The following is a 57,671-nucleotide window of genomic DNA, read 5'->3' as shown; positions in this document are numbered from 1 at the left end:
CAGGGCCTCGCGGTTGAAGAGCCGGACTTTGTGGCGTGAGAAGAAGCCGTCGACCAGGTTGACCGCTGAGCCGGCGAACCGCGTCAGCTGCGAGTCGGCCTGGTTCTCGACGGGCCTGCGCCGGTCCAGTGGGACACTTGCCCCGCCGGGGGAGAGCAGCACGATCCCCAGGACCAGCACTGCGATGAAAAGGAGTCCGGCGCCGATGGTCAGCACAGTCATTAACTGATCACGCCCTTCCGGCCGGCATCAGCGGCGTGGCGAACACGCTGGGGGAGACATGGATGCCGAGGTCCTCAAAGCGGTCAATGAAGCGGGGGCGGATGCCCGTCGGGACCGGCCTGCCGAGGAACCGGCCATGGGCGTCGACGCCGGCGCTATAGTCGAACACGAAGGCGTCCTGGAGCGTGACGATGTCCCCCTCCATGCCCTGGACCTCGGTCACGTGGGTGATCCGCCGGGTTCCGTCCCGCAGCCGGGAGATCTGGATGATCAGGTTGACGGCCGAGGCGATCTGCTCCCGGATGGCGCGCAGCGGCAGGTCCATGCCGGCCATGAGCACAAGCGTCTCCAGGCGGGCCACGGCGTCCCGGGGCGAGTTGGAGTGGACGGTGGACAGCGAACCGTCGTGGCCGGTGTTCATGGCCTGGAGCATGTCCAGCGATTCGCCGCCGCGGACCTCGCCCACCACAATCCGGTCCGGCCGCATGCGCAGGGAATTCCGCAGCAGTTCGCGGATGGTGACCTCGCCCTTGCCCTCGGTATTCGGCGGCCGGCTTTCCAACCGCACCACATGTTCCTGCTGGATCTGGAGCTCCACGGCGTCCTCGATGGTCACGATCCTCTCGTCGTTGGGAAGGAAGGAGGACAGGACGTTCAGGAGCGTGGTCTTGCCGGTGCCGGTGCCGCCGGAGACGATGATGTTGAGCTTGGCCCTGACACAGGCATTGAGCAGTTCCGCCATTTCGGGGGTCAGCGTGCCGAACTCGATGAGGTTCCGGACGGTCAGCGGGACTTTGCTGAACTTTCGGATGGTCAGCGAGGAGCCGCCGACGGCGAGCGGCGGGATGACGGCGTTGACACGGGAGCCGTCCTCGAGCCGGGCATCCACGAGGGGCGAGGACTCGTCGATCCGCCGGCCCACCTTGGACACGATGCGTTCGATCACCTTGCGGAGGTGGTCCTCGGAGCTGAAGCGCGACTCCGTCAGGGTCAGCTTGCCGTGCCGCTCCACGTAAATCTGGTCCATCCGGTTGACCATGATTTCCGTGACGGCGGGATCGTCGAGGAGGCGCTGCAGCGGCCCGTAGCCCAGGACGTCGTCGGCCACGTCGCGGACCAGCCGGGAACGCTCCTCGGCGGACAGGGGGACCTGTTCGGCGTCGATGATTCGCGTCAGCTCTTCCCGCGCCGAGGCGCGAAGGTCCTCTTCCTTGGTTGCCGAATCATTGAAGCGGGTTCCCATGCGTTCGAACAAGGCCGTGGCGGCCCGCTGCTTGAGGGCAGCAAAGGCATCGACGGGCTGCTGGCCGCGGGAGCGTGGTTCGTGGGGCTCGCTGAAACCAGGAAGCGGCGTCGGGGTGCCTTTCTCGAGGACGGCGACGGCGGCTGGTGCCGCCGCCCTCTCGGCGCCTCCCGCCGGGAACACAGCCGGCAGGGGCACGGACTGCGGGGCATCGGCGGGCGTTGCCTCGGCGGAGCGGAGCCGTTCGGATAGTTTCATCTAGACCACCACCCGCCGGTGCAGTTTCTTCTGGGCAGTGGCGCGCCAGGCGGGATCGAACCGGCTGACAAGCTGTTTCAGCCCCTTGATGGCCGGATCCTTGCGTCCGTCCTGAAGCACCGGGATGCCGCGGTTGGTGGAGAACGCCACAGCCTTGGACCGGGGGATGCTGACGTCCACGGGGGCTCCGATGGTCGCCTCGACGTCCTGGACGCTCAGCCCCGACTTGGAGTCGGCCATGTTCAGGACCACGTGCCGGGTCTCGGGCAGCAGGTCCAGCCGCCGAAGGATTTCCAGGCCGGAGCGCAACCCGCGGATGCTCGGCACATCCATGGCGGTGACCCAGACGGCATCGGTGCATTGTTCAAGGGCTGCCAGGCCGACCTCCGGCAGTCCGGGCGCGGTGTCGACCACTACGTACTGGAACTGTTCGGCCAGCTGTTCGAGCAGCCGGGTGACCTGCTGCGGCGTGATGTCGTCAGCCTCCACCGGCGTCCTGGGCGCGCAGAGGGCGTAGATGCTCCCGGGGTGGACCGTGAGGAAGGCTTTGAGCACGAGGGAATCCTGGCTGGCCGAGGAGGAGACGGCGTCGGTGACGGTGTGCTCGGGGTTCAGATACAGACCGGAGGCCACGTCCCCGAACTGCAGGTCCAGGTCCACGATCACCACGCCCATCGGCGCGACTTTGCCCAGCCCGATCGCGATGTTCGTGGCAATGGTGGTTTTGCCGACGCCGCCCTTGGGGGAGAAGACGCCGATCACCAGGCCTTTAGCGCTGTCCGGCTGCTCGGCCACCGAGGTCCGGCTGCGGGTGGCGAAAGACTGGCAGGCCCGCTCCAGCAGCACCCGGATCTGGGCCGGGTCAGCCGCCGGGCTGAGGATGTCCCGGATGCCGGCACGCATGGCCAGCAGGACGAAGTTCGGATCGGCCTCGCCCACCAGGATGACGCTGAGCTCGGGAAGCTGAACGTCGAACACCGTGGCCAGGCGCAGGGCGTCCTCCGCCGGCACGTCCGGACCCAGGATCAGGACCTCAGGTCGTTCCTGGTTGAGGCTCGCGAAGAGCTCCGCCGGGTTGGCGGGGTTGACGAACGCGAAGGTTTGCAGGCCTCCCGGGAGGCCGCCGGCCAGTGCCTGGCGGACCCGAGCGTCGAAATCGGTGTTGGGGGAAATCAGGACAAAGCGGCTCACTTGTAGACCTCCGGTCGGGTGATGATTCCGGGCCGGCCGCTGTCCGTCGCGTCAAGCGGCTCCCTGCTCAACCAGATGCTCGCAACGTCCGTAAAGTTCGAGGCGTAGACAATCTTTGTTGCGTCCACATCGTTGACGGCGACGGTCACGATCATGGAGCCGACGGGGAGGGACGTGTCCTCAGCAGGTGCGGCGGAGCCCGTTGCCGAGGGCTGCGGTGTGGGGGTGGTCACCGGGGCGCGCTGCACTGCCGTCACCAGGGCCTTGTGCACGGTCAGCTGGGTTGTCTGCTTTTCAGGCTTGCCCTCGATGCCGCCGTCCTTCAGGTTAATGAACACGCCGACGTGGTCGCCTGCGGTGATACGACCGCCGACGACGCGCTGCGGTTCGAGTTGGAAGGACACTTCTTGCAATCCTTTGGGGATTTCCACAGATCCGCTGGTCTTGAGCGCCTCCGGTGCGACCAGCCGCTCGGCTACGAGCTGCTCGCCGGGCAACAGGTCGACCGCGGTGACTCTGCCGGCCAGCCCGTCCAGGTTCTGGAGCGCCGATTTCGTGACGGCTTTTCCGGGAAGTTCCTCGCTGGTGACGAATTCTTTCAGGGAAGCGACCGGGGTGCCGGCGGGCACCGCCTTATTGACCACTAGAACGGTCTTGGGTTCCAGCTCCTGGACTGCTCGGCTGTCAGCGCCCTGCGCGTAGCTGACCACCAGAATGGCTCCGACGACGGCCAGCACCAGGGCCGCGATTCCTGCCAATAAGCGTGACTTCATTATTAAGGTGCTCCAAGGGTTAGGCGGACTATTGAGGTCCCGTAGTCCGGTGCCGCGCCGAGTTCGAAGGCATCGGACAGAGAGACGTATCGGACGAAGTAGCCCCTGATGGTCTTGTTCTTGATCGTCCCGCCGGATGTCCAACTGTTACTTGCAAAGTGGTAGCCGGTGACGTGAAAGGCGGCAAACCCCTCGATGTAATACTTTCCGCTGGAGCCGTTGCCCGTCGCCACGTCGTATAGCGGGAGGAGGACTGTTTGATCGTTCATCTTGCTGAGATCCGCAGCAGTGCACTCGGATGGTGCGCTCGCACCCGTGTTGCTGGAGAACCATGCCCCAGAACTGTTTGCCTGCCCAGCCGAAAGGGTGACACCGCAATTGGCATCGTTATCCGATATCCAGCCGAAGCCACCCGGGATCTCGCCACAGCCGCCGGAATCCATGTCCAGGACCTGCTCGGCGCCAGTCAGGGAACCCGACAACAGGTTGAGTTTGCATTGGGCAATGGCCAGGGGGAGAAGGATCGTGCCCTTGGACGGCGTCCCCCACTGGGCCGTCGAGGGGGCAGTGACTTCGCTGCTGTTGAGGCCAAAAATACGGGCAAAGAACAGCGAAACGTTGTTCGCTTGTTTGCCCGGTTCCTGGGCGCCGGTAGTGACGGTGACGGTATGGGCGGTCTTGTCCAGCAGGACGGACTTCACATTGCTAAGTCCGTCCCCGGCATTGCTGTTCGCAAGGCTGGCGGCAAGCGTGGAAGTGCTGGAGCAGTCAGGGTCGCTGATGTCGCGGGCACACTTCTGGGCGATGGCAATGGCTGCCGCATCGGCCCCCGTACGTAATTGGGTCCGTTCTGCGTAGAGGACGCCGGTGTCGACGGCCAGGGCGCCGAAGCCCAAGAGGACCACCATGAGAATCGCGACCAGGACGCTGACCGCCCCGCGCTCGCCGTTTCCTTCGGCGGTTCCCCTGCCTAGCCGCCGCATACCATAACTCCCTTGCCTTGCATGGGGAATGGACCGGCGATGCCTGTCATGGTGGACAGGGTGTAGGTAATGGTAAACGTCACTTGTGCTCCGGTAGTACACGTGGCGGGACTGACGGTGATATTGGCGTCCGACAAGGCAGGCTGCAGGGCCGTGGCCGCGTTCTTGGCTGCGGTTCGAGCGGCCGTGGGGTCGTTGCCAATCGCCATGACCCGCACGCCTTCGCGGGCCGCGCTGGAGAGCGAAATTTGGACGTTATAGGCGCGACCGAATTCCATGATGCCCAGCAGCAGCATGATGAGCACCGGGGCCAGGAGCGCGAACTCGACGGCGACGGCCCCCCGTTCTTTTGTCGTGGACATAGGGGACCGCCTTTCTGCCTGTGGCTTGCCGGAGATGGCCGTGTGGCGGCGGCTCAGAGCCGCCACCACACGATGTTTCGAGGCCGACGTCGATTACGGCGTGCAGGTTGCCTGTCCGGCGCCGCCGCCTGCGGCGAAGGTCCCATGCGTTACAGAGCATTGGACTTGCACGAACGTGTCATGCAATGAGCCGCCGAGGAGCGTGACGGCGGCAATGATGACGACCGCAATGAGCGAGACCATGATGCCGTATTCAACCGCGGTGGCGCCGCGCTGCTCACGCCTAAGACGGGCAATAGTGTTACTAACGAAAGAACGCATGGATGCCTCCTGAACGGACTCGGTGGCTGGCGGCCGCCAGCAGAGAAAGGATTCGGCGCGCGCCATTAAGGTGCGCAGGAGCCGGCTGCCCCGGCTGCGCCGGGCGTCCAGACCTTGCCGGAGACCTGGCACTGCACTTGGTTGAACGTGTTTTTCATCGTCGTGCCTAGGAGAGTCACTGCGACGATGATTACAACGGCGATGAGGGAGACCATGATGCCGTATTCGACGGCGGTGGCGCCGCGCTGGTCGCGGCGAAGACGGGTTGCGAAAGCGGAGAGAAAGGAACGCATGGGAGACTCCTGAGCGAGTTGGGCGGCTGGCCCTGCACCAGCACTGAGAGGAACTTAGCAACCACCGACACGCCGACGATTCGAGCTTGACGCATCCTGTGCTAAGGCTTCCCAAATTGCACGATTCCTGTACATTCCCTGCGCCCATCTTGCGCTGGGCGCAGCCCCAACCCAGGCACACAGGAGGACCCCCTCGGCTCTGGGGTCCGAGGGGGTCCGGTCTGTGGGCCCCGCGGAAGGGGCGGCGCAACGTTCCCTTGCCTAATGGCTGGCGAACACGTCCATGATGCTGAGGACGGTGGGCCCGAGCACCACGATGAATAGTGCGGGGAGGATGGAGAAGATGAGTGGGAAAAGCATTTTCACGGGCATCTTCATCGCGTGCTCTTCGGCCCGCTGGCGGCGCTTGACTCTCATGACAGTGGCCTGGGACTTAAGGACGCTCGCGATTGCGATGCCGTAGCTGTCGGCCTGGACAACTGACCTGACGAAGGATCGCAGGTCCGGCACGTCGACGCGCTGGGCCATCGCCAAATAGGCCTCCTTGCGGGACCGGCCCACCTGGATGTCCTGCAGGGTGCGGATCAGCTCGTCGGCCAGCGGCCCCTTACCGGACTCACCGGCCCGCGCCATGGCCGTCTCGAACCCCAGCCCGGCCTGGACTGAGATGAGCATCTGATCCAGAGTGTTGGGGAGTTCGAGCCTGATCAAAGCCCGGCGTTTCTCCGCGTAATTTCGGAGGAGGATGTCCGGGAGGAAATAGCACAGTGCCGTCATGCCGAGGAAAAGCGCAAATTTCAAGGTCGACGGATCCGCCACGTAAGCCAGAATGCCGAGGAGGGCGCCGGCCAGGCCCAGCAGCGGCTTCACCATGATGACGCGGGCCAACGGCCAAGACTTGGGCCGGCCCGCGCCCGCGATCTGCTTGTCCAGCCACGCGGCGTAGCCCTTGGGCATCGCCTTTCTGGTCAGTGACGCCAGCTGTTCGTTGGCCGTTGGCGCGGACTCTCGAGCCTGGGGACGGTGTCCCAGATTGGACTGGATGTTCCGAAGTCCGGCCCGGTCGCCCGTCAAAGCTAGCCACGTCATGACGGAAAGCGGGGCGACAACCGCCAGGATGGCGGCATAGGCAATAGGCTGCATGATTCTTTCCCTGCTTCCCTAGAACTTCGGTTTGATGAGCCGGCTGAGCCAGAAGCCGCCGACGACAAGGAGCAGCGCCGCGGCCGCGATCATGAGGTAGCCCGGCAGGGTGCTTGTAAACACCCTGGAGTACAGCGGGTTGAAGAGGGTCAGGCCAACGAACATGACGATCGGCAACGCCATCAGGACGAGGGCCGAGATTCGTCCTTCTGCGCTGAGTGCCCGGACCTGGCCGCGGATCTGGTTCCGGTCGCGGATGGTTTCTCCAACGTGGTCCAGTACTTCGGCCAAGTCACCGCCCACCTCCCGGTGGATCTCCACGGATCGGGCGATCCAGCTGAAGTCCTCATTGTCTGTCCGGCGTGCCACCTCGTCGAGCGCATCGCCCAGGTCCCGACCGATCCTCGTCTCGTTGACCACCCGGCTGAGTTCTTCGGCCATTGGGGCCTCGTTCTCCTGAGCCGCCGCATCAATGGCCCGCAGGAGACTGTGACCTGCTCGAAGGCCGCCCGAAAACATCTGAAGCGTGTCCGGGACTTGATCGTCGAACTTCCGCCGCCGCCGGGAGACCAATGCGTTGAGCAGCATGTACAGCACAACCGGGGCCAGGATGGCCAGAAGGAGGGCTAAAAACAGACCGCCCGTGAAAAACCCCAAGACTGAGACGACGAGGGTCGCGGCGCCGGCCATCAGGAGGTAGTCACCCGGACCCTTTTTGAGGCCGGCCGCGTCGAGCTTCTCCCGGTTCAGGACGCCGCTGCTACTACCCCGAACACCATTGTTGATGGCTCGGAGCGTCTGGTCCGTCAGCCTGGTGAAAGTTGAGACCTGCGGTGCAGTACTCGGCCTGCGCCGGGACAGCGGCACCGCGGACCCTGACTTGAACACCACTGTGAACAAAATCGCCAGCGCTCCGTAAACCATCAGAAGGCCGGCCACAAAGGCCAGGGGAGAAATTTCCGGAAGCATCGCTACCGCCCCCCGATCGGCTGGGCGCCGAAGACCGCTGGGGAGACGGAAATCCCCAATTCGGTAAACCGGTCGGTGAACCTCGGCCGAACCCCGGTCGGAACCGGCTTGCCCAGGAACCGCCCGGTGCTGTCCACCCCGGCTGAGTAGTCGAAAACGAAGGCGTCCTGAAGCGTGACAACGTCGCCTTCCATGCCCTGGACCTCGGTGATGTGCGTGACCCTGCGTGACCCGTCCCGGAGCCGGGAGATGTGCACGATCAGGTTCACGGCCGAGGCCACCTGCTCACGCACTGCACGCAAGGGGAGGTCCATGCCGGCCATCAGCACAAGGGTTTCGAGCCTGGCGATGGCATCTCTCGGTGAGTTGGCGTGGACTGTCGAGATCGAACCGTCATGACCGGTGTTCATGGCCTGCAGCATGTCCAGGCATTCCCCGCCGCGGACCTCGCCCACGACGATTCGGTCCGGCCGCATGCGGAGAGAATTCCTCACGAGGTCCCGGATGGAGACCTCACCTTTGCCCTCGATGTTTTGCGGCCGGCTCTCCAGCCGCACCACGTGGTCCTGCTGGAGTTGCAGTTCCACGGCGTCCTCGATCGTGACGATCCTGTCGGAGGCCGGGATGAAGGAGGAGAGCACGTTGAGCAGGGTGGTCTTGCCGGTGCCCGTGCCGCCGGAGACGATGATGTTCATGCGTGCCATGACACAGGCCTGGAGGAGTTCGGACATCTCGGGGGACAGGCTGCCCATGGCGATCAGGTTCTCGACGGTCAGCGGATCGCGCCCGAATTTTCGGATAGTGAGGGCGGGTCCGTTCACTGCCAGTGGCGGAATGATGGCGTTGACGCGCGAGCCGTCCGCAAGCCTTGCGTCCACGAGGGGCGAGGACTCATCGATGCGTCGGCCCACGTTGGACACGATCCGCTCAATGACCCGGCGCAGGGCCTCGTCGGAGGCGAACTTCGTGTCCGTCAGGAATAGCTGGCCCTGGCGTTCAACGTAAATCTGGTCGAATCGGTTGACCATGACTTCGGTGACGGCGGGATCGTCGAGGAACCGCTGGATGGGCCCGTGACCGAGTACGTCGTCGATGATCTCCCGGATCAGCCTCTGGCGTTCGGGGCCCGTCAGCGGGATCTGCTCTTCCTCGACCACCAGCTTGAGCTCGTCCTTGACGGACTGATGCAGCTCAGCCTCGCCGATGGAGGAATCGGTAATCCGGGAACCCAGCCGTTCAAAGAGAGACTGGCTGGCCCGCTCCTTGAGCGCGTTGAGCGCCTCGCTGGCGATGGAGGCGGTCTGCTGAACCGCCACGACGTCGGACCGGACGTCCGCGGCGGCCTTCGCCTCATGGATACGGCCGAGCGTCGAAGGGGCTTGGAAGACATCGGCGACGGAGGGGGGTTCCTCGGCCGCTTTGGTGGCTGGCGCTTCTCCGCGCAGTTGCAGGAACCGGTCTGTGAGGCTCACTGGAATACCGCCCTTCTGTGCAGTTGCTTGTGCGGTCTTGCTTCCCACTCGGGCTTGAAGCGCTCCACCAGCTGGCGGAGCCCTTTCGACGCCGGATCCCTGCTGCCGTCCTGGAGAACGGGAACTCCCTTATTCGTGGAGAACGGCAGGTTCTTTGAGCGTGGGAGCACCACATCTACCGGGGCACCAACGGTTGCCTCGACGTCCTTGAGGCTGAGCCCGGCACGGCGGTCGGCCATGTTCAACACGATGTGGCGGTGTTCCGGAACCAGCCCGAGTTCTTCCAGGATCTGGAAGCCGGTCCGCATCCCGCGGATGCTGGGGACGTCCATTCCGCAGATCCAGACGGCGTCGGTGGCCTGCTCCAGCGTCGCCAGGACGTGTTCGCCTAGCCCAGGCGCCGTGTCCACCACGATGTACCGGAATTCCTGCCGGAGTTGCTCCAGCAGATGGGCCACGTGGGCCCCGGTGATCCGATCCATTTCGATGGGCGTTCGCGGTGCGCACAGTGCATAGATACCGGCCGGGTGGACCGTTAGGTAGGTCTTCAGGACCATGGAATCCTGGCTGGCCGCACCGAGCACGGCGTCCGTGATGGTGAACTCCGGTTCAAGCAGCAGCCCGCTGGCCACGTCCCCAAACTGGAGGTCGAGATCGACGATGACGACGCCCATCGGTGACGTCTTGCCGAGGCCGACGGCAAGGTTGGTAGCCACCGTAGTCTTGCCGACGCCGCCTTTGGGTGACATTACGGCGATGACACGGCCCGCGCCGCCATGATCAGCATGTTCGGTGGCCTGCGGAGCGAGTCCCCGCCGCCGGCCCGCCGCTGCGAGGCTGGCCCGCTCCAGCAAGACGCGGATGGTGTCCGCGTCGGCTGCCGGTTCCAGGAAGTCCCGGACGCCGGCGCGCATGGCCTGCAGGACGGTCTCCGGTGTCGCCTTAGCCGCGAGTACCACGCTGATCTCCGGGTATTGGAGGTCCACGACGGAGGCGAGCTTGAGGGACCCCTCCACCGGAAGGCCCGGTCCCAGGATCAAGACTTCCGGTGGTTCGCCCATCATTTGACGGAGAATGTCTGCCGGTCCCTCCGGGAGGTAATCGGCCTGGAACACATGAAGGCTACCGTGGAGCCCGGTCACGGCTAAGCGGACCAGCCGTTCGAAGTCGCTGTTCGGGGTGATGAGTACGAAGCGGCTCATCGGAACAGCCCCGCCGTGTCGACTGCCCCGGTGCTGGACTCGACTGCGTTTCCCGGCTCCTTGGACAGATAGATCTTGCCGAATTCCGCGGCGAAGACAATCCGTTCTGAGTCGGCGGAGTTTCTTGCCAGCGTAATGAGGTAGTTGCCGTCGCTCTGGGCAGTGGTGCTCGACGTCGAGGAAGCCTGGCTGGCGCCGGAAGCCGGGTTCGAAGTGCCAGTTTGCGTGGCTGCGCCGTCGCTGAACTGTGCGGCCGTCACGAGGACCTTGTGGAAGCTGAGCTGCGTTTTGCTCGCCTTGGCGCCAGACGGTGAATCCGACGCCTGCTCCAGCGAGAGGAAGACGCCCACCGTGTCCCCGGCCTTCAGTACGCCGCCGGCCACCCGTTCAATGGGAAGTTTGAGCGTGATTTCCTGGAGCCCCGAGGGCACCTGGACCCGGGACGGCCCAAGAAAGGAATCGGGCTCCACCATCCGTGAGGAGAGCAACTGTTCGCCGGGCACAAGGGCCACGGCGGCGACTTTTGACCCAAGCGACGCGAGATCGGTGACGCTGTTCTCGGCGACGGCGATCTTTGGCACTGACTTCATGGCGACGTAACCGGCGATCACCTCGGCGGTGGCGCCGGCCGGAATTGTTTTCTGGACTACGTAGATTGACTCTGTTTCCGTTCCGGCCATTGCTCGTTTATCTGCATTCTGAACATATGAGACCAGCAACACGGTTCCGATAACTGCCACAAGTAATGCGGCGATGCCCCCCAGCAGGCGTGTTTTCATTTCATTCCCCTTAGAGTACTTTTCGGGCACTATTTAGTGAGCTTGACGACGGGATTCGCATAATAGGGTCCTCCCTTTGAATTGCGGTTGCTCCACGGGATGAACTCCTGGAATTGACCGCAAATGCCACGGTCGCTGCTCTTCTGGAACAGCGCTGAGCAGGCGGGGTCCGCCTTGGGGGCTGTTAGTCCGTCCGCGTCTTTGACGAAAGACCAGCCATGGACTTCAATTTTTGCGAAGCCCGACAGATGGAATCGCCCACCGTTGCCTTGTCCGTCCCCGTCGTCGAAGATCGGGAAGTATGCCGTGGCATATTGCTTGCGTGAGTTGTCGATCGCGGCCCGCCAGGCGTCCAGCGTGGCAGCGCAGTCCGATGGTGTCTTGCTGTTGCCGGTGTTGGAGCCGACCCATCCATTCGCGTCGGCCGCCGTGTCGCACACGCCGGCCTCGTCGAGCCAACCGAAACCGCCCGGGATGTGATGCCCCGATGGGCTTCCGACACACGGGCTCTTGCCGTGTTCCTTGATCAGTACCGTTGTCCCGGGCGGCGCATAAGCCTGGGTGATCTGGCACTGGTCGAAGACCAGCGGGAAGGCCCCGGAGGCGGCGCCGGCCTTCCAAGCCGCCGTGGCGTTGGCGCCGACGGATACTGGGCCAGCATTCAGGGCAGATGCAAACATCTTGCTCAGAAAACCGCCTCCGTGGTTGTCCAGGGTCCGCGTTTTCACCGTGACCTGGCCCGGAACTGAGACGTCCACGGCCGCTGAGCTGAATCCGTCAAGCGAATTTGCGTTCGCTAAAGTACCGGCCAGGGCAGTGTTGCAGGTTCCCGCCGCGCAACTTCGGGCGACGGCCAAGGCTCCGGCATCTGCTGCGTTTTGCAGTTGCGCCCGTTCGACGTAGATCTCACCAACATCGACTGCCATGGCGCCGGCTCCTATGAGGACCAGCATCATGACTGCCACCAGGACGCCCGCAGTGCCACGCTCCTTATCGCCCCTCCTGCGGGTCGCACTTAGCCTCCGCATCGCATGGCCCCCGTCCCCGAAACGTTGACCGTACCGCCAAACATCCCGGTCATGGAGCCGGCTTGGTAGCCAACAGTGACCTGAACGTTGCCGGTGCTGCCGTCAGGACAGGCCCCCGTGAAGGTGTATGTGAAGCCTGCCGGACTCAGCCCGGGGGCCCCCGCCACAGCCGCCGCCCTCGCCAGAGTTTGGTCGTTGTGGATAGCCATATTCCGTGCCGCCTCGCGAGCTGCCTGAGTCACGGAAATCTGCAGGTTGTATGTATACGAGAATTCGATGATCCCGCCCACGAGGGCGAGAAGAACGGGAGCGACGAGGGCAAACTCGACGGCGGCTGCGCCGCGCTGCCGGCCCTGTGCCCGAGACCTGGGGCCTCGTGAACTGCTGCGATGCATTGGATCCCCCCCGGGATAGATGCAGCTTAAGTGGGCCCGGTGTGCCGCACCCGCGTATGCGGACGCGGCACACCGGTCTTGCTGAGACCTGCTAGAGGCTTGGGGTCTGGCTGGGTTAGGCTTTCCAGCCGCTGACCGTCTTGCTGAGAGTGTCGAACCAGCCGCTCAGCGCGGTCCCGAAGGCGGTGACCGCAATGATAATTCCGAACGCGATGAAGGCTACGAGCAGCGAGTATTCCGTTGCGGTCGCTCCCTTTTCGGAGGTGAGCTTTTCCTTGACGCCGGCGACAAAAGCGAGCATTGATACCATGAGACCAGTCATTTTATTTATCCTTTTCCAGAGTTTGAGTATTGAACGAATTTCCAGCAATTCCCCGATTTCTTATTAGCTGGGGCTTCGTTGGGACAACATTTGCACGGGCTCAAACGGCACGGCAATGAGGTTCGATACTCGACTTTCCGGAGGGAGAATTGGGGTACCACTCGCCCTCGAAAGGGGTGTACTCAGTTTCTTGAACAGGGCACGGCTCGACTACTTGGTTTGGTAAGCCGCCTTGCTAAGCCGTACCCACGTATGGGCTCCGGCCCACTTAGGGAAGCAGCAGGATGACGGCCATGCCGGCCGCGAGCATGGAGGGCCCGTAGGGTACTTCCCTCGGCTTGTTTCCGCGGTTTTTGAGGACCAAGAGCGCGGAGGCGACGCCGCCTGCGACGAATCCCAGGGCCCCGCCGTAGAACAAGTGGGACCAGCCTAGGTAGCCCAAGTACAGGCCAAGTGGCGCCGCAAGCTTCACATCGCCCATCCCGAGGCCGTTTCTGCTGGTCAGGGCGAGAAAAAGGTACAAAACGAACAAAATTACGGCGCCGGCGGCCCCGCGCAGCAGGCTCCCGGCCTCTCCGGATACCCCCGCTGCGACCCCGAGGATAACGAGGCCGACCCCAAACAGGGGCAGAACCAGCCGGTTCGGCAGCAAGTGGTGCTCCAGATCGATCCTGGCCAGCTGGACACCGGCAACCGCCAGCAATACATAAGCAGCAAGCTCGGGAGTCGTGCCGAACCGCAAGGCCAGTAGGGCCGACAGGGCAAAGGCGGCAGCCGCCGTCGTGCTCCTCATTCTTGCCGTGGGGGATCCGGCGAGGTGGGGGAGGGCCCGCCGCACAAAGACTTCGGCCAGCCATCCCAGGGCGGCGCCGGCAACGCCGCTTCCGAGAACAAACAGAAGAGGCGCAGAGCCGGCTGCGGCGGGATCGGACACGGTTCCTCCAGGGATGCGACGGGCCGGCACGGGACAGCATGCGAAACAGCGAGCACACAGGATGCATCCGGACACCCCATTTTGACCCAAGAGGCCGCGGCAGGCTATTCTTGGTAGTCGTTGTGCGTGTCCTATCTCGATGGTGCGTGCCCGCTTGAGAATCCGGTTGCAGGATAACTACTCAACGTGCACATTCGAGACTCAAGGATGACTGGTTACATGGAGCCCTCACCTCTGTTCCGGTAGCGCATAGATAGTAGGTGCACCGTAAGAGTGACGCCTAAAACAAGAACGCCAGAACAAGAACGAGGCAAACACCGTGCGTACGTATACCCCGAAGCCCGGCGATATCAACCGCCAGTGGCACGTCATTGACGCCACCGACGTTGTCCTTGGTCGTCTCGCCAGCCAGACCGCAATCCTGCTGCGCGGCAAGCACAAGGCCACCTTCGCGTCCCACATGGACATGGGCGACTTCGTCATCATCATCAACGCTGAAAAGGTTGCCCTCACCGGCGCCAAGCTGGAGCAGAAGCGCGCATACCGCCACTCCGGCTACCCGGGCGGCCTGACGTCCGTCAACTACGCGGAACTGCTTGAGTCCAACCCGGTTCGCGCCGTGGAGAAGGCCATCAAGGGCATGCTCCCGAAGAACTCCCTCGCTGCACAGCAGCTGGGCAAGCTGAAGGTGTACCGCGGTGCAGAGCACCCCCACGCCGCCCAGCAGCCCAAGACTTTCGAAATCACCCAGGTCGCCCAGTAGTCCTGGCCACCAAACAACTTATCTATACAAGGAGAATCGTGGCTCAGAACGAAGAGACCACCGAGGCCGTTGTGGCTGAGGAAAACCTGACCAGCTACACCTCGGAGAGCGGTGCTGCGGAAGCAGCTGCGCCGAAGAAGGAACGCCCGGCACTGACCGTCGCCGGCGCTGCAGTTGGCCGTCGCAAGGAAGCCGTTGCACGCGTTCGCGTCGTACCGGGCTCCGGTAAGTGGACCATCAATGGCCGCGAACTGGCGAACTACTTCCCGAACAAGCTGCACCAGCAGGACGTCAACGAGCCCTTCAAGATCCTCGATCTTGACGGCGCCTACGACGTCATCGCCCGCATCCACGGTGGCGGCATCTCCGGCCAGGCCGGTGCACTGCGCCTCGGCATCGCCCGTTCGCTCAACGAGATCGACACCGAGAACAACCGCGCCACGCTGAAGAAGGCCGGTTACCTGCGCCGTGACGCCCGCGTCATCGAGCGTAAGAAGGCCGGTCTCAAGAAGGCCCGTAAGGCTCAGCAGTACTCCAAGCGCTAACCCGTTTGAAGGCGCCCAAAGCGCCTCTACGAAAGCCCGTTCCGCCACTCGGCGGGGCGGGCTTTCGCCGTTAAAGCGGGACTTGCTTGGGCCATCGACTAAAGTTGTGTCAATGTCTAGATTATTTGGAACCGATGGAGTCCGGGGCCTGGCGAACGGTTTGCTGACCGCCGAGCTCGCGTTGCAGCTGGCCCAGGCCGCCGCCGTCGTGCTTGGCCATGACCGCAACACGACCGGGAACCGGCCGCGCGCCGTGGTGGCACGCGACCCCCGGGCCAGCGGCGAGTTCATCGCGGCCGCCGTCGAGGCGGGCCTTTCAAGCTCGGGGATCGACGTCTACGACGCCGGCGTGCTCCCCACCCCGGCAGCCGCCTACCTGGTGGCGGACCTCGACGCCGACTTCGGCGTCATGATTTCCGCCTCCCACAACCCCGCGCCGGACAACGGCATCAAATTCTTCGCCCGCGGCGGCCAGAAGCTGCCCGACGACGTCGAGGACGCCATCGAAGTGCAGCTCGACAAGGAGCCCTTCCGGCCCGTCGGCGGCGAGGTGGGACGGATCCAGCGCTTCTCCGACGCCGAAGACCGCTACATCGTTCACCTGCTCGGCACGCTTCCGCACCGCCTGGACGGCCTGACGGTGGTCCTGGACTGCGCCCACGGCGCCGCCAGCGGCTGTTCCCCGCAGGTGTTCAAGGACGCCGGCGCCAACGTGATCGTCATCGGCGCCGAACCGGACGGACTCAACATCAACGAAGGGGTCGGGTCCACCCACCTCGGCCCGCTCAAGCGCGCCGTCCTGGACCACGGGGCGGACCTCGGGATCGCCCACGACGGCGACGCCGACCGTTGCCTTGCTGTGGACCACGAAGGCAACGAGGTGGACGGCGATCAGATCATGGCCGTCCTGGCCGTCGCCCTCAAAGCCTCGGGAAAGCTCAAGGACGACGTCCTTGTGGCCACGGTCATGAGCAACCTCGGCCTGAAGCTCGCCCTCCGCGATGCCGGGATCAGCCTGCGCGAAACCGGGGTAGGGGACCGCTACGTTCTCGAGGAGATGCGCAACGGCGGGTTCAGCCTGGGCGGCGAACAGTCGGGCCACGTGATTTTTGCCGACTACGCCACCACCGGCGACGGCGTGCTGACCGGCTTGCAGCTTGCGGCCCAGGTGGCCCATACCGGGCGCCCGCTCAAGGATCTGGTCACCGTGATGACCAAGCTTCCCCAGGTCCTCATTAACGTCAAGGGCGTGGACCGCACGCGGGTGAAGGGTGATGCGGCGGTGGCGGAGGCTGTGGCCGCCGCCGAAGCCGAACTCGGCGACACCGGACGCGTCCTGTTGCGTCCGTCCGGCACCGAGCCCGTAGTGCGTGTGATGGTGGAGGCCGGAGACTTGGAAACCGCCCAGGGCGTCGCGGAACGCTTGGCCCAGGTGGTTCGGATCGAGCTCGCGCTGGCTCTCGTCTCTGAGTAGCCAGTCTGGGGAGAACCCGCGCAACCCGCTGCGGCCCTACCGGTAGGCGGGAGCGGCCCCGACGCCGAAGTATTGCTCCAATGTGGAGATGCCGCGGGTGAACATGTCCGTGGCCGCCCCAGTGCCGATGTAGCGCAGGTGCCAGGGCTCGTAGTAATACCCGGTGATCCCTTGCAGCATCCACGGGTAGCGGACCACGAAGCCGAAACGGTGGGCATTGGCCTTGGCCCACACGGCGGCCGGCTGTTGGGCAAAGCAGGGCTGAAAGCTGCACGCTCCGCCGCCGTCACCGATGTCGAACGACCAGCCTGTCTGGTGTTCTGAATAGCCCGGCCTGGCGGAGGCGGTGTCAGCATCGGCCCGGCCGCGGGACGCCGCGTAGCCGCCATAGATGGCCGTCTGCGTCGTGAAGGAACGGTACCCGCTGGCCAAGGTGATGGTGACGCCGTCGGCAGCCGCGGCTGCGAACATCTTCTCCGCCGCGGCCGCCGTCGTGCTGTTCAGCAGCGCCGCCTCGCCCGACGTGGCCAGGCGAACCGCCGGCCGGGCCAGATCCGGCGGCACGAAAGTGGCGGGGGAGAGCGGCCGGTGCTTGTTGACCACCACCCACGGGCTGGCAGGGTCCGTCAGTGAATGCTGTGGGCCCGGCGCCGCGGCCGACGGCGACGGCGCTGCCTTAGGCCGCGTGGGTGTGGGCGTGGTTGTGGGGGCCGGCGTCGCGGGCGCCGGGCTGGCCGGAAGCGGGGAGGTCGACGCCGTAGCAGTGGCGGTCTGCGTCGCGCTGCCGGTGCCCGGGCTCAGGCCAGGTGTCGGGCCGGGCGTGCCGGCCGGCTCGGCAGCCGGATCGGGCGTGCAGGCCGCCAGTGCCGCGAGGCCGGTGCCCGCCAACAGGAGCCGGGTGAACACCCGACGGCTCGGTGCATCCGCGCCGGTTCCCCGCCGCACAAACGCCTCGCCTCCCCCGTTGTGGCACATCCGTGCTAGACCTTCCTCAGCAGCATCCGCCGGATCGAGTGGTCCGAGTCCTTGGTGAGAACCAGTTGCGCCCGGCCCCGGGTCGGGAGGACATTCTCCTCCAGGTTCGGTTCGTTGATCCGCTTCCAAATGTCACGGGCCGTCTGTTCGGCGTCGGCGTCGGAGAGGGTGGCGTAGCGGTGGAAGTAAGATTCCGGCTGGGCGAAGGCCGTGCTCCGCAGTTTGCGGAAGCGGTCCACATACCACTCCTCGATATAGGAGGTCTTCGCGTCGACGTAGATGGAGAAGTCGAAGAAATCACTGAGGGCCAAGCCCTGCCGGCCGTCCTGCCGCGGCCTGGCCGGCGCCAGGACATTCAGGCCCTCGACAATCAGCACGTCCGGCCGGCGCACCACCACTTCCTTGCCCGGCACGATGTCGTAGGTCACGTGGGAGTACCACGGCGCCCGGACTTCTTCGGCGCCGCTCTTGATCTCGCTCACGAACCGGAGCAGGGCCCGACGGTCGTACGACTCAGGGAAACCCTTGCGCTCCAGCAGTTGCCGGCGCTTGAGCTCGGCGAGGGGATAGAGGAAACCGTCGGTGGTGATGAGCTCCACGTTGGGGGTGCCCGGCCAGCGCCGCAGCATTTCCCGCAACACGCGGGCGATCGTAGATTTGCCCACGGCGACCGAACCGGCCACACCGATCACGAACGGTGTGCGCTGGGTGTTTTCGCCCAAGAACGTGGTGGTGGCTGCGTGCAGTTGGCCCGCGGCCTCCACATAGAGATGCAGGAGCCGTGAGAGGGGCAGGTAAACCTCGCGCACTTCCCTCATGTCGAGCGGGTCGCCGAGGCCGCGAAGGCGGAACACGTCCTCTTCGTTGAGGGGCTGCTCCATCTGGGCAGCGAGCCGGGACCAGGTCTGCCGGTCCAGCTCCACGAACGGGGAGACACCTTCCCCGTTCGCTTCATTGCGTTGCAAAGTCACCCTAGAGATTCTGCCCTTCGCGGAGCCGAGAGCGAAATGGACTGGCCGGTGGGAGCCGGAACGGGCGTGCCGAAGCGCGGCATTCGGCCGTCCCCTCGGTCCTGTCACACGTCTTCGCTCCCGCAAACCCGCTAGGCTTATGTCCATGTGTGGAATCGTTGGATATGTGGGCCACTCAGATGGCCGGGTAAATGCTGGACACAATGCCTTGGACGTTGTCCTCGAAGGTTTGCGGCGCCTGGAGTACCGGGGCTACGACTCTGCGGGCATCGCAGTGGTTGCCGACGGCACCATTTCTTCCCGGAAGAAGTCGGGCAAACTGAGCAATCTCATTGCCGAGCTGGACGCCAGCCCGTTGCCGGAGTCCCTCACGGGGATCGGCCACACGCGCTGGGCGACGCACGGCGGTCCGACGGACCAGAACGCGCACCCGCACCTGTCCGACGGCGGCCGGCTGGCGCTGATCCACAACGGCATCATCGAGAACTTTGCCGAACTCAAGCAGGAACTCCTGCGCAAGGGCGTGGTCTTCCAGTCCGAGACCGACACTGAAGTGGCGGCCGCCCTGCTCGGCGACATCTACCGGAACCAGATGGGCGGCGACGCTGCCAAGGGCGGACTCACCCGCGCCATGCAGCTTGCCTGCCAGCGGCTCGAGGGCGCGTTCACCCTGCTGGCCATCCACGCCGACCAGCCGGACGTGGTGGTCGCCGCCCGCCGGAACTCGCCGCTCGTCGTAGGCCTCGGCGAGGGCGAGAACTTCCTCGGCTCCGACGTCTCGGGCTTTATCGACTACACCCGGCGCGCTGTGGAACTCGGCCAGGACCAGATCGTCACGATCACCGCCGACGCCGTGGAGATCACCGACTTCTACGGCGCTCCCGCCGAAGGCAAGGAGTACCACGTCAACTGGGACCCGGCCTCCGCGGAGAAGGGCGGCTTCCCGTCCTTCATGGAAAAGGAAATCCACGACCAGCCCGACGCCGTGCTGCAGACCCTGCTGGGCCGCTCCGACATCCACGGCAGGCTGACGCTCGACGAGCTCCGGGTCGATCCGGAACTGCTCAAGAACGTCGACAAGATCATCGTCCTGGCGTGCGGCACCTCCGCCTACGCCGGCCAGGTGGCGAAGTACGCGATCGAGCACTGGTGCCGGATTCCCACCGAGGTCGAACTCTCGCACGAGTTCCGTTACCGGGACCCGATCGTGGACGAGAACACCCTGATTGTTTCCATCTCCCAGTCCGGCGAGACCATGGACACCCTCATGGCTGTCCGGTACGCCAAGGAACAGGGCGCCAAGACGGTCTCAATCTGCAACACCAACGGGTCCACCATCCCGCGTGAATCCGACGCCGTGCTGTACACGCACGCCGGCCCCGAGATCGCCGTCGCCTCGACCAAGGCATTCCTTGCCCAGATCACCGCCGCGTACCTGCTGGGCCTTTATTTGGCACAGCTGCGCGGCAACAAGTTCCAGGGCGAGATCAAGGACGTCTTGGCCGACCTCGGCAAGATCCCGGCCAAGATCCAGCACATCCTCGACAACGAGGCCCAGATCAAGGACCTCGGCGAATCCATGGCCGGGGCCAAGTCCGTGCTGTTCCTGGGCCGCCACGTCGGGTTCCCGGTCGCGATGGAGGGCGCGCTGAAGCTCAAGGAGCTGGCCTACATCCACGCCGAGGGCTTTGCCGCAGGTGAGCTCAAGCACGGCCCGATCGCACTGATCGAAGAAGGCCAGCCCGTCTTCGTGGTGGTTCCCTCCCCGCGCGGCAGCGACTCACTGCACTCCAAGGTGGTCTCCAACATCCAGGAAGTCCGCGCCCGCGGCGCCCGGACGATCGTGATCGCCGAGGAAGGCGACGAGGCCGTCAAGGCCTACGCCGAGCACGTGTTCTACATCCCGGAGACCCCCACGCTCCTGGCTCCGTTGCTTGCCACGGTTCCGCTGCAGATCTTCGCCCTCGCACTCGCCTCGGCCAAGGGGTACGACGTGGACCAGCCACGCAACCTGGCCAAGAGCGTGACCGTAGAATAACGCCATGATTGTTGGCATAGGCGTAGACGTCGTAGATATTGAGCGGTTCGGGCGCCAGCTCGAGCGCACCCCGGGACTGCGCGACCGGTTGTTCGTTCCTGCCGAGCGGGAACTGAACACCCGGTCCCTCGCCGCGCGGTTCGCGGCGAAGGAAGCCGTGGCCAAGGTCCTCGGGGCGCCGGCCGGCATGAACTGGCAGGACTGCTGGATCGGGCTGGACCAGAACGGGCCCACCGTCCAGGTCAAGGGCACGGTGCTGGCCGTGGCGGAGTCCAAGGGCGTCAAACGGTGGCACCTGTCAATGAGCCACGACGGCGGGATCGCCACCGCAACCGTGGTCGCCGAAGGCTAAGCCGGCTGTCCTGGCAGAACCCGAGCGTCCGCATTCCCCAGTGACCGCACCGCGAACGGACTGAAACCATGATCAGCGCCTACACCGGAACCCAGATACGGGAAGCCGAGAAGCCTTTTCTCGACGACCGGCTGGGCTCCGGTGCGGGCGCTGTTCTCATGCAACGGGCCGCGTACGGCCTCGCGAACGCCGTCGTCGGCGCCCTGCGCGGCCGCGGCCAGCGGCTCTACGGCGCCAGCGTGGCCGTGCTGGCGGGCAAGGGCAACAACGGCGGGGACGGACTTTTCGCCGCGGCGCTGCTGGCCCGCCGCGGCATGCGGACGACGGCGGTGCTCACCGCCGGCGCTGCGCACGACGCCGGGCTGGCCGCATTCCGGCAGGCCGGCGGACATGTTCTGGTCCTGACCGCGGAGAACGCCGCCGACCTTGCCGCGACGGCCGGCGGCGCCGACGTCGTGATCGATGCGGTCCTCGGCACCGGGGCGCAGGGCGGCCTGCGGGGGCCGCCCGCCGGGCTGGTCGAGGCGCTGGCAGGTTCCAGACCGCCCCTCGTGGTGGCCTGCGACATCCCCAGCGGCGTCGACGCGGACACAGGAGAGGCGCACGCGCCGGTTCTGGCCGCTGACCTGACGGTGACGTTCGGCGCCGCCAAGGCTGGCCTGCTCGCGGACCCCGGCGCGGACTTTGCCGGCCGCGTGCAGGTCATTCCGATCGGAATCGAAGCAGCGCTGCCATGGCCGGCCCTGCGGCGGCTTGAGGCTGAGGACCTTTCCGCCCTGCTGCCGCGCCCGGCGCGGCGGGCGCACAAGTACACCAGGGGAGTGCTGGGCGTGGTCGCCGGCTCCGCCGCCTATCCCGGCGCCGCGGTGCTGGCCTGCAAGGGCGCCCTGGCGGCCGGCGTCGGCATGGTGCGCTACCTCGGGCCGGCTGACGTCGCAGACCTCGTCCGGCAGTCCTGCCCCGAGGTGGTGTGCAGCGCCGGCACCGTGGCGGACTCCCGCGTCCAGGCCTGGCTCGTCGGCCCCGGACTGGACGACTCGGATGAGCAGCAGCTGCAGCGCGCCCGCGACGCAGCAGACTCGGGCTTGCCGACGATCGCCGACGCCGGCGCACTGCCCGCACTGCCTGATGTCCTGGCCCCGCAAGTGATCCTGACACCCCACGCTGGCGAACTGTCAACGTTGCTGCAGCGCCTCGGGGCCGCAGTGGACCGCTCCGCGGTGGAGGCATCCACGCTCAGCGCGGTGCGGCGGGCTGCGGGTCTGACCGAAGCAACCGTGCTGCTCAAGGGCGCCACGACCCTGGTGGCGTCCCCCTATCAGGACTTCTTCAGCCAGTCCGAGGGCACCCCCTGGATCGCCACGGCAGGCAGCGGTGACGTCCTGGCGGGCGTTATCGGTGCGCTGCTGGCCCAGGTGGGGGCCGACGTCGGGCGCTTCGGCGGGCATGGCATCGACCCCGACGCCCGATGGGCGGCGATCGCGGCGATGGCAGCCAGCGTCCACGGTCTGGCAGGCGTCCGGGCTTCCCACGGCGGGCCGGTGACGGCAACGGCGATTGCCCGTGCCGTGCCGGAGGTGATGCGGCAGCTGTAATAATCGGGCGCCTTCAGTGCGCAGAGGAAAATACTAACCCTACTTACAAGTAGTCTGTCTAGAGAATATTCGTCACGCACGAGGAGTACACATGGAAGTCTGGCCCGGAACGGCTTACCCGCTGGGAGCCACTTTTGACGGCACTGGCACCAATTTTGCCCTGTTCAGCGAACGCGCCGAGCGGGTGGAGCTCTGCCTCCTGGCCGACGACCTGAGCGAGACGCGGATCGAGCTGACCGAGGTGGACGGTTACGTCTGGCATTGCTACCTCCCGCAGATCCAGCCCGGCCAGAAGTACGGCTACCGGGTGCACGGACCGTACGATCCGGCAAGCGGAAACCGCTTCAACGCGAACAAGCTGCTCATGGACCCCTACGCCAAGGCCATTCAGGGACAGATCGACTGGGATCCGGCGCTTTTCTCCTACGAATTCGGCGACCCCGATTCGCGCAACGACGCTGATTCGGCGCCGCACACCATGCACGGTGTGGTCATCAACCCGTTCTTCGAGTGGGACGGGGACCGCCAGCTGCGCGTCCCGTACCACGAGTCGGTCATCTATGAGGCGCACGTCAAGGGCCTGACCGAGCTGCACCCGGAAATCCCCGAGGAGCAGCGCGGCACCTACGCAGGCGTCGCCCACCCGGCCGTCATTGAGCACCTCAAGAAGCTCGGCGTCACGGCGATCGAGCTTATGCCGGTGCACCAGTTCGTGAACGACGGCACCCTGGTGGAGAAGGGCCTCAACAACTACTGGGGTTACAACACCATCGGCTTCTTCGCCCCGCAGAACACCTACAGCTCCTCCGGCGACGTGGGACACCAGGTCCAGGAATTCAAGGCCATGGTCCGCGAGCTGCACCGGGCCGGCATCGAGGTCATTCTCGACGTCGTTTATAACCACACCGCCGAAGGCAACCACCTGGGCCCCACGCTGTCCTTCAAGGGCATCGACAACCAGGCCTACTACCGCCTGGTCGACGGCGACCTGAAGCACTACATGGACTACACCGGCACCGGCAACTCGCTCAACGTCCGGCACCCGCATTCGCTGCAGCTGCTGATGGACTCCCTGCGCTACTGGGTCACGGAAATGCACGTGGACGGTTTCCGCTTCGACCTGGCCTCCACCCTGGCCCGCGAGTTCTACGACGTCGACAAGCTCTCCACCTTCTTCGAACTGATCCAACAGGACCCGATCGTCTCCCAGGTGAAGCTCATCGCCGAGCCGTGGGACGTCGGCCCCGGCGGCTACCAGGTGGGCAACTTCCCGCCGCAGTGGACCGAATGGAACGGCAAGTACCGCGACACCGTCCGCGACTTCTGGCGCGGCGAACCGTCCACGCTGGGCGAATTCGCGTCCCGCCTGACCGGCTCCGCGGACCTCTACGAGAGCTCCGCCCGACGCCCGGTGGCCTCGATCAACTTCGTCACCGCCCACGACGGCTTCACCATGCGGGACCTCGTGTCCTACAACGAGAAGCACAACGAGGCCAACGGCGAAGGCAACAACGACGGCGAATCGCACAACCGGTCCTGGAACTGCGGCGCGGAAGGCGACACCGACGACGACACCGTGCTGACCTTGCGCGCCCGCCAGCAGCGGAACTTCATCGCCACGCTGCTGCTCTCGCAGGGCGTCCCGATGCTGCTGCACGGCGACGAGCTCGGACGGACGCAGCAGGGCAACAACAACACCTACTGCCAGGACTCCGAGCTGAGCTGGGTGCACTGGGAAGCCATGGACCAGCCGCTGGTTGAGTTCACCGCCTTCGTCAACAAGATCCGCCACGACCACCCCATCTTCCGCCGCAGCCGTTTCTTCGACGGCAGGCCGGTGGTTCGCGGTGAGGGCGAGAAGCTGCCCGACATCGTCTGGCTTAAGACCGACGGCACCGGAATGCTGCCGGAAGACTGGGACAGCGGATTCGGCCGGACCATCGGAGTGTTCTACAACGGCCACGGCATTCAGGAGCAGGACTCCCGGGGCCGCCGGATCACCGACGACAGCTTCCTGATGGCCTTCAACGCCCACGACGACAACGTGGACTTTGTGCTGCCCAACGACGAGTACTCGCCGTTCTGGGAGATCCTCGTGGACACCGCGGACCAGGCCGACACGGACGAACCGCTCAAGGCAGGGTCCACCATGAAGCTGGCGGCCAAGTCGATGGCTGTGCTCCGCGCCTACTCCGGGCCCGAGGTGGAAGTGGATTACTCTGCGGCCGCATCCCTGGCCTCAATGGCCGAGCATGAGGACGCCCAGGAGGAGATGGCGGAGGCCCAGGCCGAAGCTGCTGTGACCAGCGCGGCGAAAGCTGCCGCCAAATGAGGACGCCGGTCTCCACCTACCGGCTGCAGATCCGTCCCGGCTTCACGCTGCAGGACGCCGCGCAGGCCGTGCCGTACCTGAAGTCGTTGGGCGTGGACTGGATCTATCTTTCGCCGATCCTGACCGCCGAGCAGGGCTCGGACCACGGCTACGACGTCACCGATCCGTCCGCCATCGATCCTGACCGGGGCGGACCGGAAGGCCTGCTGGCGGCATCGGCGGCGGCACGCGAGGCGGGCATGGGGGTGCTCGTGGATATCGTGCCGAACCACGTCGGCGTCGCTACACCGGCCCAGAACCCGTGGTGGTGGTCGCTCCTGAAGGAGGGGCGGCAGTCGCCCTACGCGCAGGCGTTCGACGTCGACTGGGACTTCGGCGGCGGCCGGGTCAGGCTCCCGGTGCTGGGCGAGGACTCGGACCTGGACGCGCTCGAGATCCGGGACGGGGAACTGCGCTACTACGATCACCGCTTTCCGCTCGCGGAGGGGACCTATACCGCAGGTGACTCCGCTGCCGATGATCCCCGCGCGGTCCACGACCGTCAGCACTATGAGCTGATTGGCTGGCGCCGGGCGGATACGGACCTGAACTACCGCAGGTTCTTTGCCGTCAACAGCCTGGCCGGGATCCGGGTGGAGCTTCCCGAGGTCTTCGACGAAGCCCACGCGGAAGTGGTGCGCTGGTTCCGCGACGGACTCGTAGACGGGCTGCGGATCGACCACCCGGACGGCCTGGCCGATCCGGCGGGTTATCTGCACCGGCTGCGCGAGGTCACCGGCGGCAGCTACCTCCTGATCGAGAAGATCCTCGAGCCGGGGGAGGTCCTGCCCGCCGGCTTCGAGTGCGAGGGCACCACGGGCTATGACGCCCTCGCGGACGTGGACCGGGTGTTCGTCGACGCCGCCGGCCAAGGCGGGCTGGACGCGCTCGACGCCGAGCTGCGCGGCGGCCAGGTGGCCGACTACGAGGAGATGATCCGGGGGACCAAACGCCGGATCACGGACGGGATCCTGCACTCGGAAATGCTCCGGCTGGCACGGCTGGTCCCGGCCGGCGCCGGGTTGACCCAGGACGCCGCGGCGGACGCGCTGTCCGAGATCATCGCGGCATTCCCGGTGTACCGCAGCTACCTGCCTGAAGGCGCCGACGTGCTCCGGGAGGCGTGCGAACTGGCTGTCCGGCGCCGCCCGGACCTCGCCGACGCCGTCGGGGCCCTGCTTCCGCACCTGCTCGATGCGGATGCCGAACTCGGCCTGCGTTTCCAGCAGACCTCCGGCATGGTGATGGCCAAGGGCGTGGAGGACACGGCGTTCTTCCGCTACACCCGGCTGGGCACCCTGACCGAAGTCGGCGCCGACCCCACGGAATTCGCCGTCGCCCCCGGGGAGTTCCACACCCGGATGGCCCGCCGCCAGGCCGAGCTGCCCTTGTCCATGACGACCCTCAGCACCCACGACACGAAGCGCAGCGAGGACACCCGCGCCCGGATCTCGGTCCTCGCGGAGCTGGCTCCGGAATGGCAGGCGTCCCTGCGGCGGCTGCAGAAGCTGGCGCCGCTGCCCGACGGGCCTCTGGCGAACCTGCTGTGGCAGGCTGTGGCAGGGGTCTGGCCGGCGGACCGCGACCGGCTGCAGTCCTACGCGCAAAAAGCGGCCCGGGAGGCCGGGAACTCGACCGACTGGATTGATCCCGACGAGGCCTTCGAAGCGAAGCTCGCGGCCGCCGTCGACGCCGCCTTCGACAACCCGGCCGTGACGGCGGAGCTGGAATCCCTCGTGGCCCTGCTGGCGCCGTACGGGGCCGTCAACTCGCTCGGCGCCAAGCTCGTGCAGCTCACCATGCCCGGCGTGCCGGACGTGTACCAGGGCACCGAGTTCTGGGACCGCTCGCTGACGGATCCGGACAACCGCCGGCCCTTCGACTTCGGTGAGCGCCAGCGCGCCCTCGCCGCGCTCGACGCCGGCGAGCGTCCGGCGTCGTACCTGGACGACGCGGCGAAACTCCTGGTCACCTCCCGGGCCCTGCGGCTGCGGCGGGACCGGCCGGAGCTGTTTACCGGGTACACCCCGGTCACCGCCACCGGCGCCGCTGCTGCGCACCTGCTCGCCTTTGACCGCGGAACGTCCTCGGCCCCGGGTGCGGTGACGCTCGCCACCCGGCTTCCGCGCGGCCTCGAGCAGCGTGGCGGGTGGCAGGACACGGCGATCCAGCTTGCCTCGGCCATGACCGATGAGCTGACCGGCAACACCTATGGCCCCGGCCGCGTGGCCGTCGGGGAGGTCCTGCGGGACTATCCCGTGGCCCTCCTGGCGCCGGTGGCCTAAGCAACTTTTTAGCACCGATAAGCATCGACATTGGGGAACGGAAGAAAGCCATGACCTTGCCTGACCACGGAACCGAACGCTTCGACCTCTGGGCACCGCGGGCGGCCGGCGTGACACTGCTCGCCGGCGGCCGGATGTATGACATGAACCGGCGAGGCGGTGAGGCGCCCGGCTGGTGGACCGCTCCGGGGGCGCCGGTCTCCGGGGAGGTCGACTACGGCTACCTCGTGGACGGGGACCCCACACCGCTGCCGGACCCGCGGTCCCGGCGCCAGCCCGAGGGCGTGCACGCCCTCTCCCGCACGTTCGACGCCGGCCAGCACCAATGGGCTGACGGCCAGTGGGCGGGGCGGGGGCTCGAGGGCGCCGTCATTTACGAACTCCACGTGGGCACCTTCACCCCGGAGGGAACCCTGGACGCCGCTGCCGGGAAGCTGCAGTACCTGGCGGAGCTGGGCATCGACGTTGTGGAGCTCCTGCCGGTCAACGGGTTCAACGGCACCCACAACTGGGGCTACGACGGCGTCCTCTGGTATGCCGTGCACGAGGGCTACGGCGGCCCGGCGGCGTACCAGCGCTTCGTGGACGCCGCCCACGCCGCCGGCCTGGGCGTCATCCAGGACGTGGTGTACAACCACCTCGGCCCCAGCGGCAACTACCTTCCGCGGTTCGGGCCCTACCTCAAATCCGGGGAGGGCAACACCTGGGGCGACTCGGTCAATTTGGACGGGCCGGACTCCGACGAGGTCCGGCGCTACATCCTGGACAACGCCGCGATGTGGCTGCGGGACTACCACGTGGACGGCCTGCGGCTCGATGCCGTGCACGCCTTCAAGGACGAGCGCGCCGTCCACCTGCTGGAGGACTTCGGCGCCCTGGCGGACGCCGTCTCGGCGGAAACGGGCCGCCCGGCTTCCATGATCGCCGAGTCCGACCTGAACAACCCGCGCCTGCTCTACCCCCGTGGCGCCAACGGCTACGGACTGGCCGGGCAGTGGAGCGACGACTTCCACCACGCGGTCCACGTCAACGTCAGCGGCGAGACCACCGGCTACTACGAGGACTTCAATTCGCTGGGAGCCCTGGCCAAGGTCCTGTCCAAGGGCTTCTTCCACGACGGCAGCTACTCGAGCTTCCGCGGACGCCATCACGGCCGGCCCATCGACGAGTCCCTGGCCCATCCGGCCGCCCTCGTGGTCTGCAGCCAGAACCACGACCAGATCGGCAACCGGGCCACCGGGGACCGGCTGTCCCAGACGCTGGGATACGGTCCTTTGGCGCTCGCCGCCGTCGCGACCTTGACGTCCCCTTTCACGCCCATGCTGTTCATGGGCGAGGAGTACGGCGCCACTACCCCCTGGCAGTTCTTCACGTCCCACCCGGAACCGGAGCTGGGCAAGGCCACCGCCGAGGGCCGGATCAGGGAGTTCGAACGCATGGGGTGGGACCCCGCCGTCGTTCCCGACCCTCAGGATCCTGAGACGTTCACGCGGTCCAAACTCAACTGGTCCGAGGCCGTGGAAGGGGACCACGCCCGGCTCCTGGAGCTGTACCGGGCGCTCATCGCCCTGCGCCGGGCCACGCCGGAGCTCGCCGGGCTTGGCTTCGAGGGCACCGAGGTGGACTTCAGCGAGGAGGACGGCTGGCTCCTGCTCCGGCGCGGGCGCACCCAGGTGGCCATGAATTTCTCAGCCGAGCCCCTGTTGCTCGGCGTCCGGGGCGGGTCCATCGCCCTGGCCACCGACGACGCCGTCCGGCTCGATGCCTCCGCGCCGGACGGCGGACAGCTCGAGCTTCCGGGCCACAGCGCCGCCATTCTCACCAATGAGGCAGGATAGAACGTATGACTTATTTGGCAGCTGACACCCGCTACGATTCCATGCCCTACCGCCGCGTCGGCCGCAGCGGACTGAAACTCCCGGCCATCTCGCTGGGCCTGTGGCACAACTTCGGCGACGACAAGCCCTTCGAGGTGCAGCGCGCCATCCTGCGCCGCGCCTTCGACCTCGGCGTCAACCACTTCGACCTCGCCAACAACTACGGCCCCGGGGCGGGGTCGGCGGAGACCAACTTCGGCCGCCACCTGAAGGATGATTTCGCCCCGTACCGCGACGAGCTCATCATCTCGACCAAGGCCGGCTACAACATGTGGCCGGGCCCGTTCGGCGAGTGGGGATCCCGCAAGTACCTCCTGGCCAGCCTGGACCAGTCGCTGAACCGCATGGGCCTGGATTACGTGGACATCTTCTACAGCCACCGCCCGGACCCCGAGACGCCGATGGAAGAGACCATGGGCGCCCTGGACCAGGCCGTGCGCTCCGGCAAGGCCCTGTACGCCGGCATCTCCTCCTACACCCCGGAGCAGACCCTCGAGGCCGCGCGGATCCTGAAGGACCTCGGCACGCCGCTGCTGATCCACCAGCCCAGCTACTCCATGCTGAACCGCTGGACCGAGAACGGCACGCCGAACCTCTACGAGGCGCTGGAGCAGGTGGGCGCCGGGTCCATTGCCTTCTCGCCGCTGGCGCAGGGCATGCTCACCGACCGGTACCTCAAGGGCATCCCGGCCGACTCGCGCGCGGCCCAGGACAAGTCCCTGAACGAGTCCACCATCACGGAGGACAAGCTGAACCGCGTCCGCGGTTTGCAGCGGATCGCCGAAGGACGCGGCCAGTCGCTCGCGCAGATGGCCATCGCCTGGATCCTCCGCGAACAGGGCAAGGGCTCCTCCGTGACCTCCGCCCTCGTCGGTGCGTCCAGCGTCCGCCAGCTCGAGGACACGCTGTCCGCCATCAACAACCTCGGATTCTCGGCGGACGAGCTCGACGCGATCGATGAGTTCGCCGTCGAATCCGACATCAATCTGTGGGCCCAGAAGTAGCCGGCCCCGCCAGCTGAGCACCGCAGCTGACACCACCGCCGGGGTCGCAGGGAACAACTGCGGCCCCGGCGGTGTTGACTAGACTACTAAGGGCGCCTGACGGCGCCGTGTCCGCCAGCCGCCCGCATAAAACTGGTGCAGTACATCAGAGTGCGGCCGCGCCGGTCAGCCTTGTCCTCTAAAGGAGTTCCGTGTCTTCACATCCGATTCGTGTTGCAATCGTCGGCGTAGGTAACTGCGCCGCTTCGCTGGTCCAGGGCGTCCAGTACTACAAGGACGCCGACCCCCAGGCCACGGTTCCGGGCCTGATGCACGTGGAGTTCGGCCAGTACCACGTCGGCGACGTCCAGTTCGTTGCGGCGTTCGACGTCGACGGCAAGAAGGTCGGCCAGGACCTGTCCGCCGCCATCCTGGCCAGCGAGAACAACACCATCAAGATCGCCGACGTCCCGCCGGCCGGTGTCACCGTCCAGCGCGGCCCCACCCTGGACGGCCTCGGCAAGTACTACCTCGAGACCATCGAGCAGTCCCCGGAGGAGCCGGTCGACGTCGTCCAGGCCCTCAAGGACGCCCAGGTTGACGTCATGGTCTGCTACCTGCCCGTCGGGTCCCAGGCGGCCGCCGAGTTCTACGCCCAGTGCGCGATCGATGCCGGCGTGGCTTTCGTGAACGCCCTGCCGGTGTTCATTGCCGGCACCAAGGAGTGGGCCGACAAGTTCACCGCCGCGGGCGTGCCGATCGTGGGCGATGACATCAAGAGCCAGATCGGCGCGACCATCACGCACCGCGTCATGGCCAAGCTGTTCGAGGACCGCGGCGTCACCCTGGACCGCACGTACCAGCTGAACGTCGGCGGCAACATGGACTTCAAGAACATGTTGGAGCGCGACCGCCTCGAGTCCAAGAAGATCTCCAAGACCCAGGCCGTGACCTCCAACGTCGAGGCCGAGCTCGCCGCCAAGGACGTCCACATCGGCCCGTCCGACTACGTCCAGTGGCTCGATGACCGCAAGTGGGCGTTCGTCCGCCTCGAGGGCCGCAACTTCGGCGACGCCCCGGTGTCCCTGGAGTACAAGCTCGAAGTCTGGGACTCGCCCAACTCCGCCGGCGTGATCATCGACGCCATCCGTGCCGCCAAGATCGGCCTGGACCGCGGCATCGGCGGCCCGCTGCTTTCGGCGTCGAGCTACTTCATGAAGTCCCCGCCGGAACAGTTCAACGACGACCTCGCCCGTGAAAAGGTCGAGGCCTTCATCCGCGGCGACCTGGAGCGCTAACCCGCCCCCCGCGCCTGCCTCCCGGACGCTCCCTCACGTTTGGCATGTTCCAACCCGACGCTCCCTCACCAATGGTGGGGGAGCGTCGTCGTTTTCGGATCGGGTCCGGAGACGCTCCCTCACTTTTGGTCGATACCGACCCGATCCTCCCTCACGTTTTGCCGGCATCGGGGGCTCGCTGCCTCAGATTGCGCTGGAAAAGCCAGCCGCGGCCGGCGGACTGAGGTATGAGGTGCGGAGGATTCGCTTCATCTTGGTGACGGCGCCGGAGAAGCCATCCGCGAGGTCATCTTTTGTCAGGACGAGCACTGTCCATCCCGCTGCCTCGAAGGCCTTGTCACGGCGGCGGTCGCTGAAGATCTGTGCGGGGAGAAGGTGGTGGCCGCCGTCGTACTGAACCGCCAGCCGCCGACGGCGATATCCAAGGTCCGCCGTCGGGGCGGCAGGACTGTCCGGTCGCAGCGGGAGCTGCAGTTCCGGTTCCGGGAGCCCGGCGTCGCGCATCGCTAGCCGCAGCAACGTCTCCGGCGCCGAATCCGAGCCCACGCGCATCAAGTCCAGTGCCCCACGGGCGCGGACGATTCCCTGCAGGTTCGGGTGACGGCCCACCATCCGGCGCAGCTCATCGATGGTCGCAAAGGGATCACTACGCCCTTCCAACTCCAGCCGGGGAATCCGCACCAGCTCGTCACCCATGCAGACCAACTCCGGCAGGCCCAACCGCAGGGCGAGGTCGAGCCACGTCCGGGAGCGCGTGCTGATCCGGATCCCGTCCACTGTTTCGACCTCGCCCTCTAACGCAAGAACCGTGTGTCCGAGGATGCCTTTGCGCCGGACCTCGGGGAGCGCCCGCGGCTTGCTCAGGTGTAGCTCCTCCGAGTCCGAGAGCCATGGAGGCAATATCTGGCATCGGAGCCTGGCGGCGGTGACGTGGGAGATCCAGGCGCCGGACGACGCTGCGGCCAACGCTCGAGCCGCCGCCTCCAGCTCGAAGTTCCAATCCGCGGGCCGGTAGAGACCCCGGCTGATGTGAATTACGTCGGAGTGCCTGAGTCTGGTTCTCGGCACTCCCAAGGACCTAGCATCCGCGATGGTAAACGGTGCTGCGCTGAGTGGACCGGGAAGCTTCGGAAGCTTTTCCATGCTGGCATTTTGAACCTATTTGGAAAGCCGCGCAGAAGTTATCCACAGATGTCCCGGATCGGCCCGCGGCGGCAGAGGCAAACGCCCCGCCGGACCTGAGGGAGAGTCGGGTAGGGCCACGCCGGATGTGAGGGAGGGTCGGGTGGGGGATGCCGGATGTGAGGGAGGGTCGGGTGGGTTAGAAGAGGCCGACGGGGTTGCCGGCGGCGTCGACGTCCATCCGCATCGCTGCCGGGACCTTGGGCAGGCCCGGCATGGTCATGACCGCGCCGGTGAGGGCGACGATAAAGCCGGCGCCGGTCTTGGGGATCAGGTCCCGGACATGGACGGTAAAGCCCTTGGGGGCGCCGAGCCGGGAAGCGTCGTCGCTGAAGGAGTACTGGGTCTTCGCCATGCACACCGGCATCCCGGACCAGCCGTTCTTCTCGATCTCCGTCAGCCGTTTGAGCGCGGGCACGGAGAAGTCCACGCCGTCGGCGCCGTAGATCTCCTGCACGATAGTCCGGATCTTGTCCTCGACGGACATGTCCAGCGGGTACAGGTACCGGAAGCTGTGCGGGGCGTCGATCGCGGCCGCCACCTTCGCGGCGAGCTCGTCACCGCCGTCGCCGCCTCCGCCCCTGCCCCAGACGTCGGCCACGGCGGCCTGGACTCCTTCCGCGGCGCACCATTCCAGGAGCCAGTCGAGCTCCTCGGCGGTGTCCGTGGCAAATTTGTTGACCGCCACGACCGGGACGATGCCGAACTTCTCGACATTGCGGATGTGGCGCTGAAGGTTCGCGACGCCGGCGGCCAGCGCCTCCACGTTGGGTTCCTTGAGCCGGTCCTTCGCCACCCCGCCGTGCATCTTCAGCGCCCGGACGGTCGCGACGAGGACGACGGCGGACGGGGCGACGTCGGCCATCCGCGACTTGATGTCCATGAACTTTTCCGCCCCGAGGTCCGCGCCAAACCCGGCCTCGGTGACCACGATGTCCGCAAGGCGGCGGGCAGTCTGCGTGGCGATAAGCGAGTTGCAGCCGTGGGCGATGTTGGCGAACGGCCCGCCGTGCACGAGGGCCGGGGTGCCGGCGATGGTCTGCACCAGGTTGGGCTTGATCGCGTCCTTCAGCAGCAGGGTCAGGGCACCCTGCACGCCAAGATCGGCCACCGTGACGGGCTTCCGGTCATAGGTATAGCCGAAGGTGATCCGGCCCAGCCGCTCACGCAGATCATTGAGGTCCGTGGCCAGGCAGAACACGGCCATGATCTCCGAGGCCACCGTGATGTCGAAGCCGTCCTGCCGCGGGACGCCCTGGACCGGGCCGCCCAGGCCGATCACGACCTCGCGCAGGGACCGGTCGTTCATGTCCAGGACACGCTTGAACGTCATCCGCCGGGGGTCGATGTTGAGCTCATTGCCCTGGAAGATGTGGTTGTCCACGAGGGCCATGAGGGCGTTGTTCGCCGAGGTGATGGCGTGGAAGTCGCCGGTGAAGTGCAGGTTGATCTGGTCCATCGGCAGCACCTGGGAGTAGCCGCCGCCGGTGGCGCCGCCCTTCATGCCCAGGATGGGGCCGAGGGAGGGTTCACGGAGCGCAATCATCACCTTGTGCCCGGCGCGGGCCAGGGAGTCGGCGAGACCGACCGTCGTGGTGGACTTGCCCTCGCCCGCCGGGGTGGGGGACATCGCCGAGACCAGCACGACCTTTCCGGGCGTTCGTGACGGGGCACCCGCCGGGACGGTCAGCTTCGCCGGGTCGATCTTGGCCTTGTGGGGTCCGTAGAGCTCCAGCGCCTCCGGGTTGATGCCGGCGGCCGCGGCGATCTCCTCGATCGGCTTCATGACTGCCCGCTGGGCAATTTCCAGGTCGCTGGGCACGTTGTTCCCGGCAGTGGTGGTCTCAGACATCGTTGTCCTTCGGCTCGTGGCGTCGGTTGGTGGCGTCGTCGGGGTCCCGGTCCGGTATTGCCGGCCCGGGGTCAGGGCGGGTCCGGTTCAGGGCGTGTGGCCCACCGGGATGGTCAGGCTTCCAAAATACTGGCTCACGGCGGTGTGATAGCTCTCCAGGGTAATCGCGGCGGTGCGCTGCCATCCGAAGTCCTGGGCATGGATCGCGGCGGCGCGCCCCATGTCGGTGCGGGTTTGGGAGTCATCAAAGAGCGCTTCGAGGGCGTCCGCCCAATCGCTGGCCTTGTGGCCCTCGACCAGCATCCCGGTGCGTCCGTCCTGGACTGCGCGGGACAGTCCGCCGACCTTCGTGGCGAGGACGGGGGTGCCGCAGGCCTGCGCCTCCAGGGCCACCAGGCCGAAGGACTCGCTGTAGGAGGGCATTACCACGACGTCGGCCGACCGGTACCAGCCAGCCAGCTCGGGGGCGTTGACCGGCGGGTGGTGGGTGGCGACGTCGTCCATTCCGGCGGCGCTGATGAGCGCCTTGAGGTTGAAGTCGTTGGCGCCGCTGGCCGCCCCCAGGATGGTCAGCTGCAGGTCGATGTCGGGGCGCCGGGACCGCAGAAGCGCGGCCGCCTTGATCAGGATCTGCGGGCCCTTGAGCCGCTGGATCCGGCCCGCGAAGAGCAGGTGGAACTTTCCCGGGGCGATGCCGTGCCCGGCCCGGGCGCGGTTCCTGAAGGCGGGCGTGAAAACGGCGAGGTCCACCCCCGGCGGGGCGACGTCGATGCGGTCGATGTCGGCGCTGTAGTGCGAGACGAGCTCGGCCGCCTCGGTGCCGGTGTTGGCGATCAGCCGGGCGGCGCCGTCGACAATCCGCTGCTCGCCGTCCTCACGCCGCCGCGGCTCGGGCTGTTCGCCGGACTCCAGGAGCTGGTTCTTGACCTTGGCCATGGTGTGCATGGTGTGGACCAGGGGCAGCCGCCACAGCTCCGCGAGTTCCAGCCCCGCCACCCCGGACACCCAGTAGTGCGAGTGGATGACGTCATACCGGCCGTGCGGCTGGAGGTGCCGGATCCGGTCGATCTCGGTGACCATGCTGTGCAGCAGCCCCGGAAGTTCCTCTTTGGGCAGCTTCCTCGGCGGACCGGCCAGGACGTTGTGCACGCACACGCCCGGGGACGGGTGTTCGACGGCGGGCTGCGACGCCGAGGTGGACCGGGTGAAGATCTCCACTTCCACGCCGGTCTCGGCGAGGGCCGCGGCCAGCGCCCTGACGTACACGTTCATTCCGCCGGCGTCGCCGGAGCCGGGCTGCTCCATGGGCGAGGTGTGCAGGGAAAGGAAAGCCACGCGGCGGATCAGCGACACGGTTCCCCTTTCCCCTGCAGATTTCCCTCTGCCAAATGCATGTCGATAAAACATTACTCCTGAAGTGCCGGCCGGCTCACAGGACTGCGCCCGAGTCGGTTCGCCGGGCCGGCCACGAGCCCGTTCCCGGCAGACCGCAGGCCGGCGCGGACTGCTAACGTGGCCGCTGTGAACGACTCCACAGAACCGCAACCCGCAGCCGGCTGGGAAATCCGTGCGGCCCGCCCGGAGGACTGGCCCGGCATCTGGGCGATCCTGGAACCCGTCATCCGGGCGGGGGAGACCTTCACATGGGACCGGGACACCGCCGAGGGCGAGGCCCGCTCGCGCTGGTTCAAGCAGGCGCCGGGACAGACGTTCGTCGCCGTTACCTCCGACACGGGCGCGGTTCTTGGCACCGGCGAACTGCACCCCAACCAGGGCGGCGGCGGCAGCCACGTCGCCAACGCAGGCTACATGGTTGATCCGGCCCAGTCCGGCCGCGGGCTGGCCCGGGCCCTCTGCGCCTATTCACTCGACGCGGCCCGCGATGCCGGCTTCCGGGCCATGCAGTTCAACGCCGTCGTGGCAAGCAACGTGCGGGCCGTAGCAGCCTGGAAATCCATGGGCTTCGAGGTGCTCGCCACCATTCCCGAGGCCTTCAACCACCCCACCTTGGGCTACGTGGGACTGCACGTGATGTTCCGCAAGCTGTAACGGGCGCCGGCTCCTCACGAGCCGTTGTGCCAGAGGCTGCCCAGTTCCGGGAACGCCGCCTCGTACCCGGCGAGCAGTTCGGCAGCGAGGGCCTCCGAATCCACGAGCGGATGCCGGGCGAACGCGGCGAGGGCTGCCTCCCGGCGGCCGGCCGTCACCGCCTCCACCACGAGCCGTTCAACGTCCTTGACCCGGAGCATGAGCGCCAGCTGGGCCGGTCCGGGGGGATCCTGCGGAAGCGGCACCGCGCCGTCGGACGTCACCTTGCAAGGAACCTCGACGACGGCGTCCGCCGGCAGTCCCGGCACCGCGGACTTGGCGGCGACGGCGTCCGGAGCCGAGCCGGGGGCGGCGTTGACCGTGTTGAGGATCAGCTCGGCCGCGCCGGCGCCGGACAAGGCGCGCATGGCCGCCAGGGCCACCCGCTCGTAGCCGCCGCCGGCGAGGTCGGTCTCGTCCCGGCGCTCGCCCGGAGTGCGGGCTTCCGCGAGATAGCCCTCCTCGCGCGACCGGCGGGCCGCCTCCCAGAGCGCAAACGCGTCGGGTCCGGCGGAAGCCAGCCGCGGATAGAGGTCGGCCTGCTGCCGGGCGATGGACTCGCCCCGGGTCAGGTCCGCGCCGCGCATGCCGGCCACCGCGCGGGCGGTCTCGTAGTAGTAGAAGAGGTACTCATTCGGCAGGCAGCCCAGGCTTGCCAGCAACCCGGGCGGGAACAGTCGGCCCTCCTCGAACCCCGCCAGCGCCGCAGGGGTGGACAGCAGTCCGGGGAGGACATCCCGGCCCCCGGACTCCAGGCGGTACAGCCAGCCCAGGTGGTTCAGGCCGTAGTAGCCCACACCGTCGAGCCTGCCTGCCGGCAGCGTGACTCCGGCTGCCCGCGCCGCCCGGTGCACGAGGCCGCTGGCGGAGTCGCAAATCCCGATCACCCTGGGTCCGAGCACCGGGACGAGCGCCTCGGTGACCATGCCTGCGGGGTTGGTGAAGTTGAGCAGCCAGGCGTCCGGGCACCGGTTCCGCATTTCCGTGGCCAGCCGCAGCATCGGCGGAATGGACCGCAGGGCGTAGGAGATGCCGCCCGCGCCGGTGGTTTCCTGGCCCAGGAGTCCCAGGTCCAGCGCGATCCGCTCGTCGGCGGTCCGCCCGGCGGTGCCGCCTGGCCGGATCGCGGCGAAGACCATGTCGGCGCCGTCGAGGGCCTCGGGGAGGGTCGATGCGGCGCGGATCCGCGGGCCGGCCCCCGGCGGCCCCTGCTGGGCAAGGGCGGCCAGGACGGTTTCGATGGCGGCCAGCCGGCCGGCGTCGACGTCGTAGAGCACCAGCTCCCGCACCAGCCCCGCGAAAGGGCCGGCAGAGAGCGCCCGGTAGACCAGGGGGACCCGGAATCCGCCCCCGCCGGCGATGGTGAGCCGCATGCCGACAGTCTATTCCCCGCCCAATTCCCCGCTCGTTCAGGCACTGGCTTTGCGTGCCGATGGGAGGCGCCGGCGGGCGGCGGTCTGGGGTCCGTCTGGGGTCCGTCTGGTGTCCGGAGGCAAGCGACCGGGGCGGGCCCTGCGGCGGTTCCGCTCGACGGCGGTACAGCGTAGTGTGCCGTATATGGACGCGATCCCGGCGCGGCGTTTTGACCCGTTGTCTGCCGTCCGCAGCACGGCCGCGGACGGGTTCGACCTGCTCCTGACCGGCACCGTATTCCAGGACATCATCTTCACCGGGCTGCCGCACGCACCCCAGCCCGGGACGGAGATCTGGAGCGACGGCATGGGCAGCTGCCCCGGCGGTGTCGCCAACCAGGCGATTGCCGCCGCCAGGCTGGGACTGCGGACCGTGCTGGCCGCCGCGTTCGGCGACGACGGTTACGGGGACTACAACTGGAAGATCCTGGACGCCCAGGAACACGTGGACCTCTCGCTGTCCCGGCGGGTGCCCGGCTGGCATTCGCCCGTCACGGTGTCCTTGAGTGTGGAGAAGGACCGGTCCATGGTGACGCACGGCCACCCGGCGCCCGTGTCCTCCACCGAGCTCATCGGCTGCCCGCCGCCGGCGCTCGCAGCGGTTGCGGAGCTGGGGGAGGAGCTCGAGCCGTGGGCCCTCGACGCGCATAAGAATGGTGTCCGGCTGTTCGGCGACGTCGGCTGGGATCCCACCGGCGCGTGGTCCCCGGCCCGGCTGGATAACCTGCAGTACTTCCACGCTTTCATGCCGAACCAGCACGAGGCCATGAACTTCACGGGCCGCGACGACCCTTGGTCCGCGTTGTATTTGCTGGCCGACAGGGTGCCGGTGGCGGTGGTCACCCTCGGTGCCCAGGGGGCCATGGCCGTGGATTCGCAAACCGGGGAGGAAGAGTGGGTCCCGTCCCTGCCCGTCCGGGCCTACGACCCCACCGGTGCGGGCGACTGCTTCGGTGCGGCCTTCATCGTGGGCTGCCTGGCCGGCTGGCCGCTCGGTGACCGGCTGCGGTTCGCGAATCTCTGCGCGGCCCTTGCGGTGCAGGAGGTCGGCGGCTCCCTGGCCGCTCCCGGCTGGGGGGACATTGCCGACTGGTGGAAGCGGGCCAACGCCCGGAAGGAACGGCAAGGCAGTCAATGGCTGCGCCGCTACAGCTTCCTGGAAGAGATCATGCGGGATATTCCGCCCGGGGCGCAGCGGCGGGCGACGGCGACCATCGCGCACCTGTCCGACGCGTAGCCGGCCCCGCAGCGATGGACATGCCCCTCGCTGAAGCCAAGGAATGGGCATAGACCCGTTGTGCCCGGTCCCTGGTGCGAGGAATGGGCATGTCCCGCGGGGAGGTGGGCCAGGGGGAGTTGCTCACCACTGGACATGTTCCGTGCTGAGGCCAAGGGGTGGACATGGGCCCGTTATGTCCGGTCCCTGGCGCGAGGAATGGGCATGTCCCGCGGGGCGGTGGGCCAGGGGCTTGTTCACCACTGGACATGTCCCGTGCTGAGGCCAAGGGCTGGGCCTGTGCCCGTTATGTCCGGTCCTTGGCGCGAAGAATGGGCATGTCCCACGGGGCGGGAGGGCATGCCCAGCGGTGGAGGGCGCCGCGGATTATTCGGCCCGCGGCGCCGCGCCTAGAATCGTTAGGTGACTTACCAAGCAGCAACAGGCGGCCTCGTGTCTGATCCGGCGGCAGCGCCGGTCCGCGCAGAGGAACGCTCCGCAGTAATCGACCTCGAGGCCATCAGGCACAACGTCCGCCACCTCGCGGCGGTGGCCTCACCCGCGAAGGTCATGGCCGTGGTCAAGGCCGACGCCTACGGCCACGGTGCCGTCCAGGTGGCCCGGGCGGCCCTCGGCACAGGAGCTAGCTGGCTGGGCGTAGCCCACATCTCGGAGGCCCTCGCCCTGCGCGCCGCGGGGATCGAGGCGCCGCTGCTGGCGTGGCTGCACACCCCGGACAGCAACTTCGCCGCCGCCGTGGCCGCCGGCGTCGACATCGGATGCTCGGGCTGGGAACTGGACCGGATCGTGGCCGCCGCCCGCGAACAGGAACGGCCCGCCCGCATCCACCTGAAGGTCGATACCGGACTCGGCCGCAACGGCGCCACCCTCGACGCCTGGGACAGCCTCGTGGGGGAGGCCATGGAACACCAGGACCAGGGCCTGCTCCGGGTGGTGGGTATTTTCTCCCACCTCGCCGTCGCCGACGAACCCGACCGGCCCGAGACCGACGAGCAGCTCGCCGCGTTCAGGCAGAGCCTCGCCGTCGCCCAGGACGCCGGCGTGGATCCCGAGGTCCGCCACCTGGCCAACACCCCGGCCACCCTCTCCAGGCCCGACACCCATTTTGACCTGGTCCGCGTGGGCCTGGGCCTCTACGGGCTGTCCCCGTTCGAAGGGCAAAGCCCGGCCGAGCTCGGACTGCGTCCGGCCATGACGGTCCGCACGGTGGTGTCGCACTGCAAGGACGTCCCCGCCGGGCAAGGCGTCTCCTACGGACTGAACTACCGCACGGACGGCGTCAGCACGCTCGGGCTCATCCCGCTGGGCTACGCCGACGGCGTCCCGCGCGTCGCCACCGGCGGCCCGGTCCAGGTCGAAGGCGTGAACTATCCGGTAGTGGGACGCATCGCGATGGACCAGATGGTTATCGACCTCGGACCCCGCAACGTGGCAGCCGGGGGTCCCAGCATCCTCGGCGCGGAGGCTGTGCTGTTCGGCGACGGCGCCGACGGCGGACCCACGGCCGATGACTGGGCCAGGGCCGCCGGCACCAACAACTACGAGATCGTCACCCGCATCAGCCCCCGCGTGCCGCGCCGCTACCTCCACGAAGAGCCCACCGCTGGCGAAGAGCAGCCGTGAGCGCCCCCGTGTGGGAACGGAGCCTGGAGGTGAGGACGGCGGCGGAGACGCATGCGCTCGCCGCCGCGCTGGGCGCCGTCCTGGAAACCGGGGACCTGTTGATCCTCACCGGCGAACTGGGCGCCGGGAAGACCACCTTCACGCAGGGGCTGGGCGAGGGACTGGGCGTCCGGTCCGGCATCATTTCACCGACGTTCGTCCTGGTGCGCATCCACCCCAATCTGCCGGAGGGGCCCCGCCCGGGCGGTCCGGACCTGGTGCATGTGGACGCGTACCGGCTGGAGTCGGCGGCCGAAATCGATGACATCGACCTGGAAAACACCATGGACAGCGCCGTGACGGTGGTCGAATGGGGCCGCGACCGGGTGGAACACCTGAGCGACAGCCGGCTTGAGGTGGAGCTTCACCGTACCCGGGGAGGCGCCGGCGGCCTGCCCGCCGCGGAGCAAGCGGAGCCCGCAGATCCCGCCACCCATGCCAGCGTGCTGGATTTCGACACGGACGACGACGACGAGCCGCGGACCGTCGTGATCCGCGGCTTTGGCCCGCGCTGGGCCGAACCGCCGGCACTGCCGGGCCGCCTGCCCGAGACGCTGCCCCAGACCCCGGAACGGAACTCCTGATGCTGATCCTTGCCATCGACACCTCTGCCGTCGCCAGTGCCGCTCTGGTCTCCGATGACGCGCCGGAATCGGTGCTGGCCAGCTTCGCCACGGCGGACACGCGCACGCACGCGGAGGTCCTGGCGCCGGGAATCGACGCGCTTCTGGCCGAGGCCGGCGTCAGCGGCCACGACGTCGACGCAATCGTCACCGGCGTCGGTCCCGGACCGTTCACGGGGCTGCGCTCCGGGATCGTCACCGCCCGCACGCTCGCCTTTGTCTGGGACAAGCCGCTCTACGGCGTCATGAGCCTGGACGCGATCGCCCTGGAGGTGGCCGAATCCACCGACTCGGCCGCGGAGTTCATTGTGGCCACCGACGCGCGCCGCAAGGAAGTGTACTGGGCCCGGTATACCCTCTCCGACGCCCAGCTGCCGCATCTGGCTGACGGCCCGCACGTGGGGTTCGCCGCGGACCTGCCTGACCTGCCCGTCTACGGCGCCGGGGCCGGACTCTACTCCGACGTCGTCAAGGCCGTCGCCGAATTCAGCACCCGGCAGCCCGAGGCCCTCTCGCTGGGCCAGTTCGCACTCGCCCGGCTCGCGGCGGGGGAGCAGCTCCTGGACTCCACCCCGCTGTACCTCCGGGAGTCCGACGCCCAGGTGCCTGGACCACGGAAGCGTGCCCTGTGAGCGCGGGACCAGCCACGCCGCCCGGGCTGCCCGGCGGGATCACCCTGCGGGACATGGAGGCCGCGGACATCCCGGCCGTCCACGCGCTGGAACAACGGCTGTTCCCCGTGGACGCGTGGCCGCTGCCGATGTTCCACGACGAGCTCGCGCAGACCGACACCCGGCGGTACCTCGTGGCGGAAATCCACGGCGGAATCGTGGGCTATGCCGGGCTGATGTGCATCGAGCCGATCTCGGACGTCCAGACCATCGCCGTGGTGCCCGAGCAGGAAGGCAAGGGCATCGGCTCGGCCCTGCTAACCGAGCTGATCGCCGAAAGCCGGCGCCGCCACGCCCAGGACGTGCTGCTGGAGGTCCGGGCGGACAACCCCCGCGCCCAGCAGCTCTACCGGCGCTTCGGCTTCGAACAGATCCACGTCCGCCCCCGTTACTACCGCGACGGCGTCGACGCCCTGATCATGCGGCTCCAGCTGCCCCGCGAACCACTCAGCCCCCAGCCAACGGAAGCAGGCCGACCATGAACCGCACCCAACCGCTGGTGCTCGGCATCGAGTCCTCCTGCGACGAAACCGGCGTCGGCATCGTCCGGGGGACCGAACTGCTGACCAACACCGTGTCCTCCTCCATGGACGAGCACGTCCGCTTCGGCGGCGTCATCCCCGAGATCGCCTCCCGGGCCCACCTCGACGCCTTCGTCCCCACGCTCCAGGAAGCCCTCGCGGAGGCGGGCGTATCGCTCGCGGACATTGACGCGATCGCCGTCACGTCGGGGCCGGGCCTGGCCGGGGCCCTCATGGTGGGCGTGTGCGCGGCCAAAGCGCTCGCCGTCGCCACCGGGAAACCCCTCTACGCCATCAACCACCTCGTCGCGCACGTCGGCGTCGGGCTCCTCCGCCAGGACGGCGGCGGCCCGCGGCCCGAGACGGGGCCCGAAACCCTGCCGGACAACATGGGCGCGCTCCTGGTGTCCGGCGGCCACACCGAGATCCTGCGGATCCGGAGCATCACGGACGACGTCGAACTGCTGGGCTCCACGATCGACGACGCCGCGGGCGAAGCCTATGACAAGGTCGCGCGGCTCTTGGGCCTGGGGTATCCCGGCGGGCCGGCCATCGACAAGCTGGCGCGCACCGGCAACGCGAAAGCGATCCGGTTCCCGCGCGGCCTCAGCCAGCCTAAGTACATGGGCACGGCCGAGGAACCCGGCCCGCACCGGTACGACTGGTCCTTCAGCGGGCTCAAGACCGCCGTCGCCCGCTGCGTGGAGGAGTTCGAGGCCCGCGGCGAAACGGTTCCCGTCGCGGACATCGCCGCGGCCTTCCAGGAAGCCGTGGTGGACGTGATCACGTCCAAGGCCGTGCTGGCCTGCCGTGAAAACGGCATCACGGAGGTCCTCCTGGGCGGGGGTGTCGCCGCGAACTCGCGGCTGCGCCAGCTCACCGAACAGCGCTGCCATGCCGCAGGGATCCGGCTGACGGTCCCGCCGCTGCAGCTCTGCACGGACAACGGCGCCATGGTGGCGGCTCTCGGGGCGCAGCTGGTGATGGCCGGAGTGGAACCGAGCGGGATCGGGTTTGCCCCGGACTCCTCGATGCCGGTCACCACAGTCTCCGTCTGAGGGCCTGCCCTCTCGCCGGGGCTAGGCTTCCGGGCCCTGGCGCATCTGCTTGACCAGATCCAGGACGACGGCGCGCAGGTCCCCGCCGTGCTCGGCGGCAATCCGGCGCTGCCGCTGGTAGCCGGCGCCGCGCTTGATGATCTTTTCGACGTCGGCCAGTTCCGCGCTGCAGCCGAGCTTCTCCGCGACGGGCTCGAGCCGCCTCAGCGTCTCGCGGAGGTGCTCCGTGACGAGCTGTTCGTTGCCGTCGGCGTCGAGGATGATGATCGCATCCAGGCCGTAGCGGGCCGCGCGCCATTTGTTTTCCTGCACGTGCCATGGCGGCATGGTCGCAATGGTGCCGCCGTTGTCCAAGGTGGTGGAGAACTCGTCGACGAGGCACTGTGTGAGGGCCGCGATCGCCCCGACCTCTTCGAGGGTTGCCAGGCCGTCGCAGATGCGCATCTCGATGGTGCCGAGGTTCGGGACGGGACGGATGTCCCAGCGGATCTCGGACAGCGTGTCGATCACCCCGGTGGTGAACATGTCCTGGACGTAGGACTCGTAGTCCTCCCAGCTGGAGAACTGGAAGGGCAGCCCGGCGGTGGGCAGTTGCTGGAACATGAGCGCGCGGTGCGAGGCGTAGCCGGTGTCTTCGCCGCCCCAAAACGGGCTGGACGCGGACAGTGCCTGGAAGTGCGGGAAGTAGTTGACCAGGCCGTCCAGGACGGGAAGGACCTTGTCCCGGCTGTCGAGTCCGACGTGGACGTGGACGCCGTAGATAACCATCTGCCGGCCCCACCATTGGGTCCGGTCAATGAGCTTCGCGTAGCGTTCCTTGTCGGTGACGGGCTGCAGCTGGGGCGGGCTGAAGGGATGGCTCCCGGCGCAAAAGACCTCCACGCCCATGGGGTCGGTGACTTCCCGGACGGCGGCCAGTGAGCTCTTCAGGTCCGCTTTGGCTTCGGCCACGGTGGTGCAGATGCCGGTGACGAGTTCCACGGTGTTCAGCAGCAGCTCCTGCTTGATGTGCGGGTGCTCGTCGTCCTCATTGAGTTCGGGATGCCGGGCAGCGACTCCGCGGAGCACCTGGTTCGCCACGGAGGCCAGCTCGCCGGTCTCGGCGTCGACGAGCGCCAGCTCCCATTCCACGCCAAGAGTCGACTGCCTGGATGAAGCGAACTCGATCTTCATGTGGTCCCTTCATTGTTCTGCTGTCCCTGGCCGTCGTCCGGGCGGGAAATGCGCTGGCCAACACTCTCGGACGTGCCCCTGGAGGTGGCACCGGCGGTGTCACCCGCCGTTTCCCACACCAGAGGGCCGGCCGTGTGGCTGGCGGGGCTGCGGTGGTCCAAGTCTAGTGCAGGGGCGGCCTCGGGACGGTGGCGAAGCCGTCGCTGGCGCGTGAGGGTCTTCACAAACGCCGCTGGTCAGCGGCGGCTTCTGCGACGGGTCGGCTTGGTGCCGGCTGCGGCGCCAGGACCGGTCCTGGCGTTTAATGGAGCTGTGCCCATTCTGAACAAAGACATGACCCTGTGTATCTCCCTCTCGGCCCGGCCGAGCAACAACGGGACGCGCTTCCACAACCACCTGTACGAACAGCTGGGCCTGAACTGGATCTACAAGGCCTTCGCCCCCACCGACCTCGGCCAGGCAATCGCCGGGGTGCGCGGCCTCGGCATCCGCGGCTGCGCCGTGTCCATGCCGTACAAGGAGGACGTGATCGCCCTCGTGGACGTCATGGACCCTTCGGCGAAGGCCATCGATTCGGTCAACACCATCGTCAACGACGCCGGCAGGCTCACCGCCTACAACACGGACTACACGGCAATTGAGCAGCTCCTGGCGCGCAACCCCGTCCCGACCGATTATTCGGTCCTGGTCCGGGGCGCCGGCGGCATGGCCAAGGCCACTGTGGCCGCGCTGCGCGATGCGGGCTTCAAGGACGTGACCGTCGTGGCCCGCAACGAGGACTCCGGGCGTGCCCTGGCCGAACAGTACGGGTTCGGCTGGACCGCGGAACTGGGCGCGGGGGAGTCCGGCACGGCCGACATGATCATCAACGTGACACCCATCGGTATGGCAGGCGGGCCGGACCTCGACGCGCTGTCCTTCCCGCAGGAGGCCATCGACGCCGCAAAGGTGGTGTTTGACGTCGTCGCCCTGCCGGCCGAGACGCCGCTCATCAAGGCCGCCCGCGCGGCCGGGAAGACCGTGATCACCGGGGCCGAGGTGGCCACGATCCAGGCCCTGGAGCAGTTCGTGCTCTACACGGGAATCCGCCCTGCCGACGAGCAGATCCGGGCCGCCGAGGAGTTCATGCGGGCCCAGTAGCCCCGCCCGGCAGACCGGCCCAGTAGGCCCGCCGTTTCGTCCCGGAATTCCGGGACGCGGACGCTAGACCGGTTCCACCGAGATGGCCACCCGGTCCTCGCCGATCCTGGTGAGGACCAGGGTGGCCGATTTCTTGCCCTTGGCCTTTGAGCCTGCCGGTTTCCCGCCGGGCAGGAGTTGTTTGCGCAGCTCCTCCGGGGTCACGGCGGTGCCGCGCTTCTTGATGTCCAGGACGCCGATCCCTTGGTCCTTGACCCAGGATTTGAGCGCCTTGACGTTGAAGGGCATCACGTCGAGGACCTTGTAGGCCTTGGCGAACGGCGTGTCCTGCAGCTCAGGGGCGCAGATGTAGGCGATGTGCTCGTCCAGGAGGTGCCCGCCCAGTTGGAGGGCGACGTCGGCCACCAGACCGGCGCGGATGACCGCGCCGTCGGGCTCGTACAGGTAGCCCTCCACCGGTCCCACGGGCGCCGTCGGGCCGGCCCCGAAGTCCTCGCCGCTGGTCAGTTCGGCGGCCCCCTGCGGTCCGAGCAGGAGGGCCGCGCGCCGCACCCCGGGGCGCCGGACCGCGTTGAACCACAGGGTCACCTCGGTCACGTCCCCGGCCACGGAGACCCACTGGGCCTCGCAGTCAGCGGGCACGGAGTCGTGTGGCATGCCCGGCCCCATTTTGACGCCGACAGCGCGCCCGGAGCCGGCCAGTGATTCCACGAAGGACAGCGGCGGGGAAAAATCCTCAGGATCCCAGATCCTTTTGGTGCCCGAGGTGGACGTGGTGCGCCGGGCCGGGTCGAGCCAGACGCCGTCGATCCCCTCGAGCGAAACCGAGGTGGCATCGGAGTGGACCACGGTGGCATTGCGGAAGGGGATCAGGTTCATCGTGGCGCAGGCGGCCGTGGCCTCGTCCATTTCCACAGCGGTGACCGTCAGGTCCAGGGATGCCAGGGCCATCGTGTCAGCCCCCAGTCCGCAGCCGAGATCGGCGACATGGCCGATTCCGGCCTCCGCGAACCGCTGCGCGTGCCGGGCCGCCACCGTGAGCCGGGTGGCCTGCTCCAGGCCGGCCTGGGTGAAGATCATCTGCCGGGCGAATTCGCCGAATTTGGCCTCGGCCTTGGTCCTCAGCCGGGACTGGGTGAGCACCGCCGAGACCAGCTCGGGGGAGTGGCCGGCCTTGCGCAACGCCGCGGTGAGGCGGAACGCCTCGTCCTCGCGGTACGGGCCCAGTGACGCCAGCAGCTCCCAGCCCTCGGGGGTGAGGATCGGGGCAATGTGGTCCTGCGGTGCGTCAGTCATGCCATCCAGCGTAGTTCAGCGCCGCGGGCACGCGGCGACCGGACCGCGGGGGATAGGCTTGATGGCATGGAAGACAGCGGCAGGGGCGACAGCACGTCAGCGGACATGGCCGGGCAGGACGAGACAGGGCGGGAAGATACCGAGCTGAGCGACGCAGGCCAGGGGATGGCCGGGCAGGACGACGTCCGGCAGGACATTCCCGGGCAGGAGCGCCAGCGCCCGCACGGGCTGGCCCGCTACGCCAGGCCGGTGCTGATCGCCGGCGCGGTGATCGCCGTCGTATGCATCGCCCTGCTGGTGATTATCTTCTTCCTCGATTCCTTTAACGCCACCGTCTATTCGGTCGACGGCAAGAATGTCCACGACGCCACCGACGAGGCGCGGGCCATCCGCGACACTTATGCCGGGGCCCGGCTCGGCGGCATCATCTTCCTCATCGCAGGTGTCCTGCTGGCCGCCGCCGGCGCTGTGCTGATGTACCGGCACCGGAACGACGCCGGCCGCGACGGGGACGAGGACGGCGGCGAGGACGTGGACTTCGAGGACCTCGCCGGCGAGTAGCCACCTGGCGCCAGGCCGTGTCGGCGCACCCGGTATCCCGGGTGGGCATGTCCCACGCCTGGCGCGAAGAATGAGCATGTCCCTTTGGGCCAGTCCGGACCGTTGGGCATGTCCCACGCAGGGCGCCAAGGATGGGCATGATGCCCATGTGCCCGCTGGCTGCCCCGAAGAATGAGCATGTCCCGCCGGGGGAGATGTTCACCGGGATGAATTTCTGGCACTCGCCTTGACCGAGTGCTAACCAGTTACATAGAGTCGTCATTAGCACTCTCCCTAGGAGGGTGCTAACACATGAAGCACGTTCCGCCAGGCTGCTGCCGGCACCGCGACGACGGTCTGTACGCCATGGCATCACCGCTTCATAGTCCACAAATTTGCTGACGAAAAGGAGAGGTCCGAGTGTCGGTCTCTATTAAGCCTCTTGAGGATCGTATTGTTGTCCGCCCGCTCGAAGCCGAGCAGACCACGGCTTCCGGCCTGGTTATCCCGGACTCCGCACAGGAGAAGCCGCAGGAAGGCGAAGTTGTTGCAGTAGGCCCCGGCCGCTTTGACGACAACGGCAACCGCGTTCCCGTTGACGTTGCCGTTGGCGACGTCGTTATCTACTCCAAGTACGGCGGAACCGAAGTTAAGACCGGCGGCACCGAGTACCTCGTGCTCTCCGCCCGCGACGTTCTGGCGATCGTCGTAAAGTAACTCTCTTGGACCCCCGCGCAGCAGATCCTTCATCAAGAACGGGTCAGTTGCGCGGGGTTCTGTCTTGAAAGGACAAAACCATGGCAAAGCAGCTTGCGTTTAACGACGCTGCCCGCCGGTCGCTTGAAGCCGGCATCGATAAGCTCGCCAACACTGTCAAGGTCACGCTCGGCCCGCGCGGCCGCAACGTCGTGCTGGACAAGAAGTGGGGCGCTCCCACGATCACCAACGATGGTGTGACGATCGCCCGTGAGGTCGAGCTGGACGACCCCTACGAGAACCTTGGCGCGCAGCTTGCCAAGGAGGTCGCCACCAAGACCAACGATGTTGCCGGTGACGGCACCACCACGGCCACCGTCCTGGCCCAGGCCCTGGTCAAGGAAGGCCTGCGCAACGTGGCGGCAGGCGCCGCACCGGGTGAGATCAAGCGGGGCATTGAGGTTTCGGTCGAGGCCGTCGCCGCCCGCCTGCTGGAGAACGCACGGCCGGTCGAAGGCACGCAGGTTGCCAACGTTGCCGCCATCTCCGCCCAGAGCGACGAGGTGGGCGAGCTCCTGGCCGAGGCGTTCGGCAAGGTCGGCAAGGATGGTGTGATCACCATCGAGGAATCCTCCACCACGCAGACCGAGCTGGTCCTCACCGAGGGCATGCAGTTCGACAAGGGCTACCTGTCCCCGTACTTCGTCACCGATGTGGAACGTCAGGAGGCAGTCCTCGAGGACGCCCTGATCCTGATCAACCAGGGCAAGATCTCCTCGGTGCAGGATTTTCTGCCGCTGCTGGAAAAGGCGCTGCAGAGCTCCAAGCCGCTCTTCATCATCGCCGAAGACGTCGAGGGCGAGGCCCTGTCCACGCTCATCGTCAACCGCATCCGCGGCACGCTGAACGTCGTCGCCGTCAAGGCACCGGGCTTCGGTGACCGCCGCAAGGCCATGCTGCAGGACATCGCGACCCTCACCGGGGCCCAGGTTGTCTCCCCGGAACTGGGCCTGAGCCTGGACACTGTGGGCCTTGAGGTGCTCGGCACCGCGCGCCGCATCACGGTCACCAAGGACAACACCACGATCGTCGACGGCGCCGGCTCGGCCGAAGACGTCGCCGCCCGTGTGGCCCAGCTGCGCGCCGAACTGACCCGTACCGATTCGGACTGGGACAAGGAAAAGCTGCAGGAACGCCTGGCCAAGCTGGCCGGCGGCATCGGCGTGATCAAGGTCGGCGCTGCCACCGAGGTCGAGCTGAAGGAAAAGAAGCACCGCATCGAGGACGCCGTGTCCTCCACCCGCGCTGCCCTTGAAGAAGGCATCGTGGCCGGCGGCGGGTCCGCCCTCATCCACGCGCTCAAGGCGCTCGACGAGGACGCATCCGTCCAGGCCCTCGAAGGTGACGCGGCGGCTGCCGTCGGCATCGTCCGCCGGGCACTGACCCAGCCGCTGCGCTGGATCGCCCAGAACGCCGGCTTCGACGGCTACGTCGTGGTTGCCAAGGTGGCGGAATCCGCCGTCAACCAGGGCTTCAACGCCAAGTCCGGCGAGTACGAAGACCTGATCGCCGCCGGCGTGATCGACCCCGTCAAGGTGACCCGTGCGGCCCTGCGCAACGCGGCCTCCATCGCGGCGCTGGTCCTCACCACGGAAACCCTCGTGGTGGAGAAGCCGGCCGACGAGGACGAGCACGCAGGCCACCAGCACTAATCTCGGCCCGCACAAAGGACGGCCCGGCACAATGCCGGGCCGTCCTTTTGTCTACCCGGGTCGGGAGCGCCGTGTCGGGAGCACCGTGTCCGGAGGGCCGGAGCGAGCAGCCGCGGCCTGTCAGCGCTGCGGACGGGCCGCCCGGCGCCGCAGCTGCAGGGCGGCGGCGGGCGACAGCCGCTTGGTGACCAGCCGGTAGAACAGAAGCACCCCGACGGCGGCCACCACGATTCCCAGCAGGTTCAGGAAGAGCTGCAGGGCCGATCCGGCCGCCTTCTGGTATTCGCCCAGGACCAGTGCCACGGCCACGAAGCCCGCCGCCGGCACCGTGGTCACGGAGATGAACACCCCGATCAGGGCCGCTGAGCGCCGGCTGATCACCGAGAGCATCCCGGCCGTGCCGGCCAGGACGGCGACTATGAGTGAATACGGACCCGGGTGATAGATGAATTCAACTGCTGACCCGTGGTCCAGCGCGTCCGCGGGGAACAGCCCGAGCGGCACGGACAGCCACGCGGTGAAGGCGGCGGCCAGCATGGCGACGGGAAAACCGACGCCGAGGGCCAGCGCCGCGTCGCGGCCGAGGCGCCGCTCGCGCCGGACCAGGGCGACGGCCAGCGCAGCCAGCGGGCCGAACTCCGGGCCCACGGCCATGGCGCCGACGATCGCGATGGTGGAGTCCGTGACGATGCCGATGGCCGCCAGCTGGGTGGCCAGGATCAGGAATGTCAGGAAGCTCCACGTCAGCCGCGAATCTTCGCCGGTCTGCCGTGACACCTCGTCCCAAATGACGGCGTCCGCGCCTTCACCGGGTGCCGCGGCCTCCGCCCGGTCGGCCCGGTCGGAAAGCACCAGGTCCGGCATGATGACCGATATCGAACCCCGCGTCTGGACATCCAGGGCATGGAGTTTTTCCACCAGCCCCTCTACCGATTCGCGGGCGAGCAAGACCTGGATCACGTCGCCGGGAGGCATGACGGAGGCACCCTTGTCCAAGGCGACTTCCGCGACGCCGACCTGGCTTTCGCAACTTTCGACAACAATTCCGGACAACTCACCCGGCACACAAATGCGCAGCTGCACGATCACTTAGCGGCCTCCTCAGACTCCTACCAGCCTAGCGGGCACCCGGATCCCGCCGTGGCCCGCAGCCGCACCCGCAGGTGCCCCGGAGGCGCTTCGGAGGGCGCTTCGGAGGGCGCCACGGAGGGCACCTCGCCAGGGACCCCGCGACGCTCCGGGGCGTCTGGCGATTGGCAATGAACATTACGGTTCGGTAACATTGACATTTTGGAAGCCGGCCTGAGAGGTTTTTTAGTGTCGAACGAGCGAACCATAGTCACCGCGTCAGCAGCGGACGCGGGTTCATCGGCGAGCCAAAAAGCCAGTTCGAGCCAAAAAGCCAGTTCGCGCCAAAAAACCACTTTCCGCCCTGAAGTCCAGGGCCTGCGCGCCCTCGCCGTCCTCATGGTGGTCACCTACCACGTATGGCTCGGACGGGTTTCCGGCGGCGTGGACATCTTCCTTCTCATCTCGGCATTCCTGATGACGCTCAGCTTCACGCGCAAGGTCGAAAGCGGCGCACCGCTCCGGCTGCTGCACCACTGGCTGCACCTGCTCAAGCGGCTGCTGCCCGCAGTCGTCGTCGTGGTTCTCGGCGTGCTGGCCGGCACCTGGGCCATCCTGCCGCAGAGCCGCTGGCCGGACATCCTTGACCAGGTCTGGGCGTCCCTGCTGTACCGGCAGAACTGGCTCCTGGCGGACAGCGCCGTGGACTACTACGCCCAGGACCATTCGGGGGCCAGCCCGCTCCAGCACTTCTGGTCACTCTCGATCCAGGGCCAGGTGTTCGTGCTCTGGCCGCTCGTGTTCGCCGGCACGGCCCTTCTTTCCCGGCTCCTCCGCCGAGGAATCGGTAAGGACCACCCCCTGCTGGGGTACCGCGCCCTGCTGACCGCGGCCTTCGGAGCCATCTTTGCCGTGTCCCTGGTCTACTCGATCCAGCAGACCACCACCAACCAGGCCCACGCCTACTTCGACACCGGCGCCCGGCTCTGGGAATTCGCCCTGGGCTCCCTCCTGGCCCTCGCCCTGCCGTATCTGAAGCCGGGCAAAATCCTGCGGGTCGTCCTGGGCTGGGCCGGTCTGGTGGCCATGCTCTCCTGCGGGCTCCTGCTGACTGTGGATCGATCGTTCCCCGGCTACATCGCGCTGTGGCCCACACTGGCCGCCGCCGCGATCATCACCGCCGGACAGAGCGGCAGCCGCTTCGGCGCCGACCGTCTCCTGACCTGGAAACCCCTGGTGGCGCTGGGCGACAACTCTTATGCGCTCTACCTCTGGCACTGGCCGCTGCTGGTCCTGGCCCTCGCCGGCGCGGGCATCACGGCGCCGAACCTTGTCCAGGGCCTGTGCATCGTTGCGGTGTCCATCGTTTTGGCCGTGCTCACCACCCGCTTCGTCGAGAAGCCGCTGCGCGAATGGCACTGGCCGAAGCGCCGCGCGTGGCGTACCGCCGTCGTGATCGCCGCCTGCGGCGCCCTGCTGGCCGGGCCTGTCGCGGTCTGGCAGAGCCGGCTCGTGGCCGACGAGGCCGCCGCGGCAGCCCAGCCAAAGGAACTGACCCCCGGTGCGGCCGCCCTGGCGCCGGAAAACGCGGGCAAGCCCACGCCGAAGGCCAAGATCATCCCGGCGCCGGCGGCAATGAAGAACGAATGGGCCGACATCGACGGGCTGTGCACGGACGAGAACGTCCCGACCGACCCCCTGCTGCAGGGCTGCCTGCAGAACAACAAACCCGAGAAGGTCACCAAGCGGATCGTGGTGCTCGGGGACTCGCACGCCCAGCAGTACATGGCGGCGCTGGGGCCGATCGCCAAGCGCCACGGCTGGGAAGTTGTCACCCTCTTGAAGGGCAACTGCCGCTTCGGCGGGGAGTCCCCGGAACGGGACGCCGACTGCAACGCTTTCAACAAGGCCAGCACCCAGTACGTCCTGGACCACCGCCCTGACGCCGTCTTCACTGTCGCGTCCTTGACCCACAAGGAGGCGCCGTTCGAGACCGAGGTGCCGCAGTACCTTGAGGGCATCAAGCCTTTCACCGACGCCGGCATGGACGTGGTGGGCATCCGCGACAACCCCCGCTTCACCATCAACATGCCCGAGTGCGTCCAGAAGAACGGCGCCGACGCCTCCGAGTGCAACGTGCCGGAGCAGGATTCGCTTGCCGGGTCCTCGCCGCTGGACGCCTATCGCGGCAAGGTGCCCGGGCTGCACCTGATGGACATGAGCGATTTCATCTGCGCCAACGGGACCTGCCCGGCGGTGGTCGGCAACGTGTACGTCTACAAGGACGACAACCACCTGACCAAGACCTACGTGCAGACCATGATCCCCATGTTCGAAAAAAGGCTGCTCGCCGCCACCGGCTGGAAATAGGCGGCCCGGTGAAATAGGCGGGCCGCCCCGGACCTCCGCGGGGCTCCGCGGGAGCCGTCCGGCATGAAACGGCTCACACTGATGCCGCACATTACTGGCCCGGAATATGGCTATCGCCGCCAAGGTTCTACTATTTATTCAACCCTTCTGCACAGACCAGACCCGTAATGACTGGCTGGTCATCTGTTGCAACCCCTACCCGTGAACCCGTAACCCAAGGTAAGAGGCGCACTCATGACCCAGCCCGAACACAACCCCTTTGGCTTCATCGGCCTGACTTACGACGACGTCCTGCTCCTGCCCGGCCACACCGACGTGATCCCCTCGGAGGCAGACACGTCCTCGCGGATCTCCAAGCGCATCACCGTCCAGACCCCGCTGCTGTCCGCGGCAATGGACACCGTCACGGAGTCCCGGATGGCCATCGCCATGGCACGCCAGGGCGGCCTCGGCGTCGTGCACCGGAACCTTTCCATCGCCGACCAGGCCGACCAGGTGGACCGGGTCAAGCGCAGCGAATCCGGCATGATCACCAACCCGCTGACCATCGGCCCCGAGGCGACCCTGGCTGAGCTGGACGAGATCTGCGCGCGGTACCGCGTCTCAGGGCTGCCGGTGGTGGATGAGGGCAACAGGCTGCTGGGCATCGTCACCAACCGCGACACCCGCTTCGTGCCCGAATCGGACTTCCCGCTCCGGCTGGTCAGCGACGTCATGACCAAGATGCCGCTCGTCACCGGGCACGTCGGGATCAGCCGGGAGGAAGCCTCGCACAAGCTGGCCACGAACAAGATCGAGAAGCTCCCGCTCGTCGACGAGCAGGGCCGGCTCAAGGGCCTCATCACCACCAAGGACTTCACCAAGGCCGAGCAGTACCCGCTCGCGACCAAGGACGATGCGGGCCGCCTGCGCGTCGGCGCGGCCATCGGCTTCTTCGGCGACGGCTGGGAGCGGGCCATGGCGCTCGTGGACGCCGGGGTGGATGCCCTCTTCGTGGACACCGCGAACGGCCACTCCCAGGGCGTGCTGGAGTTGATCCGCCGGCTCAAGGCCGATCCCGCGGCCGCGCACGTGGACATCATCGGCGGCCAGGCCGCCACCCGCGAAGGCGCCCAGGCCCTGATCGACGCCGGTGCCGACGGCATCAAGGTCGGCGTGGGGCCCGGCTCCATCTGCACCACCCGGGTGGTTGCCGGCGTTGGCGTTCCGCAGATCACCGCGATCTACGAGTCGGCCAAGGCGGCCATCCCCGCCGGAGTGCCGCTGATCGCCGACGGCGGCCTGCAGTACTCGGGCGACATCGGCAAGGCGCTCGTCGCCGGCGCCGACACAGTGATGCTCGGCTCCCTCCTGGCCGGCTGCGACGAGTCCCCGGGCGATCTGATCTTCGTCAACGGCAAGCAGTTCAAGAGCTACCGCGGCATGGGCTCCCTCGGCGCCATGCAGACCCGCGGCAAGAACACGTCCTACTCGAAGGACCGCTACTTCCAGGCCGACGTCTCCGGCGATGACAAGCTCATCCCGGAAGGCATCGAGGGCCGGGTCGCCTACCGCGGCCCCTTGTCGTCCGTGGCGTACCAGCTGGTCGGCGGCCTCCGCCAGACCATGTTCTACACCGGCGCCCCCACCGTTGCCGAGCTGAAGGCGCGCGGCAAGTTCGTGCGCATCACCCCGGCCGGGCTCAAAGAATCGCACCCGCACGACATTCAGATGACGGTCGAGGCGCCGAACTACGGTTCCCGCTAGGGACTTGCCGCTGTAAACCGGGTGAGCCCGCCGAATTGCAATTTCGGCGGGCTCACCCGTTTTTTGGGCGGCGGCCTTCACCAGTGCGGTGCGGAACTCGTCGTCGCGTACCCGCCAGATCCGGGTCCGGAACTAGGCTGGAGGCATGTCCGAACTCGTGCCTGCACGTGAGCCGAAACGCAAGCTCGCCATGCGGCCCTACGCCCGCGCCGTGGCTCAGGTGCTGCGGGTCAGCTTCCGGGCCTCGCCCGCCGCCGTCATCATGAAGGTCCTCGGCTCGCTGATTTCGGCCCTGCTGCCGCTCGTCACCACGTACTTCGCGGCCCTGACCACCACGGCGCTGGCCGCCGCCTACGCGGGTGACGCGGCCGCCGGCGGACAGGCCATTGTCTACGTCGTCATCACCGCGGTTCTCGGCCTCTTCTGGGGTTCGTTCAGCAGCGTGGACCGCTACATCCAGCAGCTCATGAGCTTCCGGGTCGGCGCGATCGTCGGCGACCTCATGTACGAGCGCTTCCTCTCCCTGGACTTCTGGCGTTACGACGACAAGGAGACGGTGGACCTCTACGACCGTGCCAAGCGCTTCTCCGATTCCTACGCACGGGTCCTGGACCGGATCGCGGCGATCTTCACCCAACTCGTCTCCGTGATCCTGGCCATCGGCGCACTGCTCCTGGTGAACTGGTGGATCGCCGTGATCGTCCTGATCGCGATCGTCCCCAGCGTCTACCTGCAGTTCAAGCTGTCCCGCGAACAGATCGCGCACTGGAACACGCAGGTGGATTCGCGCAGGCAGCGCCGGATGATCGAAACCAACCTCCTGCGCCCCCAGCACATCGCCGAGATGCGGCTCTACGGGATCGTGGCCTACCTGATGGGGCTGCGCTCCCGGCTGCGGGACGCCGACGAAAAGCGCCGGCTGGACTTCCAGAAACGCTACATTCCCAGACAGCTCGCGGCCGATGCCCTGCAGTACGGCGCCGAAGTGGTCTCCCTGATCTGGGTCGTGGGCCAGATCATTGCCCGGGCCCAGCCGGTGGGGCAGTTCCTCTACGTCCAGCAGATTGTCAGCCGTGCGCTGACCACGGCCAACAACCTCGTCTCCTCGCTCAGCTCGATCGACGAGGACCTGGCGAACCTCACGGACTACGAGCTGTTCATGGTCCTGCCCGTGCCGTCCGGCCACGCCCCACCCCTGCTGCAGGCGCCGACGACTGTGGAACTGCGGGACATCCACTTCACCTACACCGGCAGCGAGCTGGAAGTCATCCGCGGCATTTCAATGACCATCCGGCAGGGCCAGCACATCGCGATCGTGGGGGAGAACGGCGCCGGCAAGTCAACGCTCATCCGCATCCTCGCGGGGCTCTACCGCCCCGATTCGGGCCAGGTACTGCTCGACGGCGTCGACCTCGCCGCCGTGGACGTGACCTCCTGGCACCGGCACCTGGCCGTGCTCAGCCAGGAGTTCCTCAAATACGAGTTCGCCACCGCGGCGGAGAACATCTTCTTCGGCGACGTCGACTCGCCCCGCGAAGACGGCCGGATCCACCGGGCCGCCGCGGACGCCGAAGCCCTGGAATTCATCAACAAACTGCCCAACGGCCTGGACAACCACGTCAGCAACTGGATGGAGGATCCGCGCGGACGGAAGGGGTCGGGCCTGTCCGGCGGGCAGTGGCAGCGGCTGGCGATGGCGCGGAACTTCTACCGCAACGCCGCGTTCATGGTGATGGACGAGCCGACGTCGGCCATCGACGCGCTGGCCGAGCACCGGATCTTCACGAGGCTCTTCGCCGACCGCAGCAGCACCCTCATCGCCATCAGCCACCGCCTCGCCACGATCGAGAAGGCCGACGTCGTCTACATGCTCGAGGACGGCCGGATCGTGGAACAGGGCACGCACCGGGAACTGGTGGCCCTGCGCGGCCGCTACTTCCGGATGTTCGAGTCCCAGCTGAGCGTCCCGGACACGGAAGACGTCAGCGGAGAGTGACGGGATGGCCTTCCACCGTGGTGCGCACGCGGGCGATGCCAGGTTGTGGCGGGACGCTGCTGAAACCGAACCCGACGGCGGGCCGGACGGCTGCCAGCGCGCCGGCGTCGATCCCGTCCCAGCTGACCGTGGCCGCATCGATGCGGTGGAGGTCGGTGACGCCGTAATATTCCCGCCGTCCGCCCCCGGCGGTGCCCGCGGTTCGGACCCC

General features: G+C 67.2%; 52 protein-coding genes (2 of these 52 only partly in view). 25 read left to right on the top strand and 27 right to left on the bottom strand.

The features are described from left to right. From AB4Y72_RS04955 to AB4Y72_RS04875, 17 genes are all read right to left on the bottom strand, one after another. Positions 1-222 carry the 5' portion of a type II secretion system F family protein gene (locus tag AB4Y72_RS04955; protein ID WP_441425064.1) on the bottom strand. 714 nt of this gene lie to the left of the window's left edge, so the window shows 222 of its 936 coding nt (coding positions 1-222); its start codon is at positions 220-222; its stop codon lies off the left edge, out of view. Positions 223-229: 7 nt separating this feature from the next. Next, the gene (locus AB4Y72_RS04950) at positions 230-1,723 is read right to left on the bottom strand and encodes a CpaF family protein (RefSeq protein WP_441425063.1); all 1,494 of its coding nucleotides are present in this window, start codon (positions 1,721-1,723) and stop codon (positions 230-232) included. Further along, complete coding sequence (locus AB4Y72_RS04945) at positions 1,724-2,914, bottom strand: AAA family ATPase (protein WP_441425062.1); 1,191 nt, start codon at positions 2,912-2,914, stop codon at positions 1,724-1,726. After that, positions 2,911-3,687, bottom strand: a complete 777-nt coding sequence (gene cpaB, locus AB4Y72_RS04940) for a Flp pilus assembly protein CpaB (RefSeq protein ID WP_441425061.1) — start codon at positions 3,685-3,687, stop codon at positions 2,911-2,913. Before cpaB (AB4Y72_RS04940) ends, AB4Y72_RS04945 begins: the two co-directional genes overlap by 4 nt. A gap of 2 nt (positions 3,688-3,689) precedes the next feature. Beyond that, complete coding sequence (locus AB4Y72_RS04935) at positions 3,690-4,670, bottom strand: pilus assembly protein TadG-related protein (protein WP_441425060.1); 981 nt, start codon at positions 4,668-4,670, stop codon at positions 3,690-3,692. Continuing rightward, positions 4,658-5,032 (bottom strand): TadE family protein, encoded by a 375-nt coding sequence (locus AB4Y72_RS04930; RefSeq protein WP_441425059.1) that lies wholly within the window; start codon positions 5,030-5,032, stop codon positions 4,658-4,660. The genes AB4Y72_RS04935 and AB4Y72_RS04930 overlap by 13 nt, the downstream gene beginning before the upstream one ends. A 93-nt stretch (positions 5,033-5,125) precedes the next feature. After that, the gene (locus tag AB4Y72_RS04925) at positions 5,126-5,353 is read right to left on the bottom strand and encodes a Flp family type IVb pilin (RefSeq protein ID WP_441425058.1); all 228 of its coding nucleotides are present in this window, start codon (positions 5,351-5,353) and stop codon (positions 5,126-5,128) included. 65 nt (positions 5,354-5,418) lie between these two features. Next, entirely contained in the window at positions 5,419-5,646 is a 228-nt protein-coding gene (locus AB4Y72_RS04920; RefSeq protein WP_441425057.1) for a Flp family type IVb pilin, read from the bottom strand. A 261-nt stretch (positions 5,647-5,907) separates the two neighbouring features. Continuing rightward, a complete protein-coding gene (locus tag AB4Y72_RS04915) occupies positions 5,908-6,789 on the bottom strand; it encodes a type II secretion system F family protein (RefSeq protein WP_441425056.1) in 882 nt (293 codons plus the stop codon). Positions 6,790-6,807: 18 nt separating this feature from the next. Beyond that, entirely contained in the window at positions 6,808-7,680 is an 873-nt protein-coding gene (locus AB4Y72_RS04910) for a type II secretion system F family protein (RefSeq protein WP_441425055.1), read from the bottom strand. An 80-nt stretch (positions 7,681-7,760) separates the two neighbouring features. Next, the gene (locus AB4Y72_RS04905) at positions 7,761-9,230 is read right to left on the bottom strand and encodes a CpaF family protein (protein WP_441425054.1); all 1,470 of its coding nucleotides are present in this window, start codon (positions 9,228-9,230) and stop codon (positions 7,761-7,763) included. After that, positions 9,227-10,432 carry an AAA family ATPase gene (locus tag AB4Y72_RS04900; RefSeq protein WP_441425053.1) on the bottom strand — a complete coding sequence of 402 codons (1,206 nt, stop codon included), beginning with the start codon at positions 10,430-10,432 and terminating at the stop codon, positions 9,227-9,229. The genes AB4Y72_RS04905 and AB4Y72_RS04900 overlap by 4 nt, the downstream gene beginning before the upstream one ends. Beyond that, positions 10,429-11,112, bottom strand: a complete 684-nt coding sequence (cpaB, locus tag AB4Y72_RS04895; RefSeq protein ID WP_441425052.1) for a Flp pilus assembly protein CpaB — start codon at positions 11,110-11,112, stop codon at positions 10,429-10,431. Before cpaB (AB4Y72_RS04895) ends, AB4Y72_RS04900 begins: the two co-directional genes overlap by 4 nt. A gap of 128 nt (positions 11,113-11,240) precedes the next feature. Further along, the gene (locus tag AB4Y72_RS04890; protein WP_441425051.1) at positions 11,241-12,239 is read right to left on the bottom strand and encodes a pilus assembly protein TadG-related protein; all 999 of its coding nucleotides are present in this window, start codon (positions 12,237-12,239) and stop codon (positions 11,241-11,243) included. Then, positions 12,227-12,634, bottom strand: coding sequence for a TadE/TadG family type IV pilus assembly protein (locus AB4Y72_RS04885; protein WP_441425050.1), 408 nt, complete (start codon positions 12,632-12,634; stop codon positions 12,227-12,229). Before AB4Y72_RS04885 ends, AB4Y72_RS04890 begins: the two co-directional genes overlap by 13 nt. A gap of 115 nt (positions 12,635-12,749) precedes the next feature. Further along, entirely contained in the window at positions 12,750-12,956 is a 207-nt protein-coding gene (locus AB4Y72_RS04880; protein WP_441425049.1) for a Flp family type IVb pilin, read from the bottom strand. 268 nt (positions 12,957-13,224) lie between these two features. Continuing rightward, positions 13,225-13,890, bottom strand: a complete 666-nt coding sequence (locus tag AB4Y72_RS04875) for a prepilin peptidase (RefSeq protein WP_441425048.1) — start codon at positions 13,888-13,890, stop codon at positions 13,225-13,227. 319 nt (positions 13,891-14,209) lie between these two features. Here AB4Y72_RS04875 and rplM point away from each other — a divergent pair, with 319 nt between their 5' ends. The 3 genes from rplM (at position 14,210) to glmM (ending at position 16,672) form a co-directional block, all read left to right on the top strand. Next, positions 14,210-14,653 (top strand): 50S ribosomal protein L13, encoded by a 444-nt coding sequence (gene rplM / locus AB4Y72_RS04870; protein WP_015937805.1) that lies wholly within the window; start codon positions 14,210-14,212, stop codon positions 14,651-14,653. 38 nt (positions 14,654-14,691) lie between these two features. Next, positions 14,692-15,198 (top strand): 30S ribosomal protein S9, encoded by a 507-nt coding sequence (rpsI, locus tag AB4Y72_RS04865; RefSeq protein WP_441425047.1) that lies wholly within the window; start codon positions 14,692-14,694, stop codon positions 15,196-15,198. A 112-nt stretch (positions 15,199-15,310) separates the two neighbouring features. Further along, on the top strand, positions 15,311-16,672 hold the full coding sequence (gene glmM, locus AB4Y72_RS04860) for a phosphoglucosamine mutase (protein ID WP_441425046.1): 1,362 nt from the start codon (positions 15,311-15,313) through the stop codon (positions 16,670-16,672). A 36-nt stretch (positions 16,673-16,708) separates the two neighbouring features. On the opposite strand, the gene AB4Y72_RS04855 is transcribed toward glmM, so the two are convergent. Then, positions 16,709-17,647: a M15 family metallopeptidase gene (locus tag AB4Y72_RS04855; protein ID WP_441425045.1), complete on the bottom strand. Its 939-nt coding sequence runs from the start codon at positions 17,645-17,647 to the stop codon at positions 16,709-16,711. Between the two features lie 5 nt (positions 17,648-17,652). Then, positions 17,653-18,618: a type I pantothenate kinase gene (coaA, locus tag AB4Y72_RS04850; protein WP_441425044.1), complete on the bottom strand. Its 966-nt coding sequence runs from the start codon at positions 18,616-18,618 to the stop codon at positions 17,653-17,655. Positions 18,619-18,763: 145 nt separating this feature from the next. On the opposite strand from coaA, the gene glmS reads away from it, so the two are divergent. The 8 genes from glmS to AB4Y72_RS04810 all read left to right on the top strand — a co-directional run bounded on the left by glmS (position 18,764) and on the right by AB4Y72_RS04810 (position 31,417). After that, positions 18,764-20,656, top strand: coding sequence for a glutamine--fructose-6-phosphate transaminase (isomerizing) (glmS, locus tag AB4Y72_RS04845; RefSeq protein ID WP_441425043.1), 1,893 nt, complete (start codon positions 18,764-18,766; stop codon positions 20,654-20,656). A 4-nt stretch (positions 20,657-20,660) separates the two neighbouring features. After that, a complete protein-coding gene (locus AB4Y72_RS04840) occupies positions 20,661-21,008 on the top strand; it encodes a holo-ACP synthase (RefSeq protein WP_018773713.1) in 348 nt (115 codons plus the stop codon). Positions 21,009-21,076: 68 nt separating this feature from the next. Further along, on the top strand, positions 21,077-22,603 hold the full coding sequence (locus AB4Y72_RS04835) for an NAD(P)H-hydrate dehydratase (RefSeq protein ID WP_441425042.1): 1,527 nt from the start codon (positions 21,077-21,079) through the stop codon (positions 22,601-22,603). A gap of 91 nt (positions 22,604-22,694) precedes the next feature. After that, positions 22,695-24,935, top strand: coding sequence for a glycogen debranching protein GlgX (glgX, locus tag AB4Y72_RS04830; protein ID WP_441425041.1), 2,241 nt, complete (start codon positions 22,695-22,697; stop codon positions 24,933-24,935). Then, entirely contained in the window at positions 24,932-27,259 is a 2,328-nt protein-coding gene (treY, locus tag AB4Y72_RS04825) for a malto-oligosyltrehalose synthase (RefSeq protein ID WP_441425040.1), read from the top strand. The genes glgX and treY overlap by 4 nt, the downstream gene beginning before the upstream one ends. 50 nt (positions 27,260-27,309) lie before the next feature. Next, complete coding sequence (gene treZ / locus AB4Y72_RS04820; RefSeq protein WP_441425039.1) at positions 27,310-29,097, top strand: malto-oligosyltrehalose trehalohydrolase; 1,788 nt, start codon at positions 27,310-27,312, stop codon at positions 29,095-29,097. 5 nt (positions 29,098-29,102) lie between these two features. After that, entirely contained in the window at positions 29,103-30,140 is a 1,038-nt protein-coding gene (gene mgrA, locus AB4Y72_RS04815; RefSeq protein WP_441425038.1) for an L-glyceraldehyde 3-phosphate reductase, read from the top strand. 191 nt (positions 30,141-30,331) lie between these two features. Then, positions 30,332-31,417 (top strand): inositol-3-phosphate synthase, encoded by a 1,086-nt coding sequence (locus tag AB4Y72_RS04810; RefSeq protein WP_441425037.1) that lies wholly within the window; start codon positions 30,332-30,334, stop codon positions 31,415-31,417. 183 nt (positions 31,418-31,600) lie between these two features. Here AB4Y72_RS04810 and AB4Y72_RS04805 read toward each other — a convergent pair whose 3' ends face one another. The 3 genes from AB4Y72_RS04805 to mshA all read right to left on the bottom strand — a co-directional run bounded on the left by AB4Y72_RS04805 (position 31,601) and on the right by mshA (position 35,804). Then, the gene (locus tag AB4Y72_RS04805; protein WP_441425036.1) at positions 31,601-32,560 is read right to left on the bottom strand and encodes a hypothetical protein; all 960 of its coding nucleotides are present in this window, start codon (positions 32,558-32,560) and stop codon (positions 31,601-31,603) included. A gap of 178 nt (positions 32,561-32,738) precedes the next feature. Next, positions 32,739-34,451: a formate--tetrahydrofolate ligase gene (locus AB4Y72_RS04800; RefSeq protein WP_441425035.1), complete on the bottom strand. Its 1,713-nt coding sequence runs from the start codon at positions 34,449-34,451 to the stop codon at positions 32,739-32,741. 87 nt (positions 34,452-34,538) lie between these two features. After that, positions 34,539-35,804: a D-inositol-3-phosphate glycosyltransferase gene (gene mshA / locus AB4Y72_RS04795; RefSeq protein ID WP_441425034.1), complete on the bottom strand. Its 1,266-nt coding sequence runs from the start codon at positions 35,802-35,804 to the stop codon at positions 34,539-34,541. 168 nt (positions 35,805-35,972) lie between these two features. Here mshA and AB4Y72_RS04790 point away from each other — a divergent pair, with 168 nt between their 5' ends. Continuing rightward, positions 35,973-36,500, top strand: a complete 528-nt coding sequence (locus tag AB4Y72_RS04790) for a GNAT family N-acetyltransferase (RefSeq protein WP_441425033.1) — start codon at positions 35,973-35,975, stop codon at positions 36,498-36,500. A 14-nt stretch (positions 36,501-36,514) separates the two neighbouring features. Here the strand turns inward: AB4Y72_RS04790 and AB4Y72_RS04785 are convergent, their stop codons facing one another. Further along, positions 36,515-37,912 carry a family 4 glycosyl hydrolase gene (locus AB4Y72_RS04785; protein ID WP_441425032.1) on the bottom strand — a complete coding sequence of 466 codons (1,398 nt, stop codon included), beginning with the start codon at positions 37,910-37,912 and terminating at the stop codon, positions 36,515-36,517. A 184-nt stretch (positions 37,913-38,096) separates the two neighbouring features. Here AB4Y72_RS04785 and AB4Y72_RS04780 point away from each other — a divergent pair, with 184 nt between their 5' ends. The 6 genes from AB4Y72_RS04780 (at position 38,097) to tsaD (ending at position 43,723) form a co-directional block, all read left to right on the top strand. Then, positions 38,097-39,188 (top strand): carbohydrate kinase family protein, encoded by a 1,092-nt coding sequence (locus AB4Y72_RS04780; protein WP_441425031.1) that lies wholly within the window; start codon positions 38,097-38,099, stop codon positions 39,186-39,188. Between the two features lie 402 nt (positions 39,189-39,590). Beyond that, positions 39,591-40,811 (top strand): alanine racemase, encoded by a 1,221-nt coding sequence (gene alr, locus AB4Y72_RS04775; protein WP_441425030.1) that lies wholly within the window; start codon positions 39,591-39,593, stop codon positions 40,809-40,811. Then, positions 40,808-41,434: a tRNA (adenosine(37)-N6)-threonylcarbamoyltransferase complex ATPase subunit type 1 TsaE gene (gene tsaE / locus AB4Y72_RS04770; protein WP_441425029.1), complete on the top strand. Its 627-nt coding sequence runs from the start codon at positions 40,808-40,810 to the stop codon at positions 41,432-41,434. The genes alr and tsaE overlap by 4 nt, the downstream gene beginning before the upstream one ends. Continuing rightward, positions 41,434-42,105, top strand: a complete 672-nt coding sequence (gene tsaB / locus AB4Y72_RS04765; protein WP_441425028.1) for a tRNA (adenosine(37)-N6)-threonylcarbamoyltransferase complex dimerization subunit type 1 TsaB — start codon at positions 41,434-41,436, stop codon at positions 42,103-42,105. Before tsaE ends, tsaB begins: the two co-directional genes overlap by 1 nt. A gap of 53 nt (positions 42,106-42,158) precedes the next feature. Next, positions 42,159-42,626 carry a ribosomal protein S18-alanine N-acetyltransferase gene (gene rimI / locus AB4Y72_RS04760; protein WP_441425226.1) on the top strand — a complete coding sequence of 156 codons (468 nt, stop codon included), beginning with the start codon at positions 42,159-42,161 and terminating at the stop codon, positions 42,624-42,626. Continuing rightward, the gene (tsaD, locus tag AB4Y72_RS04755; protein WP_441425027.1) at positions 42,623-43,723 is read left to right on the top strand and encodes a tRNA (adenosine(37)-N6)-threonylcarbamoyltransferase complex transferase subunit TsaD; all 1,101 of its coding nucleotides are present in this window, start codon (positions 42,623-42,625) and stop codon (positions 43,721-43,723) included. The genes rimI and tsaD overlap by 4 nt, the downstream gene beginning before the upstream one ends. 21 nt (positions 43,724-43,744) lie before the next feature. Here the strand turns inward: tsaD and AB4Y72_RS04750 are convergent, their stop codons facing one another. Beyond that, a complete protein-coding gene (locus tag AB4Y72_RS04750; protein ID WP_441425026.1) occupies positions 43,745-44,896 on the bottom strand; it encodes a glutamate--cysteine ligase in 1,152 nt (383 codons plus the stop codon). Positions 44,897-45,208: 312 nt separating this feature from the next. Between AB4Y72_RS04750 and AB4Y72_RS04745 the strand changes: the two genes are divergently transcribed. Next, positions 45,209-46,036: a shikimate 5-dehydrogenase gene (locus AB4Y72_RS04745; protein ID WP_441425025.1), complete on the top strand. Its 828-nt coding sequence runs from the start codon at positions 45,209-45,211 to the stop codon at positions 46,034-46,036. Between the two features lie 63 nt (positions 46,037-46,099). On the opposite strand, the gene AB4Y72_RS04740 is transcribed toward AB4Y72_RS04745, so the two are convergent. Further along, positions 46,100-47,332: a THUMP-like domain-containing protein gene (locus AB4Y72_RS04740; protein WP_441425024.1), complete on the bottom strand. Its 1,233-nt coding sequence runs from the start codon at positions 47,330-47,332 to the stop codon at positions 46,100-46,102. A 165-nt stretch (positions 47,333-47,497) separates the two neighbouring features. On the opposite strand from AB4Y72_RS04740, the gene AB4Y72_RS04735 reads away from it, so the two are divergent. From AB4Y72_RS04735 to groL, 3 genes are all read left to right on the top strand, one after another. Continuing rightward, positions 47,498-47,893, top strand: coding sequence for a hypothetical protein (locus tag AB4Y72_RS04735; protein ID WP_441425225.1), 396 nt, complete (start codon positions 47,498-47,500; stop codon positions 47,891-47,893). Between the two features lie 399 nt (positions 47,894-48,292). Then, positions 48,293-48,589, top strand: a complete 297-nt coding sequence (groES, locus tag AB4Y72_RS04730; protein WP_028275747.1) for a co-chaperone GroES — start codon at positions 48,293-48,295, stop codon at positions 48,587-48,589. A gap of 80 nt (positions 48,590-48,669) precedes the next feature. After that, positions 48,670-50,280, top strand: a complete 1,611-nt coding sequence (gene groL / locus AB4Y72_RS04725) for a chaperonin GroEL (RefSeq protein ID WP_441425023.1) — start codon at positions 48,670-48,672, stop codon at positions 50,278-50,280. A 120-nt stretch (positions 50,281-50,400) separates the two neighbouring features. Here the strand turns inward: groL and AB4Y72_RS04720 are convergent, their stop codons facing one another. Next, on the bottom strand, positions 50,401-51,369 hold the full coding sequence (locus AB4Y72_RS04720; protein WP_441425022.1) for a DUF389 domain-containing protein: 969 nt from the start codon (positions 51,367-51,369) through the stop codon (positions 50,401-50,403). Positions 51,370-51,726: 357 nt separating this feature from the next. Here AB4Y72_RS04720 and AB4Y72_RS04715 point away from each other — a divergent pair, with 357 nt between their 5' ends. The 3 genes from AB4Y72_RS04715 (at position 51,727) to AB4Y72_RS04705 (ending at position 57,460) form a co-directional block, all read left to right on the top strand. Then, complete coding sequence (locus AB4Y72_RS04715; RefSeq protein ID WP_441425224.1) at positions 51,727-53,718, top strand: acyltransferase family protein; 1,992 nt, start codon at positions 51,727-51,729, stop codon at positions 53,716-53,718. A 234-nt stretch (positions 53,719-53,952) separates the two neighbouring features. Then, positions 53,953-55,464 carry an IMP dehydrogenase gene (guaB, locus tag AB4Y72_RS04710; protein ID WP_441425021.1) on the top strand — a complete coding sequence of 504 codons (1,512 nt, stop codon included), beginning with the start codon at positions 53,953-53,955 and terminating at the stop codon, positions 55,462-55,464. Between the two features lie 145 nt (positions 55,465-55,609). Further along, a complete protein-coding gene (locus tag AB4Y72_RS04705; RefSeq protein ID WP_441425020.1) occupies positions 55,610-57,460 on the top strand; it encodes an ABC transporter ATP-binding protein in 1,851 nt (616 codons plus the stop codon). On the opposite strand, the gene AB4Y72_RS04700 is transcribed toward AB4Y72_RS04705, so the two are convergent. Next, positions 57,447-57,671, bottom strand: the final stretch of a protein-coding gene (locus AB4Y72_RS04700; RefSeq protein ID WP_441425019.1) for a hypothetical protein. It continues 396 nt past the right edge of the window; only the last 225 of its 621 coding nucleotides appear in the window; its start codon lies off the right edge, out of view; the stop codon is at positions 57,447-57,449. The two genes, AB4Y72_RS04705 and AB4Y72_RS04700, sit on opposite strands and share 14 nt — an antisense overlap.

Origin of the sequence: Arthrobacter sp. YAF34 (assembly GCF_052113245.1) — a bacterium.
In the GTDB taxonomy this organism is placed as follows: Bacteria; Actinomycetota; Actinomycetes; order Actinomycetales; family Micrococcaceae; genus Arthrobacter.
The sequence above is the reverse complement of the archived record's forward strand: the minus strand, read 5'-3'. Positions and strand labels throughout refer to the sequence as shown.

Excerpts from the sequence above, each read along its gene's own strand:
- AB4Y72_RS04950 (WP_441425063.1), bottom strand. The coding sequence starts at position 1,723 with ATGAAACTATCCGAACGGCTCCGCTCCGCCGAGGCAACGCCCGCCGAT.
- cpaB (WP_441425061.1), bottom strand. The coding sequence starts at position 3,687 with ATGAAGTCACGCTTATTGGCAGGAATCGCGGCCCTGGTGCTGGCCGTC.
- AB4Y72_RS04935 (WP_441425060.1), bottom strand. The coding sequence starts at position 4,670 with ATGCGGCGGCTAGGCAGGGGAACCGCCGAAGGAAACGGCGAGCGCGGG.
- AB4Y72_RS04930 (WP_441425059.1), bottom strand. The coding sequence starts at position 5,032 with ATGTCCACGACAAAAGAACGGGGGGCCGTCGCCGTCGAGTTCGCGCTC.
- AB4Y72_RS04925 (WP_441425058.1), bottom strand. The coding sequence starts at position 5,353 with ATGCGTTCTTTCGTTAGTAACACTATTGCCCGTCTTAGGCGTGAGCAG.
- AB4Y72_RS04920 (WP_441425057.1), bottom strand. The coding sequence starts at position 5,646 with ATGCGTTCCTTTCTCTCCGCTTTCGCAACCCGTCTTCGCCGCGACCAG.
- AB4Y72_RS04915 (WP_441425056.1), bottom strand. The coding sequence starts at position 6,789 with ATGCAGCCTATTGCCTATGCCGCCATCCTGGCGGTTGTCGCCCCGCTT.
- AB4Y72_RS04900 (WP_441425053.1), bottom strand. The coding sequence starts at position 10,432 with ATGAGCCGCTTCGTACTCATCACCCCGAACAGCGACTTCGAACGGCTG.
- cpaB (WP_441425052.1), bottom strand. The coding sequence starts at position 11,112 with ATGGCCGGAACGGAAACAGAGTCAATCTACGTAGTCCAGAAAACAATT.
- AB4Y72_RS04890 (WP_441425051.1), bottom strand. The coding sequence starts at position 12,239 with ATGCGGAGGCTAAGTGCGACCCGCAGGAGGGGCGATAAGGAGCGTGGC.
- AB4Y72_RS04885 (WP_441425050.1), bottom strand. The coding sequence starts at position 12,634 with ATGCATCGCAGCAGTTCACGAGGCCCCAGGTCTCGGGCACAGGGCCGG.
- AB4Y72_RS04880 (WP_441425049.1), bottom strand. The coding sequence starts at position 12,956 with ATGACTGGTCTCATGGTATCAATGCTCGCTTTTGTCGCCGGCGTCAAG.
- glmM (WP_441425046.1), top strand. The coding sequence starts at position 15,311 with ATGTCTAGATTATTTGGAACCGATGGAGTCCGGGGCCTGGCGAACGGT.
- AB4Y72_RS04855 (WP_441425045.1), bottom strand. The coding sequence starts at position 17,647 with ATGTGCCACAACGGGGGAGGCGAGGCGTTTGTGCGGCGGGGAACCGGC.
- glmS (WP_441425043.1), top strand. The coding sequence starts at position 18,764 with ATGTGTGGAATCGTTGGATATGTGGGCCACTCAGATGGCCGGGTAAAT.
- AB4Y72_RS04840 (WP_018773713.1), top strand. The coding sequence starts at position 20,661 with ATGATTGTTGGCATAGGCGTAGACGTCGTAGATATTGAGCGGTTCGGG.
- AB4Y72_RS04835 (WP_441425042.1), top strand. The coding sequence starts at position 21,077 with ATGATCAGCGCCTACACCGGAACCCAGATACGGGAAGCCGAGAAGCCT.
- glgX (WP_441425041.1), top strand. The coding sequence starts at position 22,695 with ATGGAAGTCTGGCCCGGAACGGCTTACCCGCTGGGAGCCACTTTTGAC.
- treY (WP_441425040.1), top strand. The coding sequence starts at position 24,932 with ATGAGGACGCCGGTCTCCACCTACCGGCTGCAGATCCGTCCCGGCTTC.
- treZ (WP_441425039.1), top strand. The coding sequence starts at position 27,310 with ATGACCTTGCCTGACCACGGAACCGAACGCTTCGACCTCTGGGCACCG.
- mgrA (WP_441425038.1), top strand. The coding sequence starts at position 29,103 with ATGACTTATTTGGCAGCTGACACCCGCTACGATTCCATGCCCTACCGC.
- AB4Y72_RS04805 (WP_441425036.1), bottom strand. The coding sequence starts at position 32,560 with ATGGAAAAGCTTCCGAAGCTTCCCGGTCCACTCAGCGCAGCACCGTTT.
- AB4Y72_RS04800 (WP_441425035.1), bottom strand. The coding sequence starts at position 34,451 with ATGTCTGAGACCACCACTGCCGGGAACAACGTGCCCAGCGACCTGGAA.
- AB4Y72_RS04785 (WP_441425032.1), bottom strand. The coding sequence starts at position 37,912 with ATGCGGCTCACCATCGCCGGCGGGGGCGGATTCCGGGTCCCCCTGGTC.
- AB4Y72_RS04780 (WP_441425031.1), top strand. The coding sequence starts at position 38,097 with ATGGACGCGATCCCGGCGCGGCGTTTTGACCCGTTGTCTGCCGTCCGC.
- tsaB (WP_441425028.1), top strand. The coding sequence starts at position 41,434 with ATGCTGATCCTTGCCATCGACACCTCTGCCGTCGCCAGTGCCGCTCTG.
- rimI (WP_441425226.1), top strand. The coding sequence starts at position 42,159 with ATGGAGGCCGCGGACATCCCGGCCGTCCACGCGCTGGAACAACGGCTG.
- tsaD (WP_441425027.1), top strand. The coding sequence starts at position 42,623 with ATGAACCGCACCCAACCGCTGGTGCTCGGCATCGAGTCCTCCTGCGAC.
- AB4Y72_RS04750 (WP_441425026.1), bottom strand. The coding sequence starts at position 44,896 with ATGAAGATCGAGTTCGCTTCATCCAGGCAGTCGACTCTTGGCGTGGAA.
- AB4Y72_RS04740 (WP_441425024.1), bottom strand. The coding sequence starts at position 47,332 with ATGACTGACGCACCGCAGGACCACATTGCCCCGATCCTCACCCCCGAG.
- AB4Y72_RS04735 (WP_441425225.1), top strand. The coding sequence starts at position 47,498 with ATGGCCGGGCAGGACGACGTCCGGCAGGACATTCCCGGGCAGGAGCGC.
- groL (WP_441425023.1), top strand. The coding sequence starts at position 48,670 with ATGGCAAAGCAGCTTGCGTTTAACGACGCTGCCCGCCGGTCGCTTGAA.
- guaB (WP_441425021.1), top strand. The coding sequence starts at position 53,953 with ATGACCCAGCCCGAACACAACCCCTTTGGCTTCATCGGCCTGACTTAC.
- AB4Y72_RS04705 (WP_441425020.1), top strand. The coding sequence starts at position 55,610 with ATGTCCGAACTCGTGCCTGCACGTGAGCCGAAACGCAAGCTCGCCATG.